This window comes from Flagellimonas hadalis (assembly GCF_007785775.2).
Lineage (GTDB): Bacteria > Bacteroidota > Bacteroidia > Flavobacteriales > Flavobacteriaceae > Flagellimonas > Flagellimonas hadalis.
This window is the reverse complement of sequence record NZ_VNIK02000002.1, coordinates 383,450-441,120: the sequence shown is the minus strand read 5'-3', so window position 1 is coordinate 441,120 and position 57,671 is coordinate 383,450. Positions and strand designations below refer to the sequence as shown.

Sequence of the window (57,671 nt, the reverse complement as noted above, 5' to 3'; positions counted from 1 at the left end):
GGGCCATCATTGTCAAGGACCGTATGATCATATCCGATGGGTACAACGGAACGCCCACTGGTTTTGAGAACATCTGCGAGGACGATCAAGGATATACCAAATGGTATGTGCTCCATGCCGAGGCCAATGCCATACTCAAGGTAGCTTCCTCCACCCAGTCCTGTGAAGGGGCCACATTGTACATCACGCTGTCCCCATGTAGGGAATGCAGCAAGCTGGTGCACCAGTCTGGCATAAAACGTGTGGTGTACCAACAGGCATACAAAGATGATTCTGGTTTGAAATTCCTGGAGAAGGCCGGTGTGGAGATCCTACATTTGCCCGTTGTAGAGGAAATGGTTTGAACCTCAACTGCTATTATGAAAAAGATCAAAGGTTATTTATGGCCAACATTGCTTGCTCTTGCGGTCGCGATAGGGATATTTATCGGGGGGAAGCTCCATTTCAATGACACCCCGGAGAAGCTCTTCTCCACCAATTCCAAAAAGGACAAGCTCAACCGCCTCATCGACTATATCGATTATGAATATGTAGATGAAATCGATACGGACAGTATCGTTGATGTCACCGTGAACAATATTTTGGGCAAACTGGATCCCCATTCCGTCTATATTCCCAAAAGTGAGATGAAAGAGGTCTCAGAGAACATGAAGGGGGATTTTGCGGGCATAGGCGTGAGCTTTTACATGTTCCGCGACACCATCACCGTGATCAGGACCATAAAGAACGGCCCAAGTTACATCAGCGGCATCAGACCGGGCGACCGCATATTGATGGCCGACAAGGACACCCTGTTCGGAAGAAGGATACCCAATGATGAAGTGGTGTCCACCCTCAAGGGAAAGGTGGGGACCAAGGTGAACCTAAAGGTGTATAGAAAAACAGAAAACAGGATGATGGATTTGTCGGTTACCCGTGATCGGGTGCCCATCAGGAGCGTGGATGGGTATTACATGCTCACCAAGGACATTGGCTATATCAAGATCAACCGTTTTGCCGAATCCACATTCGGGGAATTCAAGGATGCCCTAAAAAAATTAAAACTGAGAGGTGCCCAAAAATTGGTTTTGGACTTAAGGGACAATCCTGGGGGGTATTTGGGGATAGCTGAGAAACTGGCCGATGAATTTTTGACCGAGGACAAGCTCATCCTCTTCACCAAGAACAAAAAAGGCAGGGTGAAAAAGGCCTTTGCCACTGATAAAGGGGATTTTGAAGACAAACCTGTGTATGTGTTGATCAATGAGCGTTCCGCATCGGCCAGTGAGATCATTGCCGGGGCATTGCAGGACAACGATATAGGTACCATAGTGGGCAGGCGTTCCTTTGGAAAGGGATTGGTACAGCGCGAAATGGACCTCGGGGACGGCTCAGCAGTCCGCCTTACGGTTTCCAGATACTACACCCCCACGGGACGTTCCATCCAAAGATCTTACAAGGACGGCAACAAGGATTATTATCACAAATTCATGGAGCGCTACAGCAATGGAGAGCTGGTTTCCGCGGACAGCATCAAAGTGGCGGATTCGTTGCGATTTGTGACGCCCAAAGGAAAAGTGGTCTACGGCGGCGGCGGAATCATACCCGACGTGTTTGTACCTATCGGAAGCAATGAGGAGGAGGCCATTGAGAGCATGGACGATACATATCAGTTCTTTTCCCGGTTTGTTTTTGAACATTTGGAAGAAGATCGGACCCGTTACTCGGGATATGACCAAAACCAATTTTTGGAAGAGTTCACTGTGGACGATATCCTTTTTGACCAGTTCATCCAATTCGTTTTGGACAGAAAGGTAAAGTTGGATTTTTATGCCTACGAGGAAAAAATAAAGGCCTACTTGAAGGCCAATATTGCAGAGCAACTCTTTTCACCCAACCTTTCCGCACAGATCAAGGGCGATTTTGATGCCATGTTGATGAAAGTCAAGGATTTGGATGCACAAGCCTTCGAAAAGACGCAGGTCGGTGCGGTAAACCTCGACCGATAATTTATCAAAAGGAATAGGCGGAAACCAAAAGTCTATTTTCTTGGTTCCAAAAGCGGAGCGGTCTTGGCTCTGCGGTCAGGTTGTTCAGTCCCTGTTCTTGAGCTTGTTCTCCACCTTTTTGGAGGTAATGTAGATCAACAGCAGCACTACGGCACACAAAGAGGCCATGATGCCAATCAGTGCAATGGTACTGTCACCTTGAAAAGGTTCTTCAAAATCAACCAAGGTCACATTGTACGCAATGAGGCCCAGGGCCAAAATAATAAGGATCACACTGAATGTTCTGTTCATGACAAATTTTTAAAGCCCGTGCTCAAAGAGTTGGTTGATGTTGGTGGCAAACAATTTCACGGCAATTGCCAAGAGTACCACCCCAAACACTTTCCGGATAATGCTGAGACCGTTCTTTCCCAACACCCGTTCAATCTTGGCACTGGACTTGAGAACGGCGTATACAAAGATAACGTTTAGAACAATGGCAACGATAATGTTCTCCACATGATATTCTGCCCGCAATGCCAAAAGGGAGGTCATGGTTCCGGCCCCGGCAATAAGGGGGAAGGCGATGGGCACAATGGAGGCGGTCTCCGGCACATCGTCCCTGTAGAGCGTGATGCCCAAGATCATTTCAATGGCCAGGAAAAAAATGATGAAAGAACCCGCGACCGCAAAGGAATTCACATCTATTCCGATCAATGAAAGGATGCGCTCCCCCACGAACAGGAAAGCGACCATGATACAAGCGGCAACAAGGGATGCCTTTTCGGATTGGATATGCCCCACTTTTTTCCTTAATGAAATGATGACCGGGATGCTTCCCAAAATGTCTATCACGGCAAACAAGATCATTCCGGCGGTGGCTATCTCCTTAAAATTGAAATTCATGGCGCTATTTTTTTCGGACTGCAAATTTACGTGTAAAAAAACCTTTTGGACCATATAAAAAGGTTTAGAAAATGTCAAATTTTAGGTTTTGGACTACCTTTGCCGCAAAAGCGATCAAGCCATTATGTTCCAGATAGGAAAAACCATTGTGTCCGAAGAGATATTGGAGAACGACTTCGTCTGCAACCTGAACGCCTGCAAGGGAGCTTGCTGTGTTGGGGGGGAGTATGGCGCACCATTGGAAGATTCGGAAACCGACAAGCTCGTCAATATTTTTGAAGAGGTAAAACCCTTTTTGAGACCTGAGGGCATCAAGGCGATTGAAGAGCAAGGGGCCTTTGTGGAAGGGGAGGACGGCGAGTGGGAGACCCCTTTGGTGAACAACAATGAGTGTGCCTATGTGATCTTCTCGGATTCAGGGGTGGCCAAATGTGGTATAGAGGCAGCCTACGAGGCCGGTGCCACAAAATGGAAAAAACCGGTATCCTGCCATTTGTACCCCGTCCGGACACGTGAATATTCGGAGTTCACGGCGGTCAACTACCACAAATGGGAAATATGCGACCCCGCCTGCAGCTTGGGGAAAGAATTGAAAGTTCCCATTTATAAGTTTGTCAAGGACGCTTTGATACGGAAATTTGGAAAGGCATGGTACCGGGAACTGGAAGAGGTAGCTGAGGGAAAACCTAAATCGTAGGGATGTCCAGCACCACCTTGGTACCGTTCGGGATCCCGTTTTCGTCGAAGAGATCCACTAAGGACACCTCAAACTTGTTTTGGTAATCCTTGGAAAAATTGGCCAAGCGTTCCTTGGTAATGTGGATGCCCACGGACTTTCTTTTGAGCACCCGATTTTCCTTATTGGCCTCAGCGGCCAGACGGCCCACACCATTGTCTATGATTTCTATGGTCACGTGGCCTTTGTCCTTCTTCCGTACATTGATGTGGATTTTCTTTTCACCATCTTTTGGCGAAAGTCCATGCCATAGCGAGTTTTCAAGAAAGGGCTGTAAGGTCAATGAGGGAATCTTGATGTTGTCGATGAAAATATCCTTGTCCACATCGATCCTGAAGTCGATTTCATTGGAAAACCTTATGTTTTCAATGTTCATATAGAGTTCCACGGTCTCCAGCTCCTCTGCCAAGGAAATTTCCCTTTGCGAGGAGGCCTCCAGAATTTTCCGCACCAGTTTTGAAAACTTGTTCAGGTAGTGGACCGCATTTTTTTGCTCATTATTGATGATGTACAACTTGATGGAATTCAATGAGTTGAACAGGAAGTGGGGGTTCATTTGGCTGCGGAGCATTTTTTGCTCCAGCGTGAGCACCCTTTTCTCGTTCTTGCTCTGGTATTGACGATATAAGATGTAGAGGATGGAGGAGATCAATCCCACAATGAGCGCACTTACCAACAGGGTGGTCTGGTTCTTTTTCAATCGGAGGCGCACAATCTCATTTTCCTTGGCCAGAACAGAAATCTGGTTGTTCTTCTTTTCGGCCTCGTATCGGACGATGATGTCGTTCATGTACCTCAAATTGGTGGCACTGGAGATTTCTGCATCGTATTCATCTGCCTTTTTGTAGAACTCGTAGGCTTTTTTGAAGTCGCCCCTAACGCTTTCAAGCTCCGACAATTTTTGGTAGGCATAAAGAATGCTACTGGGCAGGTTGTGGCTTTGGGCCATTCCAAGTCCTTCTTCGATGAATTCCCTTGCCTTTTCATAGTTGCCCAATTTGGTGTGTGCCCATCCGGTGTTGATGAAAATCGAGGGAGTGATAAAGAAATCCCCGATTCTTTGGGAGGCTTCCAACAAGGGCTCCAACAACACCAAAGCGGCATAGGGCATTTCTTGCTTGAGGTAGATCTGTGCCAGACTGTTCTTGCAGATAATGCTTCCGTATTCCGAATTGATCTCCTCGTTGTAGGCAAGGGATTTTCGGTAGTTTTCCAGCGCGCCTTCCAAGTCCCCCTTTTCTTCCATGCAGTGGCCAATGTTCTGATGGTTGATGGCCAACCCCAATTTATTGCCCAGTTCCTCTTCCAGTTTCAGTGCCCTTCGGAACTGCATGATGGCCAGATCGTACTGCTCCAGGGTCTGGTAGAGGTTCCCGATACCGTTCAGTGCCACATTGATGCTCCTTTTGATATGGTTGGAAGGGTTTTCCACTGTTTCGGCCAGTTCCAGGGCCTTTTGGTTGTAGTCCAATGCTGTTTTTATGGCATCGGTCCTTCTATAGACCACCCCGAGCATATTCAGGCTCAGTACCCGGAGTTCGGTGTTGTTGGCCTCTTCGGAAGCGGCCAGGGCCTGTTCATGAAGGTCGGCGGCCTTTTTGTATTGGGAGATGTTCCGGTATTTGGATCCGAGTTGGTTGAGGGCATAGGCCTGGCCCTCCGGATAGTTGTTTTCTTTGCTCAATTGGGCAAAATAGCGCAACAGGAGAGTGTCGCTTTTGTCCGCGTCCAAATGTTCATCCAAGGATTCGTAGGTCTTGGGCTGTAACTGGATAATGGCCTCGGCCTTTTCCACAAAGTCGGCAGGGACATTTTGTGCTTTGGATACCAGGGATAGGAATAGGAACAATACCAATGCCAGAGTAGTTCTTTGTACTCGATGTAGGTTTTCGATTTGTTTGAACTTTGTCTTAGGCACGTATATAAGGGAGGGTTACAGCATATCCAAAAAGTCGGATTTCTTTTGCCTGGATACGGGAATTTTGTGATTGGACTCCAAAACCACATAGCCATCGGTCTTCAAGAATTCCTTTATCTTATTTAGGTTGATGATGTATGAATTATGGATCCGGAAGAAACTGCTTTCTGGCAAGAGCGAGTTAACTTCCTTTAGTTTTTTGGTGAGCAATATCTTTTGGCCGTCCTTTAGGAAGATGGTGCTGTAATTTCCATCGGATTCGGCATATAGGATCTCATCGCTGTTGAGGAAGAGCAATTTGCCGTCCGTGTTGATGGTGATTTTTTTGCTGTGCGATTCAGAATTGAAATTCAATAGGATTTTTTCCAGCCTATTTACGGTGAGGTTCTTGGAGTTGTACCGCTTTATTTTGGCGATGGTGACCTCAAGGTCGTCGGAATCGATGGGTTTCAAGAGATAATCGATGGCCTCGTTCTTGAGTGCCTGAAGGGCATATTGGTTATACGCGGTGGTGATGACTACTGGAAAATCCTTGTTCTTGAGGTTTTTGATGAACTGGAAACCATCCATGGCAGGCATCTCTATGTCCAGAAAAAGGCAGTCCGGGGTATTGCGCTCCAGATATTCCAATGCCTCGTTCGCATCGGTAAATGATGCAACAATGTCCACTTCGTCGCTCAAATTGGTCAGTTCCCAGCTCAAACTCTGTAGGGCCTTTATTTCATCGTCCACAATTACGGCTTCTAGCATAGTACACGTATAGGTCTTACCAAATTTAGGATTATTCTTCAAACACCACTAAAATTATGTGCTAATGGATGGGTAACACGTATAACTGGCACAAAATGCCAATTTAGGGGATAAAAAGCCCATTTTTGGTTAAATGACATGCCTTTTGGGAGGGTATCCGGAGGGAGAAAAACCAGTTATACACAAAAAGGGACCGTTTATACATCCTCCAAGGGAGACGCATTTTATGTTCTTATCTTGGCCATGTCAAAAAATAAAAGTTTGGCAAAAAGCAGCTAGAGATGAGAAAATGTGCAGTTCTTTTTGTGATTTTGATCGTTGCTTTGATCATTGCCGCAGTATCTGAACGTGAACCGGTCAAGATACGGACAGAATGGGATAAGGTCATTGCCAAAAAATGACAGTCCTGGCAGAAAAACGCTCTTAAACAATATTGTATTACCAAACATACGTACGGCCGCAGCAATCAAACTCTTGATTATAGAAACCGCTTGCAAGAAAAAATCTCCGGTTTGGCCAAGATCTGGATTTGGTTATAGGTTTCGGGGGAACTACCTATTTCAAAGAAAGGTCATTAAACAGTCGGACGGGGACAGGCCGTACCTTTGGTAATATGAGAAGGAGATGTATTTCTCCTTAGATAGTACAAGACCAATCAGTATGGAAATCAATATACTTTTTGGTCTTTTTTTGTTGTGGCCCAGAATGAAAAAAATCTTTCCACATGGGCGTCTTTCCTAAGCCCAAGAAACATCGCTGGCCATCCAAGATTTCAACATTTTGTGTTAAAAACTTTGCGTCTGTTTCAATTATGCACCCTTTATATTCTAACAACATTTTTAAATCTTTGTTGACACTGAACCCTTCCAAACTATTAACTTTTATAACGAGAGATGATGTCCGAAGCAATTGAGCCCATTTTACAGGAAAATAAAGACCGATTTGTAATTTTTCCCATAAAGCACCACGACCTGTGGGAATGGTACAAAAAATGTGAGGCTTGTTTTTGGACCGCGGAAGAAATAGACCTGCACCAAGACTTAACAGACTGGAACACCAAGTTGAATGACGACGAGCGTTATTTCATCAAGCACATCCTCGCGTTTTTTGCAGCTTCGGATGGGATAGTGAACGAAAACCTTGCGGAAAACTTCGTGAACGAGGTCCAGTATTCCGAGGCCAAGTTCTTCTATGGCTTCCAGATCATGATGGAGAACATCCACTCAGAGACCTATTCCCTGCTCATCGACACCTATGTGAAGGACGAAAAGGAAAAAAATGTGCTCTTCAAGGCCATCGAGAACTTTCCGGCCATCAAGAAAAAAGCGGATTGGGCCCTCAAATGGATAGAGTCGCCAAGCTTTGCCGAGCGTCTCATCGCCTTTGCGGCCGTGGAGGGGATTTTCTTCTCAGGTGCCTTCTGTTCCATCTTTTGGTTGAAGAAAAGAGGCTTGATGCCAGGGCTCACCTTTTCCAACGAGCTGATTTCCAGGGACGAGGGCATGCACTGTGACTATGCCGTTCACTTGCACAACAGGCACCTGGTGAACAAGGTGCCAAAAGAACGCATCTCGGAGATCATCGTGGATGCACTCAACATAGAAAGAGAGTTCATCACGGAATCGCTCCCCGTGAGCCTTATCGGGATGAACGCCAAATTGATGACCCAGTACTTGGAGTTTGTCACGGACAGATTGTTGGTGGAATTGGAATGCGAGAAAGTATACAACGCCACCAATCCGTTCGATTTTATGGACATGATCTCGCTCCAAGGCAAGACCAATTTCTTTGAAAAACGCGTATCCGAATACCAAAAAGCAGGCGTGTTGAACAAGGAAAGTGACTCCGATTCGCAGAAAATCAGTTTCGACGCGGACTTTTAAGGAACAAAAAGAACCATGACCCCAAGAATGCCCCTTTCTTGAGGGTTTTATAGGCCTTAACCCAAAAATGTTAAATTTTTTAACAGGGCTGTGGAAGAACCAACAGTATCAACAATAATATTCGTAGCATCATGTATGTAGTAAAAAGAGACGGTAGAAAAGAGCCGATAATGTTCGATAAGATCACGGCCAGGGTCAGGAAACTTTGTTATGGACTCAACAATCTGGTAGATCCCGTAAAAGTGGCCATGAGGGTCATCGAGGGACTGTATGATGGTGTCACCACCTCCGAACTGGACAACCTGGCGGCGGAAATAGCGGCCACCATGACCACCACCCATCCGGATTATGCAAAACTGGCTGCCCGTATATCGGTCTCCAACCTGCACAAAAACACCAAAAAGTCCTTCTCCGAGACCATGAAGGACCTCTACGAATATGTCAACCCCAGAACCGGGAAAAAGGCGCCCCTGCTTTCCGATGAGGTATATCAAGTGATCGCCGAACATGCGGAACAGCTGGACTCGACCATTATCTATAACCGTGATTTTGGCTACGATTATTTTGGGTTCAAGACCTTGGAGCGCTCCTATCTGTTGAAAATCAACGGGAAGATTGCGGAACGTCCACAGCAGATGCTCATGCGGGTGGCCGTGGGGATCCATTTGGACGATATGGATGCCGTGGTGGAAACCTACGAGCTGATGTCCAAAAAGTATTTTACCCATGCCACGCCCACCCTGTTCAATTCTGGGACCCCAAAACCCCAGATGTCCTCCTGTTTCCTTTTGGCGATGAAGGACGATAGCATTGACGGAATTTATGATACCTTGAAGCAAACAGCAAAGATTTCCCAGTCTGCTGGTGGAATTGGTCTATCCATCCACAATATCAGGGCCACGGGATCATACATTGCGGGGACCAACGGGACCTCCAATGGGATTGTGCCCATGCTCCGCGTGTATAACGACACAGCCCGCTATGTGGATCAAGGAGGCGGAAAACGGAAAGGGAGCTTCGCCGTTTATGTGGAACCTTGGCATGCCGATATTTTCGACTTTTTGGAGCTCAAAAAGAACCACGGTAAAGAAGAAATGCGGGCACGCGACCTGTTCTATGCCATGTGGATTCCCGATCTGTTCATGAAGCGTGTGGAAGCCGACGGGGAATGGACCTTGATGTGTCCCAACGAATGTCCAGGACTTTTCAGCACCCACAGTGAGGAATTTGAGGCACTCTACACCAAATATGAGGCCGAAGGAAAGGGCCGCAAAAAGATAAGGGCAAGGGACCTTTGGGAGAAGATATTGGAATCCCAGATAGAGACAGGCACCCCCTATATGCTCTACAAGGATGCCGCCAACAGGAAGAGCAACCAGAAAAATTTGGGAACCATACGTTCCTCCAACCTCTGCACGGAGATTTTGGAATACACCTCCCCCGATGAAGTAGCCGTCTGCAACTTGGCATCCATTGCTTTACCGATGTTTGTGAAGAACGGGGAGTTTGACCATAAGGAACTCTTCAAGGTTACCAAGAGGGTCACCAGAAACCTGAACAAGGTCATCGACAGGAACTTTTATCCCGTGGAGGAAGCAAGGAACTCCAACATGAGGCATAGACCCATAGGGTTGGGTGTACAGGGCTTGGCGGATACCTTCATCATGTTGCGAATGCCCTTTACCAGCGACGAGGCCAAAAAACTGAACCAAGATATTTTTGAGACCTTATACTTTGCCGCGGTAAGCGCTTCCATGGAAATGGCCCAGGAAGAAGGAGCCTATTCGACTTACAAAGGCTCCCCGATGTCCAAGGGCGAGTTCCAGTTCAACCTGTGGGGCATCAAGGACGAGGAACTGTCAGGGCGATGGGATTGGGACAAACTCAGAAAAGAAGTGCTGCAGCACGGCGTCAGGAACTCCTTGTTGGTAGCTCCCATGCCCACAGCGTCCACATCGCAGATATTGGGGAACAATGAGTGCTTTGAACCCTATACCTCCAACATATACACCCGTAGGGTGCTTTCGGGAGAATTTATCGTGGTGAACAAGCACTTGTTGGAAGATTTGGTGAAACTCGGCCTTTGGAACGAGAACCTAAAGCAAGAGCTCATGAGGGCCAATGGTTCCGTTCAAGGCATAGATGCCATCCCAGATGACATCAAGGAGCTGTACAAGACCGTTTGGGAGCTCAGCATGAAGGACATCATCGATATGAGCAGGCAACGTGGCTATTTCATTGATCAAAGCCAATCGCTGAACCTGTTCATGGAGAACGCCAATTACGCCAAGCTCACCTCGATGCATTTCTACGCTTGGAAGAGCGGCCTCAAAACGGGGATGTACTACCTCCGAACCAAGGCTGCGGTGGATGCCATCAAATTTACGTTGGACAACACCAAGAAGCAAGAAGTCCCCGTTGAGGTAGAGGCAGAAGCAGCATCGGCGGCAGTGGCGCAAGAGATCACTGTTGAGGCGATTTCTGCCGAACAGCAGCAAGAAATTGACATACAGCCCATGACTCCTGAAGAAATGAGGGAAATGATTGCACGGGCCAAGGAAGGCCAGGCAGACGACGACTGCCTGATGTGCGGTTCATAGCATAGTCGGCACTGGACTTTATCAGTGCATGTGATAGTGTTTATTGACCAAATGCCCCGGAACGTTCACCCCACTTGGAACAATTCCGGGGTATTTTTTTGAACGGATTCGGACACAAAAAAACCTCCAATAAAATTGGAGGTTCTTTATATCTCAAAAAGAGATTGAACTTATAAGGACCAAGCTTTTCCGCCGGTCAGCGTGTTGAGGTCTTCACAGGGGATGTATTCTCCTGGTATGGGCAAATAGGCCAATACTTCCTCACCAACATATTCTGATGATTTGTAGGCCCAAGTACCCAGATCTCTCAGATCGTTGGCAAAGGAGAAACGGGAAATATCATCGTCCAGAGTGGCTTGGCCTCCCTGCATAATGGCTTCCATGTAACTGTTGATGGCTTCAAAATGTGCTATCTCTTCTTCATCCGAACGTTTTCTTAGGTACGTTTGAAGTGCGGGTTCAATATCCACGGGTTCAATGTCCATCAGGGTCTCCTTGCCGGAATCCGCCAGAACCTTATCGTAGAATTTGTTCATTTTCATGACCACAAAATCCCTTTGTTCCAATGGGATTACTTCGTCCAAATATTTGTCAATAAAAACGTGTACGTTCATTTCCGTTGCGGATGGCGTATCAGTTTTGGGAAGAATCACGTCCAGTGTCTGGGCGAGGGCATATCCTTTTTCCTTGTCCAGAAAACTGGGGACCCACTCGGCATAGGCCGGTTTGTCCTTACAACTTTGGAGCAGTCCCAAAAGGGTCGGAGTGGCCACGGCATAACCAAAGGCCAATCCCATATTCTTAAGTGCAGATCTTCTTTCCATTATATATTTCCTTTTTTGAGTTCTTGGGCGGCATGGTTGGCGGCCCTTGCTGTAAACGCCATATAGGTCAACGATGGGTTTACGCAACTTGCGGAGGCCATAAATGCACCATCCGTTACATAGACGTTCTTACAGGCGTGGACTTGGTTGTATCCGTTCACCACAGAGGTCTTTGGGTCAAGGCCCATACGGGCGGTGCCCATCTCATGGATACCCAACCCAATGGCATAAGGGTTGTCATAGGGCGTGATGTCCTTGGCACCGGCCTTTTCAAGCATCTGTACCGCTTGGTCCTGCATGTCCTTGCGCATGTTCAGCTCGTTCTGTCTGATTTCGGCATCGAAGGTAACCGTAGGTAGTCCCCATTTGTCCTTTTTGTCATAATCCAAGATCATTCGGTTGTCCTCATACGGAAGGATTTCCCCGAAGGCCAACATGTTCATGGTCCATCCGCCAGGTGTGAGGATGGCATCCTTATAGCCTTTTCCGAAGGAGGCCTCAGCAACCAATTCTTCATAGTTGCCCCTGGAGGCACCACCTTGGTACCCATAGCCACGGGTAAAGTCCTTCATGTCGGTATCCCCACCAAGGTTCCTAAATCGTGGAATATAGGTTCCGTTGGGCTTTCTTCCCTTATAGTATTTGTCGTCAAAACCTTCGAATTTGCCACTGGCGCCAACCAAGAAATGGTGGTCCATAATGTTTCTGCCCAATTGGTCAGAGTCGTTCCCCAATCCGTTAGGGAACCTGTCCGACTTGGATTGCATCAAAATGGAGGTAGTGGCCACGGCCGAGGCACAAAGGAAGATGACCTTTGCCTTGAACTCGAACACTTCCTTGGTTTCCCTGTCGATTACTTTGACACCGGTCGCTTTTTTGGTATTGGGATCATAAATGATCTCATGTACGATGGAGTCCGGTCTCAGGGTCATGTTCCCGGTCCTTTCCGCAGCGGGCAATGTGGACGACACACTGCTGAAGTAGGCCCCGAAAGGACACCCTCTCACGCAACGGTTACGGAACTGGCAACGAACCCTTCCATCTCCCTCGAATTTTTTATCACTGTTGATGTGGGCCACCCTTCCGGCGGTGATCACACGGCCATTGAAGTGTTCGGCCACTTTTCCCTTGACATGCTCTTCCACACAGTTGAGCTCCATCATGGGTTCAAATTGCCCATCAGGCAGTTGGGGAAGACCCAGGTTTTCGCCCGAAACACCGATATAACTTTCAACCTTATCGTACCAAGGGGCAATGTCCTTATAGCGTACGGGCCAATCCACGGCGATGCCTTCGTTCTTGTTGGCGGCAAAATCGATATCGCTCCAGCGGTAACTGTGACGGCCCCACATAATGGAACGGCCTCCCACATGGTAGCCCCTCATCCAGTCAAATCGTTTTGTTTCATTGTAAGGATGTTCCAGATCGTTCACGAACCAATGCTTGGATTCGGCCCTGACGGTATATCCTGTCCTGGCCTGCTTTTCTTGTTGCTTCAGTTCTTCCCTGGTGGGTTGTCCGGCATTTGGAAAATCCCATGGATCTAAATTGGCCGTTGGATAATCCTCACGGTGTTTCACCATTGGTCCACGTTCCAAGACCAAGGTCTTGAGCCCATTTTCGCAGAGTTCCTTGGCGGCCCAACCACCACTGATACCCGTTCCTACCACGATGGCATCATAGGATTCTTGCTCCTGGTTGTAATAAAATTTACTCATTTATTCGGATTGTTTATTTGCTAAATGTATCAATTATTAAATTAATTTTCTACATTTAATCCCTATGTTTATTGAGAATTCGCCACTATAACGTTATAGTTTTTGGATTCCAACTGAATTTTATCAACTTAAAAATATGAACAGAAGTAGTTTAGCCCAAAAAGGTGTTTTATCCGCATTTGCAGTTGTATTGTTTGGAATTTTTTCCTGCAAACAGAACCCCAAAAAGGAAGTTGTCGATGATGGGATGGCAGAAGAGGTGATGATCGAAGAAGCCAAATCGGACATTAAACTTTCATTGGCCCAATGGTCCATGCACAAAATGATATTGGAAGAAGGGGTGGACCCCTATACCTTTGCAGAGAAGGCCAAAGGGTGGGGTTTTGAAGGTCTGGAATATGTGAGCGGACTCTACTATAAAGAACTCCAGGCAGCCAACTTTTCCGAGGAGGCCATGAAGAACTGGGTCGAAAAAAGCAAGGCCGAAAGTGAAAAACATGGTTTGAAGAACTTGCTCATTATGATAGATGGCCAAGGTGATTTGGCGGCCACGGATGAAAAAGAAAGAAAAGCTGCCGTGGAAAACCATCACAAGTGGGTGGATGCCGCCGCTGCATTGGGCTGCCATTCCATCCGTGTGAACCTGAACGGAACACAGGACCCCGAGCTATGGGTACCTGCTTCTGTTGACGGTCTTAGTCAATTGGCCACCTATGCCAAGGACAAGAACATCAACATCATTGTGGAGAACCATGGTGGGCCTTCCTCAAATGCGGGCTTGTTGGTCGAGGTGATGAAAAAAGTGGGAATGGACAATTGTGGCACATTGCCCGATTTCGGAAATTTCTGCATCAAAAGGGAAGCAGGCGATTACTATGAGTCCAAATGCCTTGAGGAATATGACAGATATAAAGGAGTGGAAGAGTTGATGCCCTATGCCAAGGCCGTAAGTGCCAAATCCTATAGCTTCGATGCCGAAGGCAACGAGACCCGGGTGGATTATGAAAAAATAATGGACATTGTGGAAGAAGCTGGCTATTCAGGCTTTGTGGGCGTGGAATACGAAGGAAGCGAGCTCAGCGAAGAGGAAGGGATTTTGGCCACCAAAAAGTTATTGGAAAAAGTGCTTAACTTACCCGAATAATTTTAGGGTCCATGAAGGGATTTTTGCAACAACTCTTCGATTACAATTTTCATTGTAACAAAAAAATCATCCAACAGTGTGGCGGTCTGGACGTAGTTCCTGAGAACTGCCAAAGGCTTTTCAGCCATATTTTGAACGCCCATCATATCTGGAACCACAGACTGCTGGGCAGGCCCAGTGAATTTGGTGTTTGGGACGTACAACCTATTGAAAAGTGGGAAGAGGTCCACTACGAAAACCAGCGCACCTCTTTTGAGATCTTGACAAACACCGAAGATTTTATGAAACGGGTGGAATATGAGAACAGCCAGGGAAGGACCTTCTCCAATGAGACCAAGGACATCCTTTTTCACATTATCAACCATTCCACGCACCACAGGGGCCAGATCATGATGGAACTGCGTGCCTCTGGAACAGTGCCGGAACCATTGGACTATATACATTACAAACGATAACCTATCAACTAAACACCTTGCATGAACAATAAGACCAAATTTCAACTGTCCTTTATGATGTTCCTCGAATTTTTTATTTGGGGCGGTTGGTTCGTGTCATTGGGTACGTTTTTGGGGAACAACCTTCAAGCCACGGACGCACAGCTTGCCATGGCTTTTTCCACACAATCCTGGGGTGCCATCATAGCACCGTTCATTATTGGTCTAATAGCTGACCGATACTTCAACGCCGAACGGATTTTAGGGGTATTGCACCTGATGGGTGCCGTATTGATGTACCTGATGTACCAAAGTACCGATTTCGCTACTTTTTATCCGTATGTCCTGATCTACATGATCCTGTATATGCCCACATTGGCCTTGGTGAATTCGGTCTCTTTCAACCAAATGTCGGATCCTGCCAAACAATTTTCATTTGTGCGGGTTTTTGGTACTATCGGATGGATTGTTGCCGGACTTTTGATCAGTTATGTTTTTTTCTGGGATTCACCCGAAGGTAGGGAGGCAGGTCTGTTGAAGAACACATTTTTGATGACAGGAGTCGCTTCTGCACTTTTGGGCCTTTTTAGCTTCACACTGCCAAAGACTCCACCAAAAGTAAACAGGAATGAAAAAGTGGATATTTCCGAGATATTGGGACTGGATGCCCTAAAGCTTTTGAAGGACAAAAACTTCCTTCTGTTCTTTATATCTTCGGTATTGATATGTATCCCTCTGGCATTTTATTACCAAAATGCCAATCCGTTCCTTGCTGAGATCGGCGTGGAAAACCCAACGGGACTGATGACCATTGGACAGGGTTCCGAAGTGTTGTTTATGTTACTGCTCCCCTATTTCTTTAAAAAATTCGGGTTCAAGAAAACCATATTGGCAGGGATGCTGGCTTGGACCGTGCGTTATTTGCTATTTGCATATGGGGACACAGGAGAGCTTTTGTTCATGTTGATCATTGGGATAGCCCTTCACGGAATCTGTTACGACTTCTTCTTTGTTTCAGGACAGATCTACACGGATTCCAAAGCGGGAGAAAAATATAAAAGTTCCGCACAGGGGCTGATTACCCTGGCCACCTATGGTGTAGGGATGCTCATCGGGTTCTGGGTCGCCGGGAAAATTGCGGATTATTTTAAAATAGAAGGAGTGCACGAATGGCAGAATATATGGATGTACCCGGCAGGCTTTGCATTGGTGGTGGCCATACTGTTCATGCTATTCTTCAAAAATGAAAAAATAGCCTATAAATCATAAAAGCAAACAGGACCATTAATAAGCAAGAGACATAACAAATAACGAATGCAAACCATGAAAAACGTAAATAAGAACCAACTTTTTGTGGCGGCCTGTATATCCTTGGTCGTTACTTCGATGACCTTTGCCATCAGGGCAGGTATATTGACCCAGTTAGGCGAGGAATTCGGGATTTCCAACCAACAATTGGGCTGGATAAACAGTATGGCCTTTTTGGGCTTTCCGCTGGCGATGATCCTTGGAGGCCTACTATATAACAAAATAGGGGCTCGAAAACTTATGGTGGCCGCGTTTGTCTGCCACCTGTTGGGGTTGGTGCTCACCATAGTGGCAGGAGGCTTTTGGACCCTGATCATTTCCACATTCTTCATTGGTTTTGCCAATGGGTCCGTTGAGGCTGCCTGTAACCCTATGATTGCCGATATGTACACCAAAAACCGTACAGCAATGCTCAACAAGTTCCACGTGTGGTTTCCAGGAGGTATTGTGATAGGGTCATTGATCTCCAAGTTCATGACCGATTTTGGAATGGGATGGCAGTTACAGATTGGAGTGATGTTGATACCTACCCTTATATATGGGTATATGTTTTTCAAACAAGAATTTCCAGAGAGCGAGCATATTGAAACCGATACGGCCAAGAATATTAAATCCCTGGCAGATCCATTGTTCATCTTTATATTGCTTTGTATGACCCTTACCGCCATTTCGGAATTTGGGCCACAACAATGGGTAGAACGTATTTTGGGCAATTCAGGTGCCAGCCCCATGTTGGTGTTGGCCATGGTCACGGGAATTATGGCCATTGGCCGCTACTTTGCAGGCCCCATAGTGCATAGGATCAATCCCATCGGTGTGCTCCTATTGTCGGCCATTGTCACCACTGCCGCAGTCTATAGCATGAGTATTGCCGAAGGTTCCATGATTTATTTGGCGGCAGTTCTTTTTGCCTTGGGAGTTTGTTATTTTTGGCCTACCATGATCGGTTTCACCTCGGAGTACCTTCCCAAGACAGGTGCATTGGGGATGTCATTGGTCGGTGGGGCCGGAATGTTCGCCACATCCATATGGCAGCCCGTAATCGGCGGATGGTTGGACAGTGCAAAGGAATCCGCAGTGGCTTCTGGACTCACCGATCAGGTAGCAGAGCTTACCGCGGGCAAGGCCACTTTGGGAAAAATGATGTTCTTCCCATTGGCAGTGGCCGTTTTGTTCGCCATTTTGTTTTTGTTCCGAAAAAAGCTTGAAGAACGAAGAGTGCCGCAAGGCCATGTTTCAGAAGAAATCGTTTAATCAAATAGTAAAAAATAGAAAATGCCAAAAAAAATAAGACTTGGAATTCTTGGAGGAGGCGGTGATTCCCTAATCGGGGTGCTGCACAGAGTGGCCTCTTTCATCAATGACAACTATGAAATCGTAGGAGCGGTCTTCAACCCGGACCATGGGCAAAGTATAGATTTCGCAAAGGAAATAGATATCCCCACCAACCGTATCTACAAGGATTTTGATACGTTGATAGCAGAGGAAATGAAGCTTCCAGAGGATGAGCGCATTCAGGTATGTTCCATCCTTACGCCCAATTTTCTCCATTTCCCCATGGCCAAAAAGCTGTTGGATAACGGGTTTCATGTCATTTGTGAAAAACCCATGACCACTACATACGAAGAGGCCAAGATATTACAGGACACCTTGAAAAGTGCGGGCACCGTTTTTGCGGTTACCCATACCTACACTGGATACCCTATGGTGCGCCAAATGAGGGAGATGATCAAGGATGGTGTAATCGGGAAAGTCCACAAAGTGGACGCCCAATACTATCAAGGCTGGATGAACCCCATAATCCACGACAAGGAAAAACGTGGAACGGTTTGGAGGCTCGACCCCAAAAAGGCGGGCATCAGTTCCTGTATGGGAGATATAGGGGTACACGCCTTCAATATGATCGAGTTCACCACTGGCTTGCAGGTACAGTCCATTTTATGTGATTTCAATTATATCTATGATGACAATGTGATGGATATGGACGGTACGGCCCTTATTCGTATGGAGAAAAATGTGAAAGGGGTCATTAGGGCGAGCCAAGTGGCCACAGGGGAAGAAAATAACCTTTCCATTGCCATTTATGGCCAAAAAGGAGGATTGAAATGGGAACAGGAAAACCCAAATTACCTCTACAAATTGAATGACCCAGAGCCATTGCAGGTGTACAAACCTGGCCATGCGTACAACTCCAAACTATCGCTGGACGGTACCAAACTGCCACCAGGACACCCAGAAGGCATCTTTGATGCCATGGCCAATATTTATTTGGGCGTGGCCAAAGCCATCCGTGGAGAGGAATACAACAATGGGGAATTCCCGACCATGTTGGATGGTGTGCGCGGGCTCAATTTTATCGAGAATACTGTGGCTTCCCACAAACAGGGCAATATTTGGGTGGACATGGATTGATGTTTCCCCTAAAACGTTGAAAATAATGTCCGCTTTTGGCGGACATTATTTTTTATATAACATTTCAAAGGTTTCAAAGACCACGATCATACTTTCCGTAGGTTGGGTGCCAAATTTGGCAAGCTCACGGGTGTAATGATCCCAATGGATCTTTTTCCAATGCGAAAGGCTTTTGTCCCCTTCGCCCTCCAAGCGGGCATGTTCTTCACGGATGGCAAAATAGGGCACCAGTTTTACCGAAGTGGTACGAATGATGCACTTGGCATTACCGTTCCAGTCCGTTACCACATAAAAGTCACCTATTTTGGGCAATTTTTCGTTCCGTAGCTGGATTCCCTTCAAAGAATGGGAGGTCGCTCTTTTGATTTCCTTGCATACCAAATCGACGCAGGTATCCGCATCCTTTTCATTGTCACAAAAATGGATGACTTTAGGCGCATCCTCGGAAGCAAATTCCAAATGGGCATCCAAAAAATCGCCCCAAAGATTTCGGGCAGAGGCATTTTCCATAAGCAGGTTTTAAGAAAATTTATGTTGTTTGAATTGTTGGGCGGCATGGTTCGCGGCCCTTGCAGTAAAAGCCATGTAGGTCAAAGAAGGGTTTACGCAATTGGCCGAGGTCATGAATGCCCCATCGGTAACATATACGTTGGGAACATCATGTAGTTGGTTGTGCTTGTTGAGGATGGATGTTTTTGGGTCGTGCCCCATTCTTGCTCCCCCCATTTCGTGGATGCCCAGACCGGGACCCGTTTCCCTATCGTAGGTGCTGACGTTTCTAAAGCCGGCAGCCTTTAGCATGGCAGTGGCCTCCTCCTTAATGGCCTCCCTCATTTTATATTCGTTCTCCTTGAATTCCACATCGAAGTCCAATTGGGGCAGTCCCCATTGATCTTTTTTATCCTTGCTCAGGGTCACACGGTTGTCGTGGTAAGGGAGCATTTCACCAAAACCGGTCATCCCGATTTCCCAACCTCCCGGTTCCAAAATGGCTTCTTTGAGAGCAGTGCCATGACCCAGTTCGGCCACAGTTTCGGCCCAATTGCCCCTACTGGCACTCCCTTGGTAGCCAAAACCGCGCAGGAAATCCTTTCGTTTGGTTTTTTCATCGAGATTGACAAACCGTGGGATATAGAACCCATTCGGTCTTCTTCCCTTGTAGTATTTATCCAAATGCCCATCTACCTTCGCGGAAGCACCCAATTGGTAATGATGGTCCATGATATTACGCCCGAGCTGGTCATGGTTGTTGCCCATGCCGTTGGGGAAAACTTTTGATTTGGATTGCAATAAAATGCCCACGGAGGCCATGGCCGAGGCGCAGAGAAAAACAATGTTTGCCTTGAACTCTATTTTTTCATGGGTTTCGGCATCCACGATCTTTACCCCGGTGGCCCTTTTTTGATTTTCATCATACACTACCTCGTACACAATGGAATTGGGACGTAGGGTCAAATTTCCGGTGCGCTCTGCAGCAGGCAAGGTGGAGGAATTACTGCTGAAATATCCTCCGAACGGACACCCCCTCCAGCACCGATTTCTGTATTGGCAAGGGCCGCGGCCCTCAATATTGGGGTCTTTATCGGTAATGTGGGCAACCCGACCAATGGTCAAGAGCCGATCATCGTCGAATTGTGAGCCAAGGGCAGATTGAAGTTCTTTTTCCACACAGTTCAGTTCCATGGGTGGCTGAAACTGCCCATCTGGGAGGTGTTTGATACCCAATTTTTCGCCACTTACCCCAATATAGGTCTCCACTTTGTCATACCAAGGGGCAATATCTTCGTAGCGTACCGGCCAATCCACGGCAATGCCCTCATTTTTATTGGCTTCAAAATCAACATCGCTCCACCTGTAGCTTTGTCTGCCCCAGGTCAGGGATCGTCCGCCGACTTGGTACCCTCTGATCCAATCGAACCGCTTGGTTTCTTGGTAGGGATGTTCCAAATCATTCACAAAAAAATGTTTTACATCGTCACGGGGTGCCCAACCCACGCGTAATTGTTTATGATACTTTTCTTGGTCCTCCCGGCTTAGGTTTCCCCTATAGGGGAAGTCCCAAGCGTCCTTGTTCATGGTCTTGTAGTCCTCCACATGTTTTACCATTGGACCTCGTTCCAGTACCAAGGTCGTAAGGCCATTTTCACACAGTTCTTTGGCGGCCCAACCCCCACTTATGCCTGTGCCAACTACAATAGCATCATAGACTTTGTTTTCGTACACCTTGTATTGTTTTAATTGTTAATGAATCCCTATATTTATATTTTACTTCATGAGATGTAAAATTAACACAGTTTTTTTCTTAAATATAGATGATAAATCCCAAATAGATCAGGATTTACAAATTCCAAAAACCAATTTTAAATGAAAACAATCAAAGGACCGGCTGTATTCTTAGCGCAATTTGTGGATAGTCAACCTCCGTTCAATTCCTTGGACGGACTTTGCAAATGGGCCTCAAGTTTAGGGTACAAAGGCATCCAGATACCCACTTGGGAATCGTTCCTCATCGATTTGGACAAGGCGGCCGAAAGCCAGGATTATTGCGACGAACTGAAGGGCAAGATCAATTCCTATGGACTGGAGATCACGGAACTCTCCACCCACTTGCAAGGGCAATTGGTAGCGGTGCACCCCGCTTATGACATCATGTTCGACAATTTTGCGCCCGATGCCCTTAAGGGCAATCCCAAGGAACGCACCCAGTGGGCCATCGAAACCGTAAAAAAAGCAGCCACGGCCAGCAGAAGGTTGGGCCTTAATGCGCACGCGACCTTTTCTGGGGCATTGCTTTGGCATACTGCCCACCCATGGCCACAACGCCCTGCCGGATTGGTGGAAATGGGTTTTGAGGAGCTGGCCAACAGATGGTTGCCCATCCTGAACCATTTTGATGAACAGGGAGTGGATGTCTGCTATGAGATCCATCCTGGGGAAGACCTGCATGATGGGGACACCTTTGAACGCTTTTTGGAGGCAACGGGCAATCACAAGCGGGTGAACATTCTCTACGATCCCAGCCATTTTGTATTGCAGCAGTTGGACTATATCGAATACATAGACCATTACCATGAATTTATAAAAGCATTCCACGTGAAGGATTCCGAGTTTAATCCCACGGGCAAGAAAGGCGCCTTTGGAGGGTACAACGACTGGGGCGATAGAGCAGGTAGGTACCGTTCCTTGGGAGATGGCCAAATCGATTTCAAGACCATCTTCTCCAAACTGACCCAATATGGATGTGATGTGTGGGCTGTGATGGAATGGGAATGCTGTATCAAGAGTCCCGAACAAGGAGCCCGCGAAGGTGCCAAGTTCATACAGGACCACATCATCGAGGCCACCACAAAGACCTTCGATGATTTTGCAGGAGCAGAAATAGATAAAAATCAACTAAAACGAATACTAGGATTATGAAAAAACCAATTGTATTGGCCGCTTTGGCCTTAACCTTTGCTTGCAAGGAAAAGCCAAAAGAGAACACGGAAGAAATAGCAGAAGAAATCATTGAAGTAGTGGAAGAACCTGAATGGATTACCCTGTTTGATGGCACATCCTTTGAAGGATGGCACTTTTACAATGGAGGGGAAGTAGGTGAACCTTGGAAGATAGAGGATAGCAGTATGGTGCTCTATCCACCGGAAACAAGGCCCGAAGGAGCCAACTACAATCTGGTCACGGACAAGGAGTTCACCGATTTTGTGCTCACTTTGGAATGGAACATTGCCGAAGGAGGGAACAGTGGTATTTTCTGGGGGGTCAATGAAAGTGAAGAATATGGACAACCTTATGTCACCGGTCCTGAAATCCAAGTATTGGACGATGAGAGGCATCCCGATGCCAAGAACGGTACCGATCGTTTGGCCGGCGCGCTCTATGATATGGTATCGCCATCGGCAAATGTGGTCAAGCCCGCAGGGGAGTGGAATGCCGTTGAGGTCATGATCAACCACAAGACCAATGAAGGTTACATCATGCTCAATGGGACCAAAATTGTTGAATTTCCTGTTGAAGGTCCGGGATGGGATGCATTGGTCGCCGATTCAAAGTTTGCGGATTGGGAAGGTTTCGGAGCTTTCAAAACGGGTAAAATAGGACTACAGGATCACGGGAATGTCGTGTCTTTCAGAAATATCAAGATCAAAGAGCTATAGCATGTCAACATTCAGAAACATTTTCGTAGCCTTCGCCATACTGATGGGCCTATACGTATCTGCCCAAGAAACAGAGCCCACCAAACCGGAGGCCACTGAGCTTTACCAACCTGTACCACCAAAGGTGGCACCGGGAAAGGACGGTGCCCCGCCCAGTGATGCCATCGTACTTTTCGATGGCACCAGTTTGGACGAATGGATCAGTTCCGTGGACAGCACAGCGGCCAAGTGGACCCTTAACAAAGACGGCAGCATGACCGTGAAGAACAGGACAGGGGATATCCAGACCAAGCAGAACTTTGGTAGTGTACAGCTCCATATCGAATGGAAATCCCCTGCCGAAGTGCAGGGCAAGAACCAGAGTAGGGGCAATAGCGGGGTGTTTCTTTCCAACCTCTACGAAGTGCAGATTTTGGACAACAATGACAACGACACCTACGTGAACGGTCAGGTAGGATCCATATACAAACAACACATCCCTTTGGCCATGGCTTCCGTGCCCACGGGCGAGTGGAACGTGTATGACATCATCTACCATGCCCCTGTTTTTGAAAAGGGACAAAAAGTGAAGTCGGGGACATTGACCGTGATCCATAATGGGGTCTTGATCCAGGACCATGCCGAGATCAAGGGAACGACCCCCTACATTGGGTGGCCCAAAAACCCACCACATGGCAAGGGCCCCATCAGGCTGCAAGACCATGGCGACAACAGCAGGGTGAGTTATAGGAACATTTGGGTGAGGGAATTATAAAACGTCCTAGCCCACTCCAGACCTAACATTTTCTGACGGCAAAGAGGCCAAAGGCTATTTTGGTTACCTTTGGCAAAATTTTCATGTATATATGATCCAATCCATGACTGGCTTTGGGAAGCACATTGTGCAGCTCCCTTCAAAGAAGATTACCGTTGAGCTAAAATCGCTCAACAGCAAGAACTTGGACATCAATGCGAGGATTCCACAAACCTATAGGGAAAAAGAATTGGAACTCCGCAAGATGATAGCCGATGTTTTGGTGCGTGGAAAAGTGGATCTTGCCCTTTATGTGGAGATCACCGGGGAGGAGACCACTGCGGAAGTGAACCAGGGCATGGTAAAGAAATACATGGAACAGTTGGCAAACATTGCCAAAGGGGATGACATCAAGTTATTGGAACTGGCACTGCGTATGCCCGATACCTTGAAAACTGAAAGGGACGACATCGACGAGGCGGAATACAAAGCCATAACGGACGCCATGAAAGAGGCCCTTTCCGAGATCATTTCCTTTAGGAACGAAGAGGGAAAGGTATTGGAGAAGGATTTTGATGAACGCCTCGACAACCTGAACACCTTGTTGGCACAGATCAAGGAGATGGACCCGGAACGATTGGCAACGGTGAGGGAACGTTTGGAGAAGGCAGTGGCGGACCTCAAGGTGGAACTGGACGCCAACCGATTTGAACAGGAACTCATCTATTACTTGGAAAAATACGACATCACCGAAGAAAAAGTACGCTTGGCCAACCATTTGGACTATTTCAAGGCAACCCTGAAGTCCGATGACTCCAATGGGAAAAAATTGGGGTTCATCGCACAGGAAATCGGTAGGGAGATCAATACCATAGGTTCCAAGGCCAACTATGCCCCCATGCAGCAATTGGTGGTGCAGATGAAGGACGAACTGGAAAAGATCAAGGAACAAATGCTCAACGTATTATGACAGAAGGAGGAAAACTCATCATTTTTTCGGCACCGTCCGGCAGTGGAAAGACCACCATCGTCCAACATTTGTTGAAACAACCCGAACTGAACCTGGCCTTTTCCGTATCCGCAACCTCAAGACCGCGAAGAGGTAAAGAAAAACACGGCGTCAATTATTACTTCATGTCTGTATCGGAATTTAAGCGACACATCAAGAACGAGGATTTTTTGGAGTGGGAGGAAGTCTATCGGGACAACTTCTACGGAACGCTGAAAAGTGAAGTGGAACGCCTTTGGGCCGAAGGTAAAAATGTGATCTTCGATATCGATGTGGTGGGAGGCCTGCGCATAAAAAAGAAGTTCCCCGACAAGACCTTGGCCGTTTTTGTGAAACCGCCCAGTGTGGACGAGTTGAAGATCAGACTCAAGAAAAGGAGCACCGAAAGCGATGACAAGATCAATATGCGGATTGCCAAAGCCTCTGTGGAACTGGCCACGGCCCCACAGTTTGATAGAATCATAAAGAATTACGATTTGGATGTGGCACTCAACGAGGCACACCAGTTGGTCGCCGAATATGTCGGTGCCAAGGTGCCCGGTCCAAAAGAAGAATGAGTATGAAAAAGGTAGGGCTCTTTTTTGGGACCTTCAACCCGATACATATAGGCCATTTGATCATTGCCAACCATTTGGTGGAGTTTTCGGACCTGGATGAGGTTTGGTTCGTCATCACCCCCCAAAGTCCGTTCAAGACCAAGCAATCGCTTTTGGAAGACCACCACAGGTACCAAATGGTATACGAGGCCGTACAGGACTATGACAAACTAAAACCGAGCAAGATCGAGTTTGATCTGCCGCAGCCCAATTACACCATCAACACCTTGGTTCATTTGGATGAAAAATATGGCGAAGGGCATCAGTTTTCGCTCATTATGGGAGAGGACAACCTGAAGGGTTTCCATAAATGGAAAAACTATGAGACCATTCTGGAGCACCATTTCATTTACGTATATCCCCGAATTTCCGAAGGAACAGTGGACCATCAATTTCAGGGACATCCCAGGATCAAAAAAGTGTATGCCCCCATCGTGGAAATTTCTTCTACCTTCATCCGTAAGGCCCATAAATTGGGGAAAAACATCAAACCATTGCTTCCTTTTGCCGTATGGAAATATATGGACGAGATGAATTTTTACAGATAGGGCAAACTATTGCTTGGCCGTCACTACCCCCACCATGCTATCTGCGGTTCCGTAGTAGAGATACCAAGTCCCATTGAACAGTACAAGTCCTTCCAAAAAGGTGGTGCCATCTTTGTATTGCCCCGATTTTTCAAAAGGTAGTTCGGGTTTGATGAAGGGTGCATCGGTTCGGTCCAGTAGTTTCCAGGGCTCGTTTGGGTCAAACAAAGCCTGTCCACCCGTGTAAACTCGATTGCCCAGTTCCTTTACGCCGATGTTCTGTGAGTTTCCAGCATTGTAGAGCACCACAATACCATTTTCCGTGAGCAAAGGAGGTGGCCCGGCCTCCACCAGCCAAGAATCAAAATAACCGGGTCTTGGGCTTAAAGCCGGGGCTAAATTGCCTTCGTAGGTTTCTATGGGTTCCCAGTCTTTCAGATTTGTTGAACTGGCCAGCCAAATGTGCGGAACCCCATAATACATCCAATATTTCCCATGGATCTTCGCAGCGACCAGCTTTCCGTTTTTGAGTTCGGTCACGATGGCCCCGGATTTGGTTTCGCTTGTGTGGTAGATACCTTCCTTATACTTTTTGAACACAGGGCCATGCTTTTCCCAATGGATCAGATCTTTGGATGTGGCCACTGCCAATCGGGGCACTTCGCGGTTCCATTGCGTGTAGGTGAGCACATACAGCCCATCTTCGGTCTCTACAATTCTGGGGTCTTCCGTGCCTCCTGGCCATTCATTCGACTTTTGGCCATCTTCATCAGGATAAAAAATGGGTTCAGGCTGTTTTGTATAGGTGATTCCATCATCGGAAACCGCCATCCCGATTCGGGAACGGTGTCCCCCAATTTCCTTTTCCCCCAATTTTTCCTCGGCCCTGTACAACACATAAATACTGTCGTTCCTTACAATGGATGCCGGGTTGAAAGTGGCCATGGATTCCCAATGGGAAGGCTCATTGGTAATGGGGTCCTTGAAAACGGAGCCTTCATCTTTTTGGAGAACGGGACTTGCGTTTTCCGCACGCTCAAAAGGCCCCAACATCCATTCCTTTTCCTTGGTCTGTGCCAAAATGGAAACGGATGAGAGCAGCATTATGACCAGATGGGAGAATCGGACCATCATAGTATCGTTTTAGTTTCAAAAGATACTATTTTATTTCTTCTCCGTGATTTTGGCCGGTGTTACGGAGCTGTCATGCTGTTGGTAATATTGTTCCAACAGATCCATCATGGCGGTCATCAAATCACGTGTTTCCAGCAAAAGGGAGAAATAGAGGGTCGTGTTCTTGGGACTGGACTCCTCGGTCCTTGTCCTGGAAACCTGTCTGTCTATTTTTTGGGAAACCATGTCAAAAAGGTCTTGTTTGGAATCCAAAATGGCCCCTATTTGCTCAAAAGACTTGTCTTCAAAGGCTTTCTGGGTCCTGTCAAAGAGGTCTTCCAATTTTTGGTCTATTTCCTTTAGTTCCTTGATCTGGTTATACTTTAGTTTCTTGTGGTTGTTGTGCACATGGTTGTAGCTTACCTTTCCGATATATTCAAGGGATTGGGAAATATCGGTCAGATGCCCCATGGCATTGATGTAAAAATTACTGGCCCCTATGTGGGCTTCTTCCAGGTTTTTGATGAAATAAAAGGTATGCTCCCGCAGATCCTCGATTTCTCCGGCCAACTTATTCCCCTGTTTTTTGTTCTTTTTCAAAAAGTTGAGGTCCTGTTTGGCCAACCCGTTTATGGAATTGGAATAGATCTTTTTGCTTCGCTTCACCACATTGGCAATGTTGGCGGCACTTTCTTCGATCACACCCTGTATGGAACTGCTCTCGGCCCTTCGTAGGCGGTCTTCCACTTTGATCTCCTTTGTCTTTTTGTTGTAGGAGATGTAGTTCCTCACCAATAGCAGTACGGAGGCAAACAGCAAAATGGCGATGGCCGCACCCTTGCCAAAACTGATCAATGCCAAGATGGTCCCAGAGGCCAAAAAGGCGATGATGGCCGTACTGAACCATCCAGCGATCACGTTCAGTACCCCGGCCACACGGTAAACGGCACTTTCAGCACCCCAGGCCCTATCGGCCAAAGAGGTTCCCATCGCGACCATAAAGGTCACATACGTAGTGGAAAGGGGCAATTTGTAGGATGTGGCTATCGAAATCAGGATACCGGCAACCATAAGGTTCACGGAGGCCCTGATCATGTCAAAGGCGGGCAAATGGTGCACTTTGTCCTTGGATAGGCTGATGACAGGTTTTTGGAACCTTTTGTCCACCGCTGTTTTTACATTGGAAGGCACCATGGTCGATACCCATTCCGAAACGGCAATGGAATACCGGACCAAGCTTCTGGACAAATAGTTGGGCTGGAACCTTTCGTTGGCCTCCCCTTCACGGGAAAGGTTGATTTCGGTATCAGCCACATACCTTGCCTTTTTGGACAGCCATAAAGTGGCCACCATCACCATACCTGAAATGAACAGTAGCAGGGTAGGGGTTTCCACTTTGGTGGAAAGTACTTCCATACTGAACTCGGAAGCTGGGATTCCCGAAGCGGCCCAAGCCTGATAGGACTGGAGCCCCGCAATGGGTACCCCGATGAAGTTCACAAGGTCGTTGCCTGCAAAAGCTAGGGCAAGGGAAAAAGTTCCCACGCCGATGATGAGTTTATAGATGTTCGTGTTGGCGAATTGGATAAGGATATACGAAATAACGGCCCAAGCCAAAAAATTGACCACCATGACCTGATAGACACTGGTTTCAAGAAACTCCTTGATGGTCATGTTCCCGATGAAACCATAGGTGCGGTCAGCAAATGGAGTGCCGCTGATCCCTTTGATCAAAATGAAATAGGTAATGGCCGAAAGGGCAAGTCCCCCAAAAATGGCACCGGTCCATTTGGGTTTTTTCAGGAAATCATAGGACAGTAAAAGTCTAGAGACCCATTGTACCAAAGCCCCAATGGAAAAAGCTATCACGACCGAGGACAGGATCCCCATGATGATCTCAACGGCCTTTTCGGTGTTGATATAGTTAATGACATCGGAAAAATTTCCGTTTGCCGCCCCTATTTTGATCAAGGCCATGGCCACTGCCGCGCCCAAAAGGTTGAATACAATGGAGACCGTGGTAGAGGTGGGCATCCCCAAAGTGTTGAAAAAGTCGAGTAAGAGGATGTCCGTGATCATCACGGCCATAAAGATGAACATGATCTCATCGAAATAGAATTCCCCGGGGTTAAAGATCCCTTTTCGGGCAACTTCCATAAGTCCACTGGAAAAAATGGCGCCACAGGCAATGCCTATGCTCGCCACGATCATGATGGTCTTGAACGAAAGGGCCTTGGATCCAATGGCTGAGTTGAGGAAGTTCACCGCATCATTGCTCACACCGACTACAAGGTCGGCAATGGCCAGTACTGCGAGCGCAACCATTATGAGGAAGTAAATATTGTCCATAGTTAAAAATCAAAAAAATTTTTCAAATATCAAGAGATTGACCTACGATTAAGTTATGTTAAGGTTATTTTTTATAGGTGTACGTCCAATTGCAACCGGAACATCACCTCGTCCATTCCGTTGTCCACATCCAAGTAACTGAGGTCTGTCTGCACCTTCAGTTTGTGCCCCACAATATACTTTGAAAGTCCCAGTGTATATTGTTCCTCTGGATTTTTTCCGGTGATTTCTTGATCCAATTCAAGGTGGGTGTACCTTGCGGAAACTTCCCAATTGGTCTTGAAAAGATAACCTGTCTGAAGGTTCAGGGCATTCCCTACCTGTACAATGTCCCCCGTTTCCGTGCCGTCCATGTTGATGGCCACAGGCTCGTCTGCATCGCGATGGGCATATTCGCCCATGAGGGAAAACCCACGGTATTTGAACATGAAGTCCCCGAACAGGGTTGATATATCCGTTTCGTATAGGCCAGTATCCGTTTGCATAAAAGTGCCCATATTGCTTCGGGTCCTTACGGCATCCTTGTTGATGTCATAAGTGACCCCGACCATGAGCTTTGGGGTCTGTTCCCTGCTCAGGTCGGCCCCTTTGTAGTCCCCTTTGGAAATGAATTTTCCGAACGGAAGGAATTCCAACCGTGAAGTGTATTGGTGTCCTCCTTGATTGCCTACAGTAACGTTTCTGCCCTCACCTTGCGAGAAGGCAAATTTTTCTCGTACCAATGCTTTTTTTCCCAATTTGAAATGATGCCTTAGCTGAAGGCCCATGTCACGGTCTATGTTGAACTTGCTGTTGAGCAATGACCTGTCCACTTGCTGTAGATCCGCCGAAGAGATGACCCGTTCTATGTTCCCTGGCAGTTTGGTCTGTCCGAACCAGAGTTCAAAATTTTCATAAAAGTTCCACATCACCACGGCATCCAAAATGTATCTCGGGGTGTTTCCCGTAAATTCCGACCCCCCCGAAATATCACGGTTGGAGAGTCCAAGCTCCAATTTGTACCTGAGTTTTGGGGTGTGGACAAATCCATCAAATTTCAATCGGGCCCTACGTATCAAAAAATTCTGTTCGGGGTTTCCAAGTCCTCTATCTTGGGTTTCTCCCCAAGACGAAACGGCCAAGATCTGCATCCTTGCCCCGACCTTTGCCGTCCAGCTGCTATCCTTCCCCACAATATTGAAAAGTCCCTTGCCAAATGTGGATTCGGCTTGGTACTGTGAATAGGAAAAATGAATGCATAGGAAAAGAAAGTAGCACCCTAAAAGGGCCAACTTTTTGATATCCATTACAGTACTAGTTTTTGTCGCTGCAAAGAACCGTACCCAATGTTAAATTAATGTTTCCTGTATGTTATGATAAGAATGTATTCTACAAAAAAGGACCGCCTTATTGAAAAGACGGCCCTAGGATTTCGAAGAATAGTCGACAAAAACTAATATCCGTAACGAAAACCTTATTGTAAACTTTACAAAATAGCTCCTTCTAGATGTCCTAAGTGTAATGCTAAAATGAAGAAATCATTAAAATTCAAAATGTTGCAGTAAACAAGGGTACTTTCAGGTTGGCTTGGCGCATATGGAAGCTTAGGCGTATATTGCACCAATAGTAAATTATGGACTGGGAACAGCTACTCTCACTACGGAGATTCGGGGACAAAGGCAAAAGATTGCGCAAAGAGCAAAACGAGACCCGTTTGGGTTTTGAGGTGGATTATGACCGTATCATTTTCTCTTCTGCCTTCAGGAGCCTTCAGGATAAGACACAGGTAATACCGATGCCCATCAGCGTTGGGTCCAAAAAGGATTTTGTGCACACCCGTCTCACCCACAGTTTGGAAGTTTCCGTAGTGGGTAGGAGCCTTGGTCGCATCGCTGGACAGCAGATCTTGTCCAAATATCCCTTTCTGTCCGAGGTGCACGGCTATCAGTTCAATGATTTTGGGGCCATTGTGGCTGCAGCCGCCTTGGCGCACGACATTGGCAATCCGCCATTTGGGCACAGTGGGGAAAAGGCGATTGGGAATTATTTCGCCCAAGGCAGCGGCAAAAGATATCGGGATGTCCTTTCTGATGTGGAATATCAAGATTTGATTGATTTTGAAGGGAATGCGAATGGTTTTAAACTATTGACGGAATCTAGGGAAGGGGTTCCAGGAGGTCTTCGATTGAGCTATGCCACTTTGGGAACTTTTATGAAATATCCAAAGGCTTCATTGCCCAAAAAGCCTTCCCGACATATTGCGGACAAAAAGTTTGGGTATTTCCAATCGGAAAAGGACTTCTTTTTGGAAGTTGCCGATGAAATTGGATTAGTGCCAAATCCCAATGCCCCGGGAACGGCTTTCTTCCGACATCCATTGACCTGTCTGGTGGAGGCGGCCGATGACATCTGCTACACCATCATCGATTTTGAGGATGGCATCAATCTGGGGCTTGTGCCGGAAGAATATGCCCTGGAATATCTCATCAACTTGGTGAAGGGGAGCATCAACACCCAAAAATACAATGCCATGACCAGTTCCAGTGACCGGTTGAGCTATTTGAGGGCCTTGGCCATCAATACTCTTATCGGTGATGCTGTTGAAACTTTTGTGGCAAACGAGGACAAGATCTTGGAAGGCAATTTTGACGCCGCACTTTTGGACAAGGGAAAATACAAGGCCCAAGTGGAGGACATCATCAAATTGAGTGTGGAGAGGATCTATCAGTCCACCGAGGTGATCGACAAGGAATTGGCGGGCTATCGGATCCTATCCGATCTTTTGGAAATGTACACCACGGCGCTGGTCAACATCAAGGAAGGGCGTGACACCAATTATGATCGGTTGCTCGTGAAAAGTCTGCCCGAAATGTACCGAAAAACGGATGTTGACATCTATACGATATTATTGGGCACCAGTTGCTTCGTGGCCAGTCTATCGGATAGTGCGGCTGTGCACATCCACGATAAATTGACGGGCCGGACAATTTAAAAATTGTAGAGAATCCCCACGCCCAACAATTGCTTGAACTGGATTCGGGAGATGCCGGGGTCGACGATGGTACCGTCATCGGCCACCACCTCATCAAATTTGATGTCATCATCAAAAATGAGATGGGTGCCTATGTTCGCATTGATATATTGATTGACCTTGAGGTTGAAATTCATTTCCCAATCCACATCAACATTGCCAAAACTCCGCACATAATCGGTGTAGAGATTTATCCGGTGCTTCATCATCACATTTTTCAGGACTTCCTTTTCCCAGGTATTGGTGACCAGAAATCCCATTTCCATAAAAACGTTGTCACCGGCTTCCACACCAAAAGATCCTAGATTGGAAAGCGTCTCATCCAGAACAAAGGTGGATTTCATGGTGGCGGGAGATATGTAAAGGTTAAACTTGTCGTTGGGTGGAATATAGGAAGTACCGATACCCACAAAAAGGTAGCCCGGGGCCATGAACCTGGAAATGGGGTTCTCCCTGTCCGGATATTTGAAACCGTTCGAGAATTGGGTGTTGAAATTGGCCTTTACGGAATAGTACCAGTTGGTTATGGTGTCCTTCCTAAAGCTTATGGTGGTCGAAAGCCTCAGTTGGTCATCCGTTTTTCGGAGCTTTCTACCTTCTTGGGCGTTCATCCCATATCGTAGTTGTGCCTCATTGTCCCAGTTCAGATACCGGAACTTATAGTTTCGTGCAAAACGGAAGCTCGCCAGTGCGGAGACGGAATTGTCTCCACCCGCGTTCCAGTTCACAAAGGAGACCTCATTGATGTTGAGGCCAAATTCGTTCACCTTTTTCCAAAAGGAAGTAGGTTTGAAGCGTTTGTACCATCGTTTCAATGGCTTTACCCGGTTCAGCACGGTACGGGGGTCGGTGAGCTTTGCTTCTCGGTTAAGGTATTTGAGTTTGGTATCCTTGATGCGGACAATCTTGAAACCCGTTTCCGTACTATCGGGTTCGAATACTTTTAAGCGATTGATCTGTGCATGTGACGAAAAGAAAATAGTAAAGAATAAAATCAGAAAACAAATTATCCGCATTGGTCCAAGGTTGATTGTATATGTGAAAAAAGCGTATCAAAATCTATACCAGCCATTTTGTGGGTCTCCTCCATTGTGCCATGATCCACAAACTTGTCCGGAATACCGAGAATGGTAACAGGTTTGGACAACCGTTCACCGTTTGCAAATTCCAATACCGCCGATCCGAATCCTCCCATTTGGCACCCATCCTCCACGGTGATGATATGATCGTACCTTTCAAAAATAGTACGGAGCAATTGTTTGTCCAAGGGTTTGGCAAAGCGCATATCATAGTGGCCGACCTTTTCAGGGTTGTCCAAAGCGATTATGGCCCGTTCCACCTCATTCCCGATATGGCCGATGGAGAGCATGGCCACTTTGGTGCCTTCCCTCAGGCATCTGCCCGTACCGATTTCGATCGGTTCAAATTCATTTTTCCAATCCAAGGTGGTACCCTGTCCGCGAGGGTATCGGATGGCAATGGGGCCATTTAGCCCCAATTGGGCAGTGTACATGATGTTCCTCAGCTCCATTTCGTTCATTGGGGCAAAAACAACAAGGTTGGGGATACACCTCAAATAGGCGAGATCGAACACCCCATGATGTGTTGGGCCGTCTTGCCCCACCAGTCCGGCACGATCCAAACAGAAGATTACGGAAATATTCTGCAAGGCCACATCATGAATGATCTGATCATAGGCCCGTTGTAAAAATGTGGAATAGATGTTACAAAAAGGAACAAGGCCCTGTGTGGCCATCCCTGCCGCCAAGGTGACTGCGTGCTGTTCGGCAATACCCACATCAAATGCGCGATGGGGCATTTTGTCCATCATGAATTTTAGGGAGCTTCCGGTGGGCATTGCCGGGGTAATGCCCACAATTTTGTCGTTTCTCTCGGCCAATTCCACCAACGTATGCCCAAAGACATCTTGGTATTTGGGAGGTTCGGCCCCTTTGGATTTTTTGAGCCGTTCCCCCGTCACCTTGTCAAACTTGCCAGGGGCATGGTAGACCACTTGGTCCTCCTCGGCCTTTTTCAAACCTCTTCCCTTGGTGGTTATGATGTGCAACAGCTTTGGTCCATCAATTTGCTTCAGCCGCTCCAGTTCCCTTATCAGAGCATTGATGTTATGCCCATCAATGGGTCCGGAATAGTTCAGGTTGAGGCATTCGAAGATGTTCTCGTCCTTTGCGGTCCCTTTTTTGACATTGGTGAGGTATTTTTTGAGTGCGCCTACGCTGGGGTCTATGCCAATGGCATTGTCGTTCAGGATGATGAGTGCGTTCACATCAGCAACGCCCAGATGGTTGAGCCCCTCAAAGGCCATCCCGCTGGCGATGGAGGCATCGCCCACCACGGCAATATGTTGCTTGGTAAGGTCACCATTCAACCTTGAGGCCATGGCCATGCCCAAAATTGCGGAAATGGCGGTGGAACTGTGGCCCGTGCCAAAATCGTCATATACACTTTCGCTCCGTTTGGGAAATCCGCTGATGCCACCAAGCTGTCTGTTGGTTTCGAAAATTTCCTTTCTTCCTGTCAATATTTTATGCCCGTAGGCTTGATGGCCCACATCCCAAATCAGCTTATCTTTTGGAGTATCAAAGACATAATGGAGGGCAATGGTCAGTTCCACGACCCCCAAACTGGCACCAAGGTGACCTTCTTTGGTGGATACAATGTCAATGATGAACTCCCGCAATTCTTGGGCAAGTCTGGGAAGTTCGTCCAGGCCCAATTTTTTGAGGTCTTCAGGGGAATTGATATGTGTTAAAAGTCTTTCCAAGGCACAAAAAACAAAAGTACCGATTATCGACTAACTTTTTTTATGCGTAGCTTAGCCCATCCGTGAATTTTTCAATTTTTTTTTCGAATGAACCTCTTCGATGACCACTATTTTATGAAAAAGGCCCTGCAACAGGCCGAAACCGCCTTCGAGATCGGGGAAGTACCCGTTGGCGCAGTGGTGGTGGTGAACAATAGGATCATTGGCAGTGGCCATAACCTTACCGAGCGTTTAAAGGATGTTACGGCACATGCCGAAATGCAGGCCATCACGGCGGCTTCCAATTTTTTGGGAGGTAAATATCTGCACGGGTGCACACTCTATGTCACCCTCGAACCCTGTCAGATGTGCGCAGGGGCACTTTACTGGAGCCAGATTTCCAAAGTAGTGTATGGGGCCGCCGATCTGGAGCGAGGATTCGGTGTAGTGGGTGGAAACCTACATCCAAAAACTGAAATTTTTGGAGGGGTAATGGAAAATGAGGCTTCCGAACTGCTCAAAAGGTTCTTTGTCCAGAGAAGGAACTTGAACTAAATAAAAAACCCTGACATTGCCAGGGTTCTACAAAAATCAAAATAAAATATTGTTGTTATCCGATTACCTGCACACGTGCAGCAACCACTCCTTTTCTTCCGTCTTCTTCTTGGTATTCTACTTTGTCACCTTCGTTTAATTCCACCCCGTTCAAAGCTGTAACGTGAACAAAGATGTCCTTTCCTGTGTCGTCGTTGGTAATGAACCCATAACCTTTGGATCCATTAAAAAATTTTACTGTACCAGTCATTAATGTAAATATTTGTTAAAACACGAAAGTAGAGTTTTTTGGGTCGCGATGGATGAATTGAATATTAAATCTTAAGAAAATTATTGATTTTCAGTCTTTTTTCGTTCCTTTTCTTGCATTTTAATAATGTTTTCCTTAGTCAACATATAATCTTTCATGTTTTTCCCTTTGCTTTCTTTCATCAAAAAGAGGGGCATGGCCACAAAAAATAGGCCCACGGTGCCCAGGCCAATGCACTTATGGCCCAAGTTCGGGTCTTCTTCCTTGATGGAAAAACCATAGATGATGGAAGCGATGGCGGCCAAAGTGACCAATACGACGATATATTTTAACTTGATTTTCATTGGGTATAATTGATCAATTCCCTGCGGTAGGCTGTCAAGAGTTTTGATTTTGAGATGAAGCCCACGTATTTCCCATCTTTGACGACAGGAAGGTTCCAGGCACCACTGTCCTGAAATTTTTGCATAACATCAGCCATCTTGTCGCTCTCCAAAATTATAGTGCTGGGGGGTGTCTGCATCACATCTCTGGCCAGTACTTTATCATAGAGGGATTGATCGAACATAATGGGTCTTATATCGTCCAAAAGAAGGATGCCCAAAAGTGTACCATCCTTTTCGCTTACCACGGGAAAGATGTTCCGGTTGGACTTGGTAACAGCGTTGTGCACAAGGTCACGTAGCGTCATGGCGGGGAATATGGGCAAAAAGTTTTTTTCAATGACCTTGTCTATTTCCATGAGCATCAGTACGGTATGGTCCTTATTGTGGGTAAGAAGCTCTCCTTTCCGAGCCAATTGCACGGCATATACTGAGTGCGGATGGGCATATCGTGCCAAGGCATAGGATATGGCAGCGGTCAGCATCAATGGAATGAAGAGTTCGTAACCTCCCGTTACTTCTGCAATCAGAAAGATGGCAGTAAGTGGGGCATGGAGCACCCCTGCCATGAGCCCGGTCATGCCCACCAATGTAAAGTTGCTTTCCGAGACCGCATCCTTGAAAATCCCTAAATGATTTATGATTTTGGCCACACAATTGCCCATAAGGCTCCCCATAAAAAGGGTAGGGGCAAAGATTCCACCGACACCCCCTGCACCAAAAGTCATGGCACTGGCAATAATTTTGAATATGACAAGGCCTGCCAATAAAACGATGACCACCCAAACATTGTCAAGGTCCAAATTCAGGATATTGTTTTCCAATACGGTCTTGGTATTTCCTTGCACTAGATTGTTCATCGTATCAAAACCTTCACCATAAAGTGGTGGGACCAAGAACAAAAGTATCCCTATGCCGACACCGCCCAACAGTAATTTGGAAATGGGTGACGACAGCTTGTCGAACATATTCTGAATCCTGGTATATGCTTCATAAAAGTATATGGAAGTAACTCCACCAATAACTCCCAAAACAATGTAATACGGAACATCGGATATACTGAAACCATCCACAATATCGAATGGAAGTAGGGCATCATCACCAAAAAAGAAATAAGAGGTGATGATGGCAGAAAGTGAGGCGAGCAACAAAGGTAAAAGGGAAACCAAGGTCAGGTCAAGACTGAAGACCTCAATGGCAAACACAATGGCGGCAATGGGAGCTTTGAATATCGAGGACAATGCGCCGGCCGAGGCACAACTGATGAGCAGTATTCGTGTGGCATGGTTTAGGTGCAATGCCCTGGCAATGTTGGAACTAATGGCAGCCCCAGTTGCAACTGTTGGGCCTTCGAGCCCGACTGACCCTCCAAAGCCGACAGTGATCGGAGCGGTCATCAAGGAGCCGAACATTTGGTATCGTGGAATGACCCCCTTTTTTTTCGAAATGGCGTAGAGTGTGGAAGGGATACCATGGCTGACCTTCTTTCGGATAATGTATTTGATGATGAGGTACACTAAGGTCAGGCCAATGATGGGGAAAAGAAAATAAAAAGCATGATGGTACTCCTGCACCAATTTGCCCTTCATCAAGTGTTGGAAAAAATGGGTAAGGTTTTTCAAGAGAACAGCACCCAATCCTGAAGTAAATCCTACCAATATGCTCAATATGGCCACAAACTGCGTATGGGAGATGTGTTTGGCACGCCATACTAAAAATTTTGTCAACCAAGATTTTTTATGTGCCATCTGTTAAAGTTTCGAGGACTCCCTTGATATGAAATTACGTATTATTGGCCAAAGAAATGTTCAATTCGTCCAATTGTTCCTTGTTAATGGTTGCAGGGGCATCTATCATCACATCCCTTCCGCTGTTGTTCTTGGGGAAGGCGATAAAGTCCCTGATGGTCTCCTGTCCGCCCAAAATGGAGACCAAACGGTCCAAGCCGAAGGCAATCCCACCGTGGGGGGGTGCGCCATATTGGAAGGCATCCATCAAAAAGCCGAACTGTGCCTTGGCTTCCTCGGGGGTAAAGCCCAAATGTTTGAACATGGTGGCTTGGGTTTCCTTGTCATGGATACGGATGGATCCCCCGCCGATTTCATTTCCGTTCAGCACGAGGTCGTAGGCATTGGCCTTGACAGCACCGGGATTGGTCTCCAACAGCTTCAATTGACCAGGTTTGGGAGAGGTAAAGGGATGGTGCATGGCATGATAGGTGCCTGTTTCCTCATCCAGTTCCAACAACGGGAAGTCCACTACCCAAAGCGGGGCAAATTCATTCGGTTTTCGAAGTCCAAGCCTAGTGGCCAACTCCATGCGGAGCGCGCTGAGCTGTGCCCGGGTCACGTTGGCATCCCCGGAAAGCACGCAGATAAGGTCGCCCGGTTTGGCTCCGGTCACTTCGGCCCATTTTGCCAAATCTTGTTCGTCGTAGAACTTATCCACGGAGGATTTATAGGAGCCATCCTCATTGCATTTTACATAAACCATTCCTTTGGCGCCGACCTGTGGGCGTTTTACCCAGTCGATCAGAGCGTCAATTTCCTTGCGGGTATATTCCGATGCACCGGGAACGGCAATGCCCACTACCAATTCGGCAGTGTTGAACACATTAAAATCCTTATGCTGTGCCACAGCGTTCAGTTCACCGAACTGCATCCCGAAACGGATGTCCGGCTTGTCGTTGCCATAAAGGCGCATGGCATCGTCATAGGTCATTCTTGGAAATTCCTGAATGTCCACGCCTTTGATTTCCTTCAAAAGATGTTTGGTGAGGCCCTCGAAGGTGTTGAGGATGTCCTCCTGCTCCACAAAGGCCATTTCACAATCGATTTGGGTGAATTCCGGCTGTCTGTCCGCACGCAGGTCTTCGTCCCTGAAGCATTTTACGATTTGGAAGTATTTGTCCATGCCGCCCACCATCAACAATTGTTTAAAGGTCTGTGGTGATTGGGGCAGGGCATAAAACTGACCTTCGTTCATTCGGCTTGGCACCACAAAATCGCGGGCGCCTTCTGGGGTGGATTTGATCAGATACGGGGTCTCCACATCGATAAATCCTTGGTCCGAAAGGTATTTTCGGACTTCCATGCTCACCCTGTGCCTGAAAATGAGATTATTTTTTACCGGATTTCGGCGGATATCCAAATAACGGTACTTCATGCGAATGTCTTCCCCACCATCGGTATCGTCCTCGATGGTAAAGGGAGGCAGGAGGGATTTGTTCAGGATGGTGAGTTCGGTCACCAACACCTCAATTTCCCCAGTGGGGATGTTCGGGTTTTTGGAGGCCCGCTCTATGACCTGACCCTTGGCCTGGATAACGGTTTCCCGTCCCAGCTCCCTGGCCTGTTCCAGAAGTTCTTTAGAAGTGCGTTCCTCATCAAATACCAGTTGCGTGATGCCATAACGGTCGCGCAGATCCACCCAGGCCACAAAACCCTTGTCCCGTAGCTTGTGTACCCAACCACTCAAAATTACCTCTGAACCGATATGTGACGCCCGGAGTTCGCCACAAGTATTGCTTCTATACATGATGTCTGTTAATGAGAGGGCAAATTTAATAGGAAAGCACATATTTATAGCGAGATAAACTGATTTTCTGTCCCAGCCCCTTCATTTATGGATAAGGGAGGACAATCATCGCTATAGACGTTTTAGTTCGATTTTCGCCCCGTTTCTTAACATTAAATTTACATTGGAACGTTGTTTTTCGAGACAAAAGCATAATTAATACGACAAAAGGCAATATTATTGTAGTTCTAAATGATTATAAATCAAACAATTAAATCATTAAAGTTAATTTAATGTAAATTAATTGTTGCTTTAACGTTATTTTCAAATCGATTTTGGATAACTTTGTGTAGTTACCTTTTGGTACTGAAGATTTTAAAACCCATTACTATGAAGAAAGCTGTATTTTTTTTAGCGGTCATGTTTTCGGTCTGTATGTTTTCACAGCAGACGAAACCGACTTTGGAAAAAGTGGGGAAAATGGTGAAGGCCACCTATTTTCACGAAAACGGGGAAGTCTCCCAGACAGGTTATATGCTGAAAGGAAAGTTACATGGGGATTGGCTTATGTTTGACACCAATGGCAAAAAGATAGCCGCTGGAAAGTATGACAATGGCAAAAAGACCGGGAAGTGGTTCTTTTGGAAAGAAGATATTTTGCGCGAAGTGGATTTTTCCGATAACCGCATTGTCAACGTGAAGGATTGGAGCCAGTCCGAAGTTGTTTCCGTGAACAAATAACTTGGACTTAAGATGAAAAAAAGCCCCGGCCAAAGGTCGGGGCTTTTTTATGTGCCTACTTTGCTACACTACTGAGCCGTGGCAGCATCCAATTTTTCATTCTTGCGTTCTTCCCTTCTTATCTTGGCCCTTTGGATCCTTAATTTCAGTTTGTACACCAAACTGAACAGGATGGGTACCACGATCAAGGTAAGGAACGTGGCCACGAACAGTCCGTAGATCACGGTCCATGCCAAGGGCCCCCAGAAGATCACGTTGTCCCCCCCGATGTAAATGTTCGGGTTAAAATCGGCCATAAGGGTAAAGAAGTTGATGTTGAATCCAGTGGCCAACGGAATCAATCCCAAAATGGTGGTGATGGCGGTCAGCAGTACGGGTCGCAACCTCGCCTTGCCTCCTTTTACCACGGCCTCCGTGAAGTCCTCCAGTGGCAACAATTCGTCTTCATCCATATCCAATTTGGACTTTTTCCTATCGATCAACAACTGGGTATAGTCCAACAGTACCACCCCGTTGTTCACCACAATACCGGCCAAGGAAATGATACCCATCATGGTCATCATGATCACGAAGGCACTGCCCGTGGCTACCAATCCACCAAAAACACCGATCAAACTCAAGAAAATGGCAAGCATGATGATACCTGGTTTGGAAATGGAGTTGAACTGGAAGATCAATATGAAAAAGATAAGTCCCAGACCTGTGAAAAAGGCACCCATCAAAAAGGCCATTTGCTTGTTCTGCTCCTCAATCTGTCCTGTATAATCGATTTTGATGCCCGAAGGAAGACCCTCAAAATCGTTCATTTCCTCTTGGATTTTCCCCACAATGGCTCCAGCATCGGTATAGCCAGGGGCCAAGGCGGAATAGACGGTAACCACCCTACGGGCATCGCGGTGCTTTATGGCACTGAACCCAGTACTGTTCACCTGATTGGCGACGGCTGAAATGGGCACTTCCTTGATCTGGCCAGAGGAGGCATCCCTGAAAGTGATCCTTTGGTTGAAAAGGGCGCTGGTGTTGTAGCGATCCTCTTCCTTAAAGCGAACATAGATGTCATAATCCTCCCCACCTTCTTTATAGATGCCTGCCTTTGCCCCAAAAATGGAATTACGGAGCTGTTGCCCCACTTGTCCAGTGGCCACGCCCAGTTCGCCGGATTTCTTTCGGTCCACGGCGACCAGCATGGAAGGTTTGGATTTGTTCACATCTATCTTGAGCTCATCCACTCCTGGAATGTTCCTGGAATTGATGAAGTTCCGCATGTTTTCGGCGGTAACGATCAGCTCGGTATAATCATCCCCTTCAATCTCAATGTTGATGGGGTATCCGGCTGGAGGGCCTACGGCATCTTTTTCCACAGAAATGGCCACCCCGGGATAAATATCTTTCAGGTCTTCCTGTACTTTGCGCAAAAGCTCTTTACTGTCCGCACCTTCCCGATATTTGAATTCACGCATGGTAGCGGTAATCTTTCCGCGGTGGGGCATCTCGGCAGCGGAGCCCCCATCGGTCTGCGGGTTGCCAGCACCTTCACCCACTTGGGAGACCGCACTTTCGGTAAGGAAGTTGTAGTCACCGTGCATATAGGCTTCCGAATTGATGATGGCGTACACCCGCTCCTCTATATCCTTGGTGATGGCATTGGTCTTTTCAATGTCTGTTCCTTCCGGATATTCAATATAGACAATGACCTGGTTCGGGGTATTGTCAGGGAAGAACTCTACTTTGGTCCTTTGACTGCCCACAGATGCCCCAAATCCCATGAAGGCGATCACTAGCAACACCAAAGTGGTTATGGCAATAAAAATTGGTCTTCTTTTGGCCAGTGCCCATCGCAAAGTCCTTTCGTAAAAACGTTCCCATCTGGGCAGGATATTGAATTGGAAACTGTTGGCCCATCCTCTTAAGAACATCCTATAAGCCCATAGCATAATGGCGGTCAACACCATTACAGTGCCCAGACCTCTGTAAGTGCCTCCAAAGAGAATGATCAGCAAGCCTATTACAGAAATGATGGCTGTAATGCGAATGATCTGTCTCAAGGGCATTTCCTTGTCCTCTGTGGTCATATATCTGGAGACTAGAACTGAGTTGAAGAATATGGCCACAAAGAGGGAGGATCCCAGTACCACGGATAAGGTAATCGGGAAGTACATCATGAACTGCCCCATGATACCAGGCCATAGCCCCAGAGGCACAAATGCGGCCACAGTGGTCAATGTGGAAATGATGATAGGAAAGGCAATCTCCCCAATCCCTTTTTTGGCGGCCTCGGTCCTGGACATACCTTCCTCGTCCATGAGGCGGTACACATTTTCCACCACCACGATACCATTGTCCACCAGCATTCCCAATCCCATGATGAGTCCGAAAAGGATCATGGTGTTCATGGTATAGCCCAATGCATTCAATATCATCAGGGACATAAACATGGACATAGGGATGGCAAACCCCACAAAAAGGGCGTTTTTGAACCCTAGGAAGAACATCAGTACGGTGACCACGAGGATGATACCAAAGATGATGTTGTTCACCAAATCGTCCACTTGGCCAATCGTCATGGAAGATTGGTCATTGGCAATGGTCACTGTCAAGTCTTGTGGGAACACATTTTTTACGGCATCGTCAACGATTACCTGAATCTGTTCCGCTGCTGCCACCATGTTCTTGCCCGAGCGTTTTTTGACGTCCAACATCACTACAGGGTGACCGAACTCACGTGCATAGGTGGTCCTGTCCTCCTCCTTGAAAGTGATTTTGGCAATGTCCCTCAAGTAAGTGGAATTGCCGTTCTCTGACTTTACCACAAAATTCTCCAAGTCTTTGGGTTCATCGATTTCACCCACGATCCGGATGGTCCTTCGCTGTCCGCTGGTAATGAGGTTACCTGCGGAAGTGGTCATGTTCTCATTGTTGATGGTGTTGATGATGTCATTGAAACTGATCTTGGCGGCCATCATCTTGTAGATGTCCACGGCCACTTCCACTTCCTTTTCCTGTGCACCACGTATATCCACCTGTTTGATTTCCATCAGGCTTTCGATCTCATCTTCCAGATATTCCCCATACTCCTTGAGTTTGTCCACGGGATAGTCCCCAGAAATGTTGATGTTGAGAATGGGCATTTCCTCGGAAAGGCTCAGGTCGAACACATTGGGTTCCACTTTGGCCCCGTTGAAGGTGGGCCAGTCCTCACCTGCGGTCTCGGAATCCACCTCGTCCTTTACTTTTTGCAACGCTCCTTCCACGGAAATGTTCTCGTCGAACTCCACAATGATCATGGAGTAGTCTTCTTGGGAGGTGGAGGTGATCTCCACTACGTTACTCACGGTCTTCAATTGATCCTCAAGAGGGTCCGTGATGAGTTTTTCTATATCCTCGGCCGTGTTGCCCGGATAGAGCGAGCTGATGTATATCTTGGTCTCCTTGACCTCGGGAAAACTTTCCCTGGGCATACTGAAGTAGGCCATGCCGCCAAGGATAAGGATGACGAACATCAGCACATACATCGTCGTCTTGTTGTCTATGGCCCATGAGGAAAAGCCAAATTCCTTATCTACTTGTTTTTTTTGTTTGCTCATAATGATGGATTGCTTTGGCTATCTAGTTTTTTATCTTCACTTTTTGTCCTTCCTTCACGCTTCTCGCTCCTTCATCAATAATGGCATCCCCGCTATTGATTCCTGAGAGTACCTCCACATAATCGCCCTGGGTCTTTCCTGTTTTGATGACGACTTTTTTGGCCACGGGGTCCGATGAAATGGAATCGGCATCCACCAAGAACACATATTGTTCGCCATCGGCGTTTTCCGATAGGATGCTCTGGGGGATAAGGATAGCGTTCTCGCTGGTGTAATCGTTGATCATGACCCTTGCCGTAAGGTTGGGCTTTACCTTGCCATCTAGACTGGGTACAGGAATTTCTGCCGTGTACGAACGGTTGCTCGGGTTGATGAAGTTTCCGGTCTGCCTGATCTTGGTGGTGACACTGTCGCCCAATACAGGGAAATACACCTTGACATCCTTTCCTGGGGTAACGTTGGGCAAATGGCTTTCGGGAACCTCCACGTTGATGTACATGTTGGTAAGGTTCACGATGCGGAACACTTCAGATCCTGCACCTGGGGCCACCACATTGCCCTGATCTTTGATCACGTCGTCAATGATGCCATCAAAAGGGGCCCTGATGGACGATTTGCCCACTTGGCTCTCCATTTGCTTTACGGCACTTTCTTGGGCCTCATAATTGGTCTTGGCCTGAAGGTATTGGATCTCGGAGCCTATGTTCTGTTCCCAGAGCCTTTTTTGGCGTTCAAAAGTGGTGCGGCTCAATTCGGACTGGGTCTTCAACTGGGCCAATTGGCTGGAAAGTCCCCCATCGTCAATGGTGGCCAGCAATTGTCCCTTGGATACCCTTTGCCCTTCCCTTACATATACCCTTTGCAATGTCCCCGCCATTTCCGGATAGATGAGTACGTTCTGCTTGGTGGTGACATCGCCCTGTAGCTCCAGATAGTGGTCGAACTGCTGGGGCTTGGCCTCAAAAGCCGTGACCAAGGGCAACTTTGCAGTGTCGTCCAGAAGGACTATGGCCGAGTCAAGGGACTTCAACTGTGTTTCGAGTGCTTTGTGCTGTTGGGAAATTTCAGCATGCTTGGCACGGATGGCAGCCATGTCCTTGCTGGCAAGTACCTTTTCGAATGACTTGTTTCCGTCACCGCCACAAGAGGCAAGAACCGCAGCTGTCAATGTTATATATATTGCTTTTTTCATGATGGAATGGTTTTCTCTTTTGTTTATTGATTCAATATGTTTTCCAGTTCGATTTTCTTGTTGATTACATCTACCATGGATTGCAGGTATTCCTGCTGGGTGGAGTACAATTGGGTCTGGGCCTGTCTCAGGTCGAAACTGGTGGCCAATCCTTCCTCATACTTGATCTGGTTCTTCTTTTCGATGCGTTCGGCAAGCTCCAAATTTTCCTTTGAGGTGCCATATTGCTCTATGGAAAGGATATAATCGCTCTTGGCACTCTCCAACTGAAGACGGACCTGCGCCTGGGTCTCCGTAAACTGGGTCTTGGCCTTTTCCAAGGCTATTTTGGCCCGCTGGGTGGTGGCACTTCTACCCAAAGAACTGAAGATGGGAATGTTCAGGTCCACACCCAAAATGGACGACCCGAACCATTGTTGTCCACTGCTCAAAAAGTTGAAGTCGTTGCTAAAGGAATTTCCCCCGTAGTTGACAAAGGCATTGAGGGTGGGCAACGCATAGCTTTTTGCCAATTTCAGTTCCAGGGCCCGCTGCTCGTTCAGGTTGGCCGCCAATTTGTAATCGATGTTGTTCTCTATGTTGAATTCGGTGTCCAGTAACCCAAGGTCAATCTGTTTTTGGGTGAGGTTGTCCAAATTCTCGGTCAGGACCGTAGGTGCATCGATAGGAATGCCCAACATCAGATTCAACATCTGCAAGGTGATTTTTTCCAATCGCCTGGCATTCTTCAACTGGTTGTCCACAGAGGAAAGCGTTATCTGCAATTGGTCCACACTCTCTTCATCGCCAAGACCATTTTCGAAGATGCGCTTGGTCTCATAGAGGTTTTTTTCCAAAGTGGCCTTGTTCCTTTCGGAGATCTGGACACTTTCTTGGGCCAACAGCACATTGCCATAGGCTTCCACAACGGATTTCCGCACTTCCAGTTCCGTTTTTTCCTTGTTGTTCTGGCTGTAGTCCAAAAAAGTCTTGGTGGCCTGTACGCCCACAATGTAGGATCCGTCGAAGATTTTTTGGCGCAATGTGGCCGTGGCGGACATGGACTGGGCCTGTCCAAAGACCACTTCCTGATAGGTGCCCGGTTCACCACCGAAGAATTCAGCAGGAATCTGCGAAACGGGCTGTTTCAATTGGTTCTGATAGCTTACCGCTCCCGATATCTGGGGAAGGCCCGTGGCAATGGTCTCCCATTTTTGCTTTTGGGCATCCTCAATGTCCCGGGAAGCGTTGATGGCACTGTAGTTGTGCTCCAAGGCATATGCAATGGCCTCATCCAAACTGAAGCTGTGGATGGTATCCTGGGCCGATATAAGCCAGGGCAATAGTAAAAAAAGGCTGATTAGGGTTGTTCGCATTTATTCTTGATTTGAATTGATGATTGAGTTCAGTATTTTTCTTCCTTTCGGGGTCACGATGCCACGGAGATGGTACTCCAGATAGTAGTCCAAAATTTGGACCTTGCTAAAAATTTCCGTGGGAAACAGCTGATTGTCTTTGATACTGGTCACCCCCGAAAAATAGATCCTTGACACAAATTCCACGTTCAAGTTGTCCCGATAGATGCCCATTTCCATACCTCTCCTCACATTGTCCGCCACGCAGCCATGCATGGAATCGTACTGTTTTTGTTTCAAGGCTACGTGGATCTTGGGATAATATTTCTGCAATTGGTACACTGGGGACGATTTTTCATCCTTTAGGTGCACCATGACAAACTTTTTGATCTCATAGAGTTCTTCAATGGGGTTTTTTTGGTGTGAAACGATATGGTCTATCCCTGAGGTGATGATATCGCACATGGTCATGGTGGCTTCCTCCACCAGTTCGGTCTTGTTCCTGAAATGGGAGTAGATGGTCTTCTTTGAAATGCCCATTTCATTGGCCAGATCGTCCATGGTCACGCTTTTAAAACCTAGGTTGATGAACAGCTCCGTCGCTTTGTGTATGATTTTTCCCCGCATAATGAGGGGCAAAAGTAGTTTAGGAAACTTTAAAAACAAAAAAAGTTTCCTAGGTTTTACATTTTTTTAACGACGGCTTTATTTTTGGATTTCAATTGGAAACCTTTAGGACAGATTGTTCAGACAGTCGGTCCGTATCGGTGTTGTTGGAGCTTTTTGACCCCAGGTTCCAAAAAAAGGGGATATACCTGTGGAGGTACCTTTCCTTGAGGTTGTTCTTTTTACTTGGTATCATGATTTTCGTTTTTGATTCTTTCCACGTATGCCTTGAAGGCTTCTTCTCCTTCTTCCTTCCAGAATTGGTCGTAATGTTTCCATTCATCAAAGTCCCTTCTCAGCGAGCCGCACCTGTTGGACGACTTTACTTTCGATTTGTGACGCGGACCGCCCCCTTTTTTTCCTCCCCCACCAAATCCAAAAAGGAGTTTGGCCAGGACAAAGATGCCCAGTGCCTGCCAGTAGGTGATGGTGGACAGTCCAAAAAGGTCGGGCATCAACCAGTTCCACAATCGCATCAGAAGGTAGTTTGCCAAGAGCAGCATTGCCGCTCCGAAGAGCACCATGGCAATTACCTTTACGATTTTCTTCACTTTGTGCGCCACCTTTTTTTCAACTCTTTTTTCAAAGTCATTTTTACGTTCCATAATTAGATTCTTTTATGTTTTCCAAACTTTTTGACAATTCCGACATCGCCCGGTGCCTTCGGGACATCAATGTCCCTGAGGGTATGCCGGTGCGTTCGGCCAATTCTTTATAGGTAAATCCTTCAAAATCAATGGCGATCACAATGTCCCTGTACACCGGTTTCAAGTCCGTTATGGCCTTTTTGAGGGCCGCTTCCATTTCAGGGGAATAACTATTGTCGGCATCGCCATAGAACAGTTCCGCAAATTCCTGCCACTGTTGGTCTATGTCCTCACTGGGGAGCTTTCTTTCCTTTTTGCCCCTCATGATGTCTATGATCCTGTTGCGTATGGCGTTGTACACAAACCCTCCGATGTTGTTGATGGGCATGGTATCGTCCGCACGCGAGAAAATCCGAAGGGCAACATCCTGTACAATATCCTCCGCATCCCTTTCCGAAGTGTCCCGGATCTTGGATTGCACATACGACCTCAACGAACTGTATTCCTCGTTGAAAAAGGTGCTAAGGTTATTATGGTTCTCTGTCTGGCCAGCCACTCAAAAATGTTTCATTGCTCTCTTCATTGATAGAGACGAAGGATTTCAAATCTATTGCAATTTTTAAGCAATTTTTTTTTCATTGATGTGCCTTTTGCCTTTTGGTTGCCCTGTTTTGGGTTGAAAATCAGATGAGTGTCAAAGTTCAAGCACAAGTTCAGGTTCAAATCGAACAATCCCATCATCCCCTATTCCATAAAAATCCAAGCAACAAGAACTCCTGACGATTCCCTTTCTTTTCCATTTTTTGAATGTATTTTTGGCCCTATGTCTGAAACTCAATTCATCGATACGTACAGGGATGGTTTTGTGGCCCATTTGGAGGCCCACACCCCAATGACGGAACCCCAAAACCTGTATGCCCCCATACAATATATCTTGGGGCTGGGCGGAAAACGGTTGCGTCCCATCCTCACACTCATGACCACGGAAATTTTCGGAGGTAAGGCAGAGGATGCCATGGATGCCGCCTTGGCCGTGGAAATGTTCCATAATTTTTCATTGGTGCACGATGATATCATGGACGATGCCCCGCTCCGAAGGGGTAAGGTCACCGTTCATGAAAAATGGGACCTGAACACGGGAATCCTTTCCGGGGATGCCATGTTGATCCTTTCCTATCAATTTTTTGAAAGCTATCCAGCTGAAATGTATAAGGAACTCACCTCGCTTTTCAGCAAAACGGCCATTGAGGTCTGCGAGGGGCAACAGTACGATGTGGATTTTGAGATGCGGGACGACGTTACCATTCCCGAATACCTCAAAATGATCGAGTACAAGACTTCCGTTTTGGTAGCCGCCGCCATGAAAATGGGGGCCCTGGTGGCCAAAGCTCCGCAAAAAGATGCGGACGCCATTTACGAATTTGGGAGAAATCTGGGAATTGCCTTTCAGTTGCAGGATGATTATCTGGATGCTTTTGGCGACCCGGAGAGCTTTGGCAAACAGGCCGGGGGGGACATTAGGGAAAACAAGAAGACCTTTTTGTACCTAAAAGCACTGGAAAAGGCGAACAAGCAGAACAAAGAAAGTCTTTTGCACCTTTATTCCATCAAGCCCGAAGATTCCACAGCCAAAGTGGAAGCGGTCAAGTCCATTTTTGAGGAAAGCGATGCCGTTGGAGAGACCAAGGAGGCTATCAGTGCGTTTACCCAAAAGGCTTTTGATGAGTTGGAAAAAATCGATTTGCCGAAGGAAAGCAAAGCTTTGCTCAAAAAGTTTGGCGAGAGTTTGATGCAGCGCACCGTTTAAAACATCCTTTTGAACAGGGCCTTGATAAATGGAAGCGGTTTTGGGGCCGTGACAATTTTCAATTCTTCCCATAGATTGGTCTCGTTTTCGAGAAACTTCAAGATCAGCGAAGCCTTTCGTCTCCGGAACATCGACTCGAATATGTCGTGGCCCAAGTGGTTCTTCCCATGCAAAATGTCGAGCAAGAGCATGTCATAGAATAGAAACCTGCTTTTTTGATGGAACTCGGACAACCGCTTTCCCCTCTTTAGGTGTTCCACCAATTTGGGGACTTGCCTACTGGTGTTGTAAAACGTATAGCCCGTACTTGGTTTGGCCCATCCGCCTGCAATGCCCATATGGAAAACACGGTCCGTATTGTGTTGGTGGAAAGGATAACAGGTCATGGGAATACTCCCGAATTCAGTTTCTTCGATGGTGTATTTGGCGTCTCCAAAATCCGTTGCAATATAGGTTTTGATGGCATCTTCGTATTCGCTTTTTTCCAAAAGATGTTCTGAAAACAAAGTGTATTCCACCAAGGCTTCGTTTTCCGAAAAGGGGAGTACATAGATGAACCGGGTGTTGCCTTTTTGGGGCACGGAAAAGTCCATAAAGGTGACCTCTTCTGAGTTGAAAACCAACCGGTCGGTTTTTATTTGCCATCCCAGAAAATGTTGCTGTAAAGCGGGGAATTTCTTTTGTTTTAAGAGGATGGAAGGATCATATCTACTGGAAAATACCGTTCGGCCTATGTATTTTTGTTGAGTTGTGGACACCAAAACTTCAATTTCCTTCTCTTCAATATCAATCACCTCTTCTTGGGCCCAAGTGATGTTCGGATAGGCTTTTACCTTTGGTAAAAAGTGATTGTAGAAATCAATCCCGCGGAGCATTTTGTAGGTGTATGGCAGAATGGAAGTGGATTTTTGAAACTGTTGCCCACCCACATAGATGTTGTCCCATGTTTTGTGGACCAAATCATCAAACTGGCCTTTGCCCCGTTCCCAAAAACACCAGGTACGGTCGTTATTGGTCTTGTTGTCCTTGTCCAGCACCAAAATGGATTTGGAGGCAAAGAACTGGTCCCCGCCCATGGCATCGGCCAACAAAAGGCCTGCGGCTCCCGCTCCTATAATGATGTAATCGTAATGGGACATAGGTTCAAAGATAGGGGGTTTGAGGAAGATACTTTAACCAGCCATTATGTAAACTTGCCGTTTATGAAATTCGTTGGCCCAGACTTTATACCTTAAGCCGATTGAACCTAAATTCCTACCGTTTTTTTCCATTTCAATAACCGTTGATTCATTCTTAGGGTATGGAAATCTTCCAGCCCAACTAGTAAATTGAGCTATTTCATCTAACATTGACTTATCCTCTTCATTAATTTCAATGTTGTATTTCTTAATTATTTTTAAAAAATCATGACCATTGGTTTTCTCTCTCCATTTATTTAAATACTCGTTGAATGATTTTATTTCACCATTCTTTATACTACTTCTTTCTTCAAATAAACCTCTAGCTTTAAGGATTAACTCAATACTTACAGCATAAAGGAGTTTTGAAGACCTGAACAAGCCTATAGATTTTATCCTATCATTGGGCTCGTTCTTGAAAGATTCCTTGAGTAAATCCAAATTACAATCTGCAGCCACCAATAGGCTTTGTGAATGTTCAATATATGTATGAAAATTAAGTGAATCTCTTACATCCATTTTGTGTAATATATTGGAAAAATAAACATGGTTTAATCTAAGATAACCAATCTTTCCACACCTCTAAAAAACCGTATACCTTACCCCGAAGAACCCTCGAATGCCCTGATTGGGCCCGTACACATAAGCGGGATCAAAGGTAAGTGCGTAGGGGTTGTTCGGTGTGGCTACGGCATTGCCATTGCTGTCAAAGGTGACTTCTTTGTCAAAAGGATCATTGGCCCGTGCAATGATAAACGGGTTGCCACGGTTGGGCGTCCAGTCCAACAGATTTTTGATACCTCCATACACTTCAAAATTATCCAATCCTTTGTAGGTGAACTGAATGTTCTGGATGCTCCAAGTAGGTGAATATTCACTTCTTGGGTCCAACTCGCCCAAAAGGGGCAATCGCATCGGACCATAGAGGTTACCCGTGTAATCGGCCGTAAGTTTTAGGGAACGAAAGGTATAGGAAAGGTTCCAGGTGGCGGTAATGCTCTCGGTCAGGATTTGCTGCTGGGTCACTCCGTTTTCCGTATTGCTCACATCTTGCCAAGTGGCCCCTACCATGATCTTCAAACTGCTGGGAAAGGCCACATCCAAATTCGCACTGAAACCCTGGGACACTGATTTGCCATCCAGATTGTCATAAATGATCTGGTTGGGGTTGGTCTCATAATCGGGGAGGATCACATTGGAGAACCGGGTGTAAAATGCTGAGGCATCGATTCCTATAAAAGTCCCGTTATCGCTATAAATCTTCTTCAAATAGTTAAGATTGACGTTGACGGAGCGTTCCGGCTTCAATTCTTCCGCAATGACCACCTCGCGCGCACCCGTGAGGGCTGCGTGGTCTTCGGTAAAAAGATTTACTACCCGAAAACCTGTCCCGGCATTCAACCTAAAGATATCATGGCCCGAAATTTTCCATTTGTAGGCAGCACGGGGGGTCAAAATATTGCCGTGCCTTTGATCGTAATCATATCGCATGCCCGCCAAAAAGGAATGCTTGGTCGCAAACGAATATTCATCTTGGACAAAAAGGCTGGGAATCCAAATATGGTCGGCTTCCGTGGTCGCCGGGGTGTTGTCATCATAATAATTGTACCGCACCGCACTTCCGAACAACAGGTCGTGATGCTCCAAGGTCTTGTCCCATGTGAGCTGCGCAAAGCCGATACGCTGGTCCGCCAAATATTCCGTATCGCCATACACCGAGTTCTGGTTATGGTCATTATAGGAAACGGACAACAACATTTTTTCCTCAAGGGGCAATTGGTATTTCCCCAACACCTCCCAACGACGGGTGTAGATGCTTTCCCCATAGATTTCATCACCACCTCGGTATTCCGGGGTCCATTGCATTTCACCGCCCCAGCGGTCCTCATAAAAAAAACGACCTGCCAAGGATAGGACACGCGAATTTTTACGTTCAACATCCCATTTTTGGAAAATGGAGAAACGATCTTGGAGGGTGACATCGGTAAAATTATCCCCGTTGTTGTCAATGGGCACATCATAATTGAAATAATTGACCCCCAAAAGCAGGTCTGTTTTTTTGCCGATATCAATTTTACTGCCCACATCCAGATTGTACTCGCCCCAACCGGTGGCAAATCCATCCGCGAAGAACTCAGGGGCACTCAGGGCATTTTTGGTGATGATATTGATGAGTCCACCTACCGCTTCGCTGCCGTAAAGAGAGGAAGCAGGACCTTTCACGATCTCAATCTGTTCGATGAGGGAATTCGGAATACCGGTGAGGCCGTACACGGTGCCCAGACCGCTCACAATGGGCATTCCGTCAATAAGGACCAGCGTATAGGGACCTTCAAGCCCATTGATGTGGATGTCCCCGGTGTTGCACACATTGCAATTGATCTGCGGGCGAACGCCGTTCACATTTTGAAGTGCATCAAAAACACTCGCCGTAGGGTTCTTTTTTAAAAAAGCGGGGGTATAGACCTCTACGGGAACAGGGCTTTCCAAACGACTGACCGGTTTTAGGGTACCTGTCACCACGGTTTCGTCCAGATTTTCCGCGGAGGGCTCAAGCGATATGTTGATGGTTTTGGCTTCTCCAGAACCCAGGGTGATCTTGGTTTGAAAGGGCAGATACCCCAAAGAGGACACCATCAATATATAGTCGCCCGGTGGAATGTTGGTCAGCTCGAACAGGCCATCCACATCGGTCGCTGTGCCCATTTCGGCTCCCTTCAAAAGCACGTTGGCCAAAGGTAGTGGTTCACTATTGTCGGTCACCTTGCCGTTCAAGGAGGTCGTTTGGGCAAAACAGTAGTTTATCAAGGCCATGCTTAAAAGAGCGATGTGTGTAAAATATATTTTCATTTAGTTTAAATTAAAATTTAGACAAAACTAAAAATAGGTTTTGATAAATAAAAATGTATTTTTGGAAAAATTTTTTTCATGACCCGATCGGAAGAGAATTATTTAAAGGCCATTTTTCATTTGGGCAATGGGGAACCGGGACCCATTACCACCAATGCCATTGCGGAGCAGATGGAAACCAAACCATCGTCCGTTACCGATATGGCCAAGAAACTGGCCGAAAAGGGCTTGGTGCACTATAAAAAGTACCAAGGGATTTCCCTGACCGATTCAGGGACACGGACTGCCCTCTCCATTATCAGGAAACACAGGCTCTGGGAAGTGTTCTTGGTGAAAAAACTGGATTTTACCTGGGACGAGGTGCACGAAGTGGCAGAGCAGTTGGAACACATCAAAAGCGAAAAATTGATAGACAAAATCGATGCGCTGTTGGATTTTCCCAAATACGATCCGCACGGGGACCCCATTCCCACCAAGGACGGAAAGTTCATGGAGCGGGACAAGCAATTGCTCAGCGATATGCCCATCAATACACAGGGAGTGTGTGTCGGGGTCAAGGATTCCTCCGCTCCGTTCCTGAAATTTTTGGACAAGAACAAGATAGCTTTGGGAAACACGATCAAGATCTTGGACAAAGAGGATTTTGACCAATCCCTACAGATATTGATGGAGGGAAAAGAGCTTCGGATTTCCCACCAGATAGCATCCAACCTTTACGTAAAAAAGAATGACTGATGGAACAAGTAATCAATTATTTTAAGGAAATAGACCCCGTTTTGGCAGCTTTTTATGCCACATTGTTCACTTGGGGGCTCACCGCTTTGGGGGCCGGACTGGTGTTCTTCTTCAAAAGTGCCAACCGTGCCGTACTGGATGGCATGTTGGGGTTTACCGGAGGGGTCATGGTGGCGGCAAGTTTCTGGAGCCTCTTGGCACCGGGGATCGAAATGAGCGAAGGCGAGGGTTTTGTGAAAGTGATCCCTGCTGCGGTCGGGTTCTTGTTGGGTGCCGGATTTATTTTTGGTCTGGACAAAATATTGCCCCACCTCCACATCAATTTTAAAATGAGCGAGGCCGAAGGCGTGAAAACCCCTTGGCACAGGACCACCTTGCTTACCTTGGCCATTACGCTGCACAACATTCCCGAAGGATTGGCCGTGGGCGTATTGTTTGGTGGTGTGGCGGCAGGTTTTGAAGGAGCTTCCATCGGTGGTGCGGTTGCTTTGGCCATTGGTATTGGTCTCCAGAACTTCCCCGAAGGGTTTGCCGTGGCCATGCCACTCAGACGACATGGATTGAGTAGATGGAAGAGTTGGGTCTATGGACAGGCCTCGGCCATCGTGGAACCCATAGCAGGTGTACTCGGCGCATGGGCCGTGCTCACTTTTGAGCCCATTTTGCCCTATGCCCTTTCCTTTGCTGCCGGGGCGATGATCTTTGTGGTGGTCGAGGAGGTGATCCCCGAAACGCAACAGGACAAATACACCGATATCGCCACGATGGGCTTTATCGGCGGATTTATCATTATGATGACCTTGGACGTAGGCCTAGGATAATAAATTATCCCCCAATCAGGTCAAAGACACCCTTGGTCAAAAATTGGTCCGTCTCCGACCATTCCGTACGGATGATCTCGGTATGGCCATCAAAGGTATTCCCTGGTTTCACGGCCACACGTTCAAAAGTATAACCACCATCTTCCTTGCCCAACAATCTGAGGACGAAGTGGCTGCCCTCGGACTCGATCACTGCTTCTTCTGGCAATGACCAAGTCTTGATGGTGTCCGTCATGATCATGGCATCCACGAACATGCCCGGCAGAAAATTCTCGTCCTCGCGTTCCAAATGGCCATGGACCTGTATGGAACGTTTGGCCCCATCAATGGAGGCTCCCACTAAATGGACCTCTGCGTTGAAGGTTTCTTCGGATGCTTCAGGAATTTTAAATTGGATCTTTTGTCCTTTCTTCACTTTGAGGATGTCCTTTTCGAAAACCGTGAGCTCCAAATGCACATGGCTGTTGTCCACAATCTCCAAAATCTCGGTAGCAGGGGATACATAGCTTCCTCTGCCCACGTTCATTTGGATGATGCTTCCCGAGATAGGAGCATAAATTGCCGCTTCAGGGGAAATTTGCCCCTGTTCCACCTTGCTGGGTGAAATGTTGAGCATCTGCAATTGTTCCCGCAGGCCTTGGTAACGGGCCTTCGCCATTTCATAATTGCTCTTCGCCTGCAAAAAATTCTTTTGTGAGGCTATTTTTTCATCAAAAAGGGTCTGGTTGCGTTCAAACTCGGCCTTCAAAAAATCCAATTGGTTGAAAACCTCAAGATATTCCTGTTGCATCTGTACAAATTCCTGGTTTTCCAAGGTCACCAACAATTGTCCCTTTTTGACTCGGTCGCCGATCAATAGGGAGGTCTTTTTTACGAAACCGCCCATGAAGGCTGTCACACTGGCTCGGTTTTCGGGCGGTACGTCAATCATTCCCGAGGTCTCCACCATTTTGGGGAACGTTCTCTTTTCCATGGTTCCCAACGTCAGGGAATTGGAGTCAAATTGATTTTGTGTCACTACGATTCCCTTTTCCTCTGACTGTTCTTCGGAGGCAGATTTTTGATTGTTTTTATTGCCGCAGCCCGTCAACAAAAGAAAAACAGTGGCAAATTGGATGATATGTTTCATGGTTATAATGTTATGGTCAAGTAATTAATGGCGATTACAGTCTGATTGTATTGGCTGAGCACATCCAGATAATTGAGTTGGATGTCATAGGCGTTCTCCAGACTTTGGATGTATTGGAAAAAGTCGATTTCCCCATTTTGAAAATTTCCGGTGGCCGCCTTCAAGATCTGGTCGGAAAGCTGACCGCCCTCGTCCTCATAATAGGAGAGTTCTTGGGCCTGTTGCTCCAATTGTCCCAACAAGGTTTTGTAGCGTTGGTTCATGGCAACGGTAATCTCCGTGTTTTCCATCTCCGTGATCTTGGTCTGTATCTTGGACGATTTTACCTTGCTGCTATGGCCGAAAAAGAAAATCGGGATGCGAACCCCCAGTTGGATGCCGTACAGCGATGTCCCCAGCCCTTTGTTGGTCCCTTGAAAATACTCCAGGTTCAAGTCGGGCAGCAAGCGGTTCTCCTCCAAGCTCTTTTGGGCATTGCTGAGCTCTTGGCGATGGTCCAAAAAGGTAGTTTCCGTTTCCAACATTCCCTGGGCGTTCAGTACCGTGAGTTTTTTGGGCTGCTCTTCCAGAATGTCCAAGGTATCCCCGCTTTGGACCAAGCTCACAATCTCACCATAGGTGGTCAGGATCTGCTGTTTTATTTTGGAGTAGGTGTTCGTGATCTGGCGTTGCTTGGCCGTGGCCGTCACTTTTTCCAGATAATTGGTCTCCCCAAGTTCAAAACGTCTATTTGCCGCATGGGCAAAATTGCTGTAAATGCTGTCCAACGTCCCATAGAGCTTTGCCTTTTGGGTCAGGGTCTGGTACTGGTAATAGGCATTGCTCAACGATTGGTACAGTTGCTTCTTTTGGATCTCAAAAGATGATTTTTGAAACTCATGTTTGGACTTTTGAAGCTTGTTCTTGGCACCATATACGGTGGGGAACTCAAACTGTTGCTGAGCCCCAAAAACCTTCAAAGGTTCCCCGTTCAATGCAAGGTTGTTTTCATCATATTGGTAATAGATGTCCGTTTTGTCAAACTCAAAAGCAGTTCCCTTGAGGGTTTCCGCTTGATCTACCATCAACGAACCGGCCTGTATCCCCTTGTTGTTTTTCAATGAAAGCGTCATAAGGTCTTCCAGATCCAGCTTGTCTTGGGAAAATCCGGAAGCAGCCATCAAAATAAGCAGGATGGTCAATCCGTTCCGGTTCAATTTTCGTTCTTTTCTTCTTTTTCTCATTCCTTTGAACTTAATATTGTTCGCATACGAATACAAAACGGGCAGGACCACCAGGGTGAGTATGGTCGCCGTCACCAATCCGCCGATCACCACCGTGGCCAAGGGTCTTTGCACCTCTGCTCCGGCGTTGGTGGACACGGCCATGGGCAAGAACCCCAATGCCGCTGCCGATGCGGTCAAGAGTACGGCACGGAGCCTGTCCTTGGTACCCTGTTTGATGAGGTCTTCCATGGAATCAAAGTCTTCGCCTTTGAGCTCTTTGAAA

Annotated in this window: 51 protein-coding genes (2 of these 51 running past the window's edge); 22 read left to right on the top strand and 29 right to left on the bottom strand. The window is 46.9% G+C overall.

All coding sequences use genetic code 11. The annotated features are described in order from the left end of the window. Both FOT42_RS06155 and FOT42_RS06150 read left to right on the top strand, forming a co-directional pair. Nucleotides 1-344: the 3' portion of a deoxycytidylate deaminase gene (locus FOT42_RS06155; protein WP_151889698.1), read on the top strand. It extends 94 nt beyond the left edge of the window; 344 of the gene's 438 nt are visible here — the last part of the coding sequence; the start codon falls outside the window, past its left edge; its stop codon occupies nucleotides 342-344. A gap of 15 nt (nucleotides 345-359) precedes the next feature. Next, nucleotides 360-1,988 (top strand): S41 family peptidase, encoded by a 1,629-nt coding sequence (locus FOT42_RS06150; protein WP_151889697.1) that lies wholly within the window; start codon nucleotides 360-362, stop codon nucleotides 1,986-1,988. Nucleotides 1,989-2,072: 84 nt separating this feature from the next. Here the strand turns inward: FOT42_RS06150 and FOT42_RS06145 are convergent, their stop codons facing one another. Next, complete coding sequence (locus FOT42_RS06145) at nucleotides 2,073-2,279, bottom strand: hypothetical protein (protein ID WP_072880560.1); 207 nt, start codon at nucleotides 2,277-2,279, stop codon at nucleotides 2,073-2,075. A gap of 9 nt (nucleotides 2,280-2,288) precedes the next feature. Next, nucleotides 2,289-2,873: a MarC family protein gene (locus FOT42_RS06140; RefSeq protein WP_151889696.1), complete on the bottom strand. Its 585-nt coding sequence runs from the start codon at nucleotides 2,871-2,873 to the stop codon at nucleotides 2,289-2,291. Between the two features lie 124 nt (nucleotides 2,874-2,997). Between FOT42_RS06140 and FOT42_RS06135 the strand changes: the two genes are divergently transcribed. Next, nucleotides 2,998-3,570, top strand: a complete 573-nt coding sequence (locus FOT42_RS06135) for a DUF3109 family protein (protein ID WP_151889723.1) — start codon at nucleotides 2,998-3,000, stop codon at nucleotides 3,568-3,570. On the opposite strand, the gene FOT42_RS06130 is transcribed toward FOT42_RS06135, so the two are convergent. Beyond that, nucleotides 3,560-5,464, bottom strand: coding sequence for a tetratricopeptide repeat protein (locus FOT42_RS06130; protein ID WP_226789813.1), 1,905 nt, complete (start codon nucleotides 5,462-5,464; stop codon nucleotides 3,560-3,562). The genes FOT42_RS06135 and FOT42_RS06130 overlap by 11 nt on opposite strands. 78 nt (nucleotides 5,465-5,542) lie before the next feature. After that, entirely contained in the window at nucleotides 5,543-6,277 is a 735-nt protein-coding gene (locus FOT42_RS06125) for a LytR/AlgR family response regulator transcription factor (RefSeq protein WP_151889694.1), read from the bottom strand. 896 nt (nucleotides 6,278-7,173) lie between these two features. On the opposite strand from FOT42_RS06125, the gene FOT42_RS06120 reads away from it, so the two are divergent. Then, on the top strand, nucleotides 7,174-8,160 hold the full coding sequence (locus FOT42_RS06120; protein WP_151889693.1) for a ribonucleotide-diphosphate reductase subunit beta: 987 nt from the start codon (nucleotides 7,174-7,176) through the stop codon (nucleotides 8,158-8,160). Between the two features lie 131 nt (nucleotides 8,161-8,291). Next, nucleotides 8,292-10,760 (top strand): ribonucleoside-diphosphate reductase subunit alpha, encoded by a 2,469-nt coding sequence (locus tag FOT42_RS06115; RefSeq protein WP_151889692.1) that lies wholly within the window; start codon nucleotides 8,292-8,294, stop codon nucleotides 10,758-10,760. A 170-nt stretch (nucleotides 10,761-10,930) separates the two neighbouring features. Here the strand turns inward: FOT42_RS06115 and FOT42_RS06110 are convergent, their stop codons facing one another. Then, nucleotides 10,931-11,584 (bottom strand): gluconate 2-dehydrogenase subunit 3 family protein, encoded by a 654-nt coding sequence (locus FOT42_RS06110; protein ID WP_151889691.1) that lies wholly within the window; start codon nucleotides 11,582-11,584, stop codon nucleotides 10,931-10,933. Continuing rightward, a complete protein-coding gene (locus FOT42_RS06105; protein ID WP_151889690.1) occupies nucleotides 11,584-13,302 on the bottom strand; it encodes a GMC oxidoreductase in 1,719 nt (572 codons plus the stop codon). The genes FOT42_RS06110 and FOT42_RS06105 overlap by 1 nt, the downstream gene beginning before the upstream one ends. Nucleotides 13,303-13,438: 136 nt before the next feature. Between FOT42_RS06105 and FOT42_RS06100 the strand changes: the two genes are divergently transcribed. Genes FOT42_RS06100 through FOT42_RS06080 form a run of 5 tightly spaced genes read left to right on the top strand, consistent with a single transcriptional unit; the run spans nucleotide 13,439 to nucleotide 18,600 of the window. Continuing rightward, entirely contained in the window at nucleotides 13,439-14,446 is a 1,008-nt protein-coding gene (locus FOT42_RS06100) for a sugar phosphate isomerase/epimerase family protein (RefSeq protein WP_151889689.1), read from the top strand. Nucleotides 14,447-14,457: 11 nt separating this feature from the next. After that, complete coding sequence (locus FOT42_RS06095; protein ID WP_151889688.1) at nucleotides 14,458-14,901, top strand: DinB family protein; 444 nt, start codon at nucleotides 14,458-14,460, stop codon at nucleotides 14,899-14,901. 21 nt (nucleotides 14,902-14,922) lie between these two features. After that, complete coding sequence (locus tag FOT42_RS06090; RefSeq protein ID WP_151889687.1) at nucleotides 14,923-16,149, top strand: nucleoside permease; 1,227 nt, start codon at nucleotides 14,923-14,925, stop codon at nucleotides 16,147-16,149. Between the two features lie 54 nt (nucleotides 16,150-16,203). Next, entirely contained in the window at nucleotides 16,204-17,442 is a 1,239-nt protein-coding gene (locus tag FOT42_RS06085; RefSeq protein WP_151889686.1) for an MFS transporter, read from the top strand. Between the two features lie 21 nt (nucleotides 17,443-17,463). Further along, nucleotides 17,464-18,600 (top strand): Gfo/Idh/MocA family protein, encoded by a 1,137-nt coding sequence (locus tag FOT42_RS06080; RefSeq protein WP_151889685.1) that lies wholly within the window; start codon nucleotides 17,464-17,466, stop codon nucleotides 18,598-18,600. Nucleotides 18,601-18,645: 45 nt separating this feature from the next. On the opposite strand, the gene FOT42_RS06075 is transcribed toward FOT42_RS06080, so the two are convergent. Together FOT42_RS06075 and FOT42_RS06070 are read right to left on the bottom strand one after the other, a co-directional pair. After that, nucleotides 18,646-19,110: an ASCH domain-containing protein gene (locus FOT42_RS06075; RefSeq protein WP_151889684.1), complete on the bottom strand. Its 465-nt coding sequence runs from the start codon at nucleotides 19,108-19,110 to the stop codon at nucleotides 18,646-18,648. Between the two features lie 9 nt (nucleotides 19,111-19,119). Beyond that, on the bottom strand, nucleotides 19,120-20,823 hold the full coding sequence (locus FOT42_RS06070; RefSeq protein WP_151889683.1) for a GMC oxidoreductase: 1,704 nt from the start codon (nucleotides 20,821-20,823) through the stop codon (nucleotides 19,120-19,122). Between the two features lie 141 nt (nucleotides 20,824-20,964). On the opposite strand from FOT42_RS06070, the gene FOT42_RS06065 reads away from it, so the two are divergent. The 6 genes from FOT42_RS06065 (at nucleotide 20,965) to nadD (ending at nucleotide 25,640) form a co-directional block, all read left to right on the top strand. Further along, nucleotides 20,965-22,017: a sugar phosphate isomerase/epimerase family protein gene (locus FOT42_RS06065; protein ID WP_151889682.1), complete on the top strand. Its 1,053-nt coding sequence runs from the start codon at nucleotides 20,965-20,967 to the stop codon at nucleotides 22,015-22,017. Beyond that, nucleotides 22,014-22,754 (top strand): 3-keto-disaccharide hydrolase, encoded by a 741-nt coding sequence (locus FOT42_RS06060; protein WP_151889681.1) that lies wholly within the window; start codon nucleotides 22,014-22,016, stop codon nucleotides 22,752-22,754. The genes FOT42_RS06065 and FOT42_RS06060 overlap by 4 nt, the downstream gene beginning before the upstream one ends. A gap of 43 nt (nucleotides 22,755-22,797) precedes the next feature. Further along, nucleotides 22,798-23,508: a 3-keto-disaccharide hydrolase gene (locus tag FOT42_RS06055; RefSeq protein ID WP_226789815.1), complete on the top strand. Its 711-nt coding sequence runs from the start codon at nucleotides 22,798-22,800 to the stop codon at nucleotides 23,506-23,508. A 91-nt stretch (nucleotides 23,509-23,599) separates the two neighbouring features. After that, complete coding sequence (locus FOT42_RS06050) at nucleotides 23,600-24,457, top strand: YicC/YloC family endoribonuclease (protein ID WP_151889679.1); 858 nt, start codon at nucleotides 23,600-23,602, stop codon at nucleotides 24,455-24,457. Beyond that, nucleotides 24,454-25,053, top strand: a complete 600-nt coding sequence (gene gmk / locus FOT42_RS06045; protein WP_151889678.1) for a guanylate kinase — start codon at nucleotides 24,454-24,456, stop codon at nucleotides 25,051-25,053. The genes FOT42_RS06050 and gmk overlap by 4 nt, the downstream gene beginning before the upstream one ends. Before the next feature lie 2 nt (nucleotides 25,054-25,055). After that, nucleotides 25,056-25,640 (top strand): nicotinate (nicotinamide) nucleotide adenylyltransferase, encoded by a 585-nt coding sequence (nadD, locus tag FOT42_RS06040; RefSeq protein WP_151889677.1) that lies wholly within the window; start codon nucleotides 25,056-25,058, stop codon nucleotides 25,638-25,640. A 6-nt stretch (nucleotides 25,641-25,646) separates the two neighbouring features. Here the strand turns inward: nadD and FOT42_RS06035 are convergent, their stop codons facing one another. From FOT42_RS06035 to FOT42_RS06025, 3 genes are all read right to left on the bottom strand, one after another. Beyond that, nucleotides 25,647-26,753, bottom strand: a complete 1,107-nt coding sequence (locus tag FOT42_RS06035; RefSeq protein WP_226789812.1) for a glycoside hydrolase family 130 protein — start codon at nucleotides 26,751-26,753, stop codon at nucleotides 25,647-25,649. A 30-nt stretch (nucleotides 26,754-26,783) separates the two neighbouring features. Beyond that, nucleotides 26,784-29,081: an inorganic phosphate transporter gene (locus FOT42_RS06030; RefSeq protein ID WP_151889676.1), complete on the bottom strand. Its 2,298-nt coding sequence runs from the start codon at nucleotides 29,079-29,081 to the stop codon at nucleotides 26,784-26,786. Between the two features lie 71 nt (nucleotides 29,082-29,152). Further along, nucleotides 29,153-30,367, bottom strand: coding sequence for a porin (locus tag FOT42_RS06025; protein ID WP_151889675.1), 1,215 nt, complete (start codon nucleotides 30,365-30,367; stop codon nucleotides 29,153-29,155). 326 nt (nucleotides 30,368-30,693) lie between these two features. On the opposite strand from FOT42_RS06025, the gene dgt reads away from it, so the two are divergent. Next, a complete protein-coding gene (dgt, locus tag FOT42_RS06020; protein WP_151889674.1) occupies nucleotides 30,694-32,052 on the top strand; it encodes a dGTP triphosphohydrolase in 1,359 nt (452 codons plus the stop codon). On the opposite strand, the gene FOT42_RS06015 is transcribed toward dgt, so the two are convergent. Then, complete coding sequence (locus FOT42_RS06015) at nucleotides 32,049-33,107, bottom strand: DUF3078 domain-containing protein (protein WP_151889673.1); 1,059 nt, start codon at nucleotides 33,105-33,107, stop codon at nucleotides 32,049-32,051. The two genes, dgt and FOT42_RS06015, sit on opposite strands and share 4 nt — an antisense overlap. After that, nucleotides 33,098-34,876: a 1-deoxy-D-xylulose-5-phosphate synthase gene (gene dxs / locus FOT42_RS06010; protein WP_151889672.1), complete on the bottom strand. Its 1,779-nt coding sequence runs from the start codon at nucleotides 34,874-34,876 to the stop codon at nucleotides 33,098-33,100. Before dxs ends, FOT42_RS06015 begins: the two co-directional genes overlap by 10 nt. 87 nt (nucleotides 34,877-34,963) lie before the next feature. Between dxs and FOT42_RS06005 the strand changes: the two genes are divergently transcribed. Further along, nucleotides 34,964-35,410: a nucleoside deaminase gene (locus FOT42_RS06005; protein WP_151889671.1), complete on the top strand. Its 447-nt coding sequence runs from the start codon at nucleotides 34,964-34,966 to the stop codon at nucleotides 35,408-35,410. Nucleotides 35,411-35,465: 55 nt separating this feature from the next. Here the strand turns inward: FOT42_RS06005 and FOT42_RS06000 are convergent, their stop codons facing one another. The 4 genes from FOT42_RS06000 to aspS all read right to left on the bottom strand — a co-directional run bounded on the left by FOT42_RS06000 (nucleotide 35,466) and on the right by aspS (nucleotide 39,580). Beyond that, on the bottom strand, nucleotides 35,466-35,660 hold the full coding sequence (locus FOT42_RS06000; protein WP_108423905.1) for a cold-shock protein: 195 nt from the start codon (nucleotides 35,658-35,660) through the stop codon (nucleotides 35,466-35,468). 80 nt (nucleotides 35,661-35,740) lie between these two features. Further along, nucleotides 35,741-36,004, bottom strand: coding sequence for a hypothetical protein (locus FOT42_RS05995; protein ID WP_151889670.1), 264 nt, complete (start codon nucleotides 36,002-36,004; stop codon nucleotides 35,741-35,743). Beyond that, nucleotides 36,001-37,791, bottom strand: coding sequence for a chloride channel protein (locus tag FOT42_RS05990; RefSeq protein WP_151889669.1), 1,791 nt, complete (start codon nucleotides 37,789-37,791; stop codon nucleotides 36,001-36,003). The genes FOT42_RS05995 and FOT42_RS05990 overlap by 4 nt, the downstream gene beginning before the upstream one ends. Nucleotides 37,792-37,825: 34 nt before the next feature. Beyond that, entirely contained in the window at nucleotides 37,826-39,580 is a 1,755-nt protein-coding gene (gene aspS / locus FOT42_RS05985; RefSeq protein WP_151889668.1) for an aspartate--tRNA ligase, read from the bottom strand. A gap of 369 nt (nucleotides 39,581-39,949) precedes the next feature. On the opposite strand from aspS, the gene FOT42_RS05980 reads away from it, so the two are divergent. Continuing rightward, the gene (locus FOT42_RS05980) at nucleotides 39,950-40,300 is read left to right on the top strand and encodes a toxin-antitoxin system YwqK family antitoxin (RefSeq protein WP_151889667.1); all 351 of its coding nucleotides are present in this window, start codon (nucleotides 39,950-39,952) and stop codon (nucleotides 40,298-40,300) included. A gap of 68 nt (nucleotides 40,301-40,368) precedes the next feature. Here FOT42_RS05980 and FOT42_RS05975 read toward each other — a convergent pair whose 3' ends face one another. The 7 genes from FOT42_RS05975 to FOT42_RS05950 form a co-directional block, all read right to left on the bottom strand. Then, nucleotides 40,369-43,884: an efflux RND transporter permease subunit gene (locus FOT42_RS05975; RefSeq protein ID WP_151889666.1), complete on the bottom strand. Its 3,516-nt coding sequence runs from the start codon at nucleotides 43,882-43,884 to the stop codon at nucleotides 40,369-40,371. A 22-nt stretch (nucleotides 43,885-43,906) separates the two neighbouring features. Beyond that, nucleotides 43,907-45,076, bottom strand: coding sequence for an efflux RND transporter periplasmic adaptor subunit (locus tag FOT42_RS05970; protein WP_151889665.1), 1,170 nt, complete (start codon nucleotides 45,074-45,076; stop codon nucleotides 43,907-43,909). A 23-nt stretch (nucleotides 45,077-45,099) separates the two neighbouring features. Next, complete coding sequence (locus FOT42_RS05965; RefSeq protein ID WP_151889664.1) at nucleotides 45,100-46,431, bottom strand: TolC family protein; 1,332 nt, start codon at nucleotides 46,429-46,431, stop codon at nucleotides 45,100-45,102. Beyond that, entirely contained in the window at nucleotides 46,432-47,037 is a 606-nt protein-coding gene (locus FOT42_RS05960) for a TetR/AcrR family transcriptional regulator (protein ID WP_151889663.1), read from the bottom strand. Between the two features lie 91 nt (nucleotides 47,038-47,128). Further along, nucleotides 47,129-47,272: a hypothetical protein gene (locus FOT42_RS18040; RefSeq protein WP_192938334.1), complete on the bottom strand. Its 144-nt coding sequence runs from the start codon at nucleotides 47,270-47,272 to the stop codon at nucleotides 47,129-47,131. Continuing rightward, nucleotides 47,259-47,681 carry a hypothetical protein gene (locus tag FOT42_RS05955; protein ID WP_151889662.1) on the bottom strand — a complete coding sequence of 141 codons (423 nt, stop codon included), beginning with the start codon at nucleotides 47,679-47,681 and terminating at the stop codon, nucleotides 47,259-47,261. The genes FOT42_RS18040 and FOT42_RS05955 overlap by 14 nt, the downstream gene beginning before the upstream one ends. After that, nucleotides 47,671-48,219, bottom strand: a complete 549-nt coding sequence (locus tag FOT42_RS05950) for an RNA polymerase sigma factor (RefSeq protein ID WP_151889661.1) — start codon at nucleotides 48,217-48,219, stop codon at nucleotides 47,671-47,673. The genes FOT42_RS05955 and FOT42_RS05950 overlap by 11 nt, the downstream gene beginning before the upstream one ends. A gap of 267 nt (nucleotides 48,220-48,486) precedes the next feature. Here FOT42_RS05950 and FOT42_RS05945 point away from each other — a divergent pair, with 267 nt between their 5' ends. Continuing rightward, the gene (locus tag FOT42_RS05945; protein WP_151889660.1) at nucleotides 48,487-49,470 is read left to right on the top strand and encodes a polyprenyl synthetase family protein; all 984 of its coding nucleotides are present in this window, start codon (nucleotides 48,487-48,489) and stop codon (nucleotides 49,468-49,470) included. Here the strand turns inward: FOT42_RS05945 and FOT42_RS05940 are convergent. The 3 genes from FOT42_RS05940 to FOT42_RS05930 all read right to left on the bottom strand — a co-directional run bounded on the left by FOT42_RS05940 (nucleotide 49,467) and on the right by FOT42_RS05930 (nucleotide 53,498). Next, nucleotides 49,467-50,609 carry a lycopene cyclase family protein gene (locus FOT42_RS05940; protein WP_151889659.1) on the bottom strand — a complete coding sequence of 381 codons (1,143 nt, stop codon included), beginning with the start codon at nucleotides 50,607-50,609 and terminating at the stop codon, nucleotides 49,467-49,469. The two genes, FOT42_RS05945 and FOT42_RS05940, sit on opposite strands and share 4 nt — an antisense overlap. 33 nt (nucleotides 50,610-50,642) lie before the next feature. Next, nucleotides 50,643-51,167 (bottom strand): hypothetical protein, encoded by a 525-nt coding sequence (locus FOT42_RS05935; protein ID WP_151889658.1) that lies wholly within the window; start codon nucleotides 51,165-51,167, stop codon nucleotides 50,643-50,645. Nucleotides 51,168-51,230: 63 nt separating this feature from the next. Then, nucleotides 51,231-53,498 (bottom strand): TonB-dependent receptor, encoded by a 2,268-nt coding sequence (locus FOT42_RS05930; protein ID WP_151889657.1) that lies wholly within the window; start codon nucleotides 53,496-53,498, stop codon nucleotides 51,231-51,233. Between the two features lie 78 nt (nucleotides 53,499-53,576). Between FOT42_RS05930 and FOT42_RS05925 the strand changes: the two genes are divergently transcribed. Together FOT42_RS05925 and FOT42_RS05920 are read left to right on the top strand one after the other, a co-directional pair. After that, nucleotides 53,577-54,233 (top strand): metal-dependent transcriptional regulator, encoded by a 657-nt coding sequence (locus tag FOT42_RS05925; RefSeq protein WP_151889656.1) that lies wholly within the window; start codon nucleotides 53,577-53,579, stop codon nucleotides 54,231-54,233. After that, nucleotides 54,233-55,054: a ZIP family metal transporter gene (locus FOT42_RS05920; protein WP_151889655.1), complete on the top strand. Its 822-nt coding sequence runs from the start codon at nucleotides 54,233-54,235 to the stop codon at nucleotides 55,052-55,054. Before FOT42_RS05925 ends, FOT42_RS05920 begins: the two co-directional genes overlap by 1 nt. Before the next feature lie 4 nt (nucleotides 55,055-55,058). Here FOT42_RS05920 and FOT42_RS05915 read toward each other — a convergent pair whose 3' ends face one another. Further along, nucleotides 55,059-56,183 (bottom strand): efflux RND transporter periplasmic adaptor subunit, encoded by a 1,125-nt coding sequence (locus FOT42_RS05915; protein ID WP_151889654.1) that lies wholly within the window; start codon nucleotides 56,181-56,183, stop codon nucleotides 55,059-55,061. A gap of 2 nt (nucleotides 56,184-56,185) precedes the next feature. Next, a protein-coding gene (locus FOT42_RS05910) for a CusA/CzcA family heavy metal efflux RND transporter (RefSeq protein WP_151889653.1) crosses the window boundary here: on the bottom strand, nucleotides 56,186-57,671 show its 3' end. It continues 2,861 nt past the right edge of the window; only the last 1,486 of its 4,347 coding nucleotides appear in the window; its start codon lies beyond the right edge, outside the window; its stop codon occupies nucleotides 56,186-56,188.

Coding starts and splice junctions, on each gene's coding strand:
- FOT42_RS06150 (WP_151889697.1), top strand. CDS start 360: ATGAAAAAGATCAAAGGTTATTTATGGCCAACATTGCTTGCTCTTGCG.
- FOT42_RS06145 (WP_072880560.1), bottom strand. CDS start 2,279: ATGAACAGAACATTCAGTGTGATCCTTATTATTTTGGCCCTGGGCCTC.
- FOT42_RS06140 (WP_151889696.1), bottom strand. CDS start 2,873: ATGAATTTCAATTTTAAGGAGATAGCCACCGCCGGAATGATCTTGTTT.
- FOT42_RS06135 (WP_151889723.1), top strand. CDS start 2,998: ATGTTCCAGATAGGAAAAACCATTGTGTCCGAAGAGATATTGGAGAAC.
- FOT42_RS06125 (WP_151889694.1), bottom strand. CDS start 6,277: ATGCTAGAAGCCGTAATTGTGGACGATGAAATAAAGGCCCTACAGAGT.
- FOT42_RS06120 (WP_151889693.1), top strand. CDS start 7,174: ATGTCCGAAGCAATTGAGCCCATTTTACAGGAAAATAAAGACCGATTT.
- FOT42_RS06115 (WP_151889692.1), top strand. CDS start 8,292: ATGTATGTAGTAAAAAGAGACGGTAGAAAAGAGCCGATAATGTTCGAT.
- FOT42_RS06110 (WP_151889691.1), bottom strand. CDS start 11,584: ATGGAAAGAAGATCTGCACTTAAGAATATGGGATTGGCCTTTGGTTAT.
- FOT42_RS06105 (WP_151889690.1), bottom strand. CDS start 13,302: ATGAGTAAATTTTATTACAACCAGGAGCAAGAATCCTATGATGCCATC.
- FOT42_RS06100 (WP_151889689.1), top strand. CDS start 13,439: ATGAACAGAAGTAGTTTAGCCCAAAAAGGTGTTTTATCCGCATTTGCA.
- FOT42_RS06095 (WP_151889688.1), top strand. CDS start 14,458: ATGAAGGGATTTTTGCAACAACTCTTCGATTACAATTTTCATTGTAAC.
- FOT42_RS06090 (WP_151889687.1), top strand. CDS start 14,923: ATGAACAATAAGACCAAATTTCAACTGTCCTTTATGATGTTCCTCGAA.
- FOT42_RS06085 (WP_151889686.1), top strand. CDS start 16,204: ATGAAAAACGTAAATAAGAACCAACTTTTTGTGGCGGCCTGTATATCC.
- FOT42_RS06080 (WP_151889685.1), top strand. CDS start 17,464: ATGCCAAAAAAAATAAGACTTGGAATTCTTGGAGGAGGCGGTGATTCC.
- FOT42_RS06075 (WP_151889684.1), bottom strand. CDS start 19,110: ATGGAAAATGCCTCTGCCCGAAATCTTTGGGGCGATTTTTTGGATGCC.
- FOT42_RS06065 (WP_151889682.1), top strand. CDS start 20,965: ATGAAAACAATCAAAGGACCGGCTGTATTCTTAGCGCAATTTGTGGAT.
- FOT42_RS06060 (WP_151889681.1), top strand. CDS start 22,014: ATGAAAAAACCAATTGTATTGGCCGCTTTGGCCTTAACCTTTGCTTGC.
- FOT42_RS06055 (WP_226789815.1), top strand. CDS start 22,798: ATGGGCCTATACGTATCTGCCCAAGAAACAGAGCCCACCAAACCGGAG.
- FOT42_RS06050 (WP_151889679.1), top strand. CDS start 23,600: ATGATCCAATCCATGACTGGCTTTGGGAAGCACATTGTGCAGCTCCCT.
- gmk (WP_151889678.1), top strand. CDS start 24,454: ATGACAGAAGGAGGAAAACTCATCATTTTTTCGGCACCGTCCGGCAGT.
- nadD (WP_151889677.1), top strand. CDS start 25,056: ATGAAAAAGGTAGGGCTCTTTTTTGGGACCTTCAACCCGATACATATA.
- FOT42_RS06035 (WP_226789812.1), bottom strand. CDS start 26,753: ATGATGGTCCGATTCTCCCATCTGGTCATAATGCTGCTCTCATCCGTT.
- FOT42_RS06030 (WP_151889676.1), bottom strand. CDS start 29,081: ATGGACAATATTTACTTCCTCATAATGGTTGCGCTCGCAGTACTGGCC.
- FOT42_RS06025 (WP_151889675.1), bottom strand. CDS start 30,367: ATGGATATCAAAAAGTTGGCCCTTTTAGGGTGCTACTTTCTTTTCCTA.
- dgt (WP_151889674.1), top strand. CDS start 30,694: ATGGACTGGGAACAGCTACTCTCACTACGGAGATTCGGGGACAAAGGC.
- FOT42_RS06015 (WP_151889673.1), bottom strand. CDS start 33,107: ATGCGGATAATTTGTTTTCTGATTTTATTCTTTACTATTTTCTTTTCG.
- FOT42_RS06005 (WP_151889671.1), top strand. CDS start 34,964: ATGAACCTCTTCGATGACCACTATTTTATGAAAAAGGCCCTGCAACAG.
- FOT42_RS06000 (WP_108423905.1), bottom strand. CDS start 35,660: ATGACTGGTACAGTAAAATTTTTTAATGGATCCAAAGGTTATGGGTTC.
- FOT42_RS05995 (WP_151889670.1), bottom strand. CDS start 36,004: ATGAAAATCAAGTTAAAATATATCGTCGTATTGGTCACTTTGGCCGCC.
- FOT42_RS05990 (WP_151889669.1), bottom strand. CDS start 37,791: ATGGCACATAAAAAATCTTGGTTGACAAAATTTTTAGTATGGCGTGCC.
- aspS (WP_151889668.1), bottom strand. CDS start 39,580: ATGTATAGAAGCAATACTTGTGGCGAACTCCGGGCGTCACATATCGGT.
- FOT42_RS05980 (WP_151889667.1), top strand. CDS start 39,950: ATGAAGAAAGCTGTATTTTTTTTAGCGGTCATGTTTTCGGTCTGTATG.
- FOT42_RS05975 (WP_151889666.1), bottom strand. CDS start 43,884: ATGAGCAAACAAAAAAAACAAGTAGATAAGGAATTTGGCTTTTCCTCA.
- FOT42_RS05970 (WP_151889665.1), bottom strand. CDS start 45,076: ATGAAAAAAGCAATATATATAACATTGACAGCTGCGGTTCTTGCCTCT.
- FOT42_RS05965 (WP_151889664.1), bottom strand. CDS start 46,431: ATGCGAACAACCCTAATCAGCCTTTTTTTACTATTGCCCTGGCTTATA.
- FOT42_RS05960 (WP_151889663.1), bottom strand. CDS start 47,037: ATGCGGGGAAAAATCATACACAAAGCGACGGAGCTGTTCATCAACCTA.
- FOT42_RS18040 (WP_192938334.1), bottom strand. CDS start 47,272: ATGATACCAAGTAAAAAGAACAACCTCAAGGAAAGGTACCTCCACAGG.
- FOT42_RS05955 (WP_151889662.1), bottom strand. CDS start 47,681: ATGGAACGTAAAAATGACTTTGAAAAAAGAGTTGAAAAAAAGGTGGCG.
- FOT42_RS05945 (WP_151889660.1), top strand. CDS start 48,487: ATGTCTGAAACTCAATTCATCGATACGTACAGGGATGGTTTTGTGGCC.
- FOT42_RS05940 (WP_151889659.1), bottom strand. CDS start 50,609: ATGTCCCATTACGATTACATCATTATAGGAGCGGGAGCCGCAGGCCTT.
- FOT42_RS05935 (WP_151889658.1), bottom strand. CDS start 51,167: ATGGATGTAAGAGATTCACTTAATTTTCATACATATATTGAACATTCA.
- FOT42_RS05930 (WP_151889657.1), bottom strand. CDS start 53,498: ATGAAAATATATTTTACACACATCGCTCTTTTAAGCATGGCCTTGATA.
- FOT42_RS05925 (WP_151889656.1), top strand. CDS start 53,577: ATGACCCGATCGGAAGAGAATTATTTAAAGGCCATTTTTCATTTGGGC.
- FOT42_RS05920 (WP_151889655.1), top strand. CDS start 54,233: ATGGAACAAGTAATCAATTATTTTAAGGAAATAGACCCCGTTTTGGCA.
- FOT42_RS05915 (WP_151889654.1), bottom strand. CDS start 56,183: ATGAAACATATCATCCAATTTGCCACTGTTTTTCTTTTGTTGACGGGC.